General features: G+C 65.8%; 54 protein-coding genes and 1 pseudogene (1 of these 55 cut by a window edge). 30 read left to right on the top strand and 25 right to left on the bottom strand.

The genetic code is table 11. The features are described 5' to 3' along the window. The 6 genes in view from GTP77_RS21990 to GTP77_RS21965 are tightly spaced (at most 42 nt apart) and all read right to left on the bottom strand, a layout consistent with a single transcriptional unit that may run on beyond the window. A protein-coding gene (locus tag GTP77_RS21990) for an enoyl-CoA hydratase family protein (RefSeq protein ID WP_161074289.1) crosses the window boundary here: on the bottom strand, window positions 1-286 show its start. Its footprint begins 569 nt before the window's first position; 286 of the gene's 855 nt are visible here — the first part of the coding sequence; the start codon lies at window positions 284-286; the stop codon falls past the left edge of the window. Between the two features lie 14 nt (window positions 287-300). Continuing rightward, complete coding sequence (locus tag GTP77_RS21985) at window positions 301-852, bottom strand: MarR family winged helix-turn-helix transcriptional regulator (protein WP_161074288.1); 552 nt, start codon at window positions 850-852, stop codon at window positions 301-303. Window positions 853-863: 11 nt separating this feature from the next. Further along, window positions 864-1,706, bottom strand: coding sequence for an SDR family NAD(P)-dependent oxidoreductase (locus tag GTP77_RS21980; protein WP_161074287.1), 843 nt, complete (start codon window positions 1,704-1,706; stop codon window positions 864-866). A gap of 2 nt (window positions 1,707-1,708) precedes the next feature. Beyond that, on the bottom strand, window positions 1,709-4,105 hold the full coding sequence (locus GTP77_RS21975; protein WP_161074286.1) for a bifunctional salicylyl-CoA 5-hydroxylase/oxidoreductase: 2,397 nt from the start codon (window positions 4,103-4,105) through the stop codon (window positions 1,709-1,711). 10 nt (window positions 4,106-4,115) lie between these two features. Then, complete coding sequence (locus GTP77_RS21970) at window positions 4,116-5,312, bottom strand: ABC transporter substrate-binding protein (RefSeq protein WP_228896252.1); 1,197 nt, start codon at window positions 5,310-5,312, stop codon at window positions 4,116-4,118. A gap of 42 nt (window positions 5,313-5,354) precedes the next feature. After that, window positions 5,355-6,974, bottom strand: coding sequence for an AMP-binding protein (locus GTP77_RS21965; protein WP_161074285.1), 1,620 nt, complete (start codon window positions 6,972-6,974; stop codon window positions 5,355-5,357). 222 nt (window positions 6,975-7,196) lie between these two features. Between GTP77_RS21965 and GTP77_RS21960 the strand changes: the two genes are divergently transcribed. The 4 genes from GTP77_RS21960 to GTP77_RS21945 are packed head-to-tail and all read left to right on the top strand — an operon-like array spanning window position 7,197 to window position 10,563. Then, window positions 7,197-8,117, top strand: a complete 921-nt coding sequence (locus GTP77_RS21960; protein WP_161074284.1) for a branched-chain amino acid ABC transporter permease — start codon at window positions 7,197-7,199, stop codon at window positions 8,115-8,117. A 9-nt stretch (window positions 8,118-8,126) separates the two neighbouring features. Next, window positions 8,127-9,095: a branched-chain amino acid ABC transporter permease gene (locus GTP77_RS21955; protein WP_161074283.1), complete on the top strand. Its 969-nt coding sequence runs from the start codon at window positions 8,127-8,129 to the stop codon at window positions 9,093-9,095. After that, window positions 9,092-9,856: an ABC transporter ATP-binding protein gene (locus GTP77_RS21950; protein WP_161074282.1), complete on the top strand. Its 765-nt coding sequence runs from the start codon at window positions 9,092-9,094 to the stop codon at window positions 9,854-9,856. Before GTP77_RS21955 ends, GTP77_RS21950 begins: the two co-directional genes overlap by 4 nt. Beyond that, on the top strand, window positions 9,853-10,563 hold the full coding sequence (locus GTP77_RS21945; RefSeq protein ID WP_161074281.1) for an ABC transporter ATP-binding protein: 711 nt from the start codon (window positions 9,853-9,855) through the stop codon (window positions 10,561-10,563). The genes GTP77_RS21950 and GTP77_RS21945 overlap by 4 nt, the downstream gene beginning before the upstream one ends. 86 nt (window positions 10,564-10,649) lie before the next feature. Here the strand turns inward: GTP77_RS21945 and GTP77_RS21940 are convergent, their stop codons facing one another. Together GTP77_RS21940 and GTP77_RS21935 are read right to left on the bottom strand one after the other, a co-directional pair. Continuing rightward, entirely contained in the window at window positions 10,650-11,102 is a 453-nt protein-coding gene (locus tag GTP77_RS21940; RefSeq protein WP_161074280.1) for an acyl-CoA thioesterase, read from the bottom strand. Between the two features lie 10 nt (window positions 11,103-11,112). Beyond that, window positions 11,113-12,159, bottom strand: a complete 1,047-nt coding sequence (locus GTP77_RS21935; RefSeq protein WP_161074279.1) for a porin — start codon at window positions 12,157-12,159, stop codon at window positions 11,113-11,115. 148 nt (window positions 12,160-12,307) lie between these two features. Here GTP77_RS21935 and GTP77_RS21930 point away from each other — a divergent pair, with 148 nt between their 5' ends. After that, window positions 12,308-13,231, top strand: coding sequence for a LysR family transcriptional regulator (locus GTP77_RS21930; RefSeq protein ID WP_161074278.1), 924 nt, complete (start codon window positions 12,308-12,310; stop codon window positions 13,229-13,231). A gap of 9 nt (window positions 13,232-13,240) precedes the next feature. On the opposite strand, the gene GTP77_RS21925 is transcribed toward GTP77_RS21930, so the two are convergent. The 4 genes from GTP77_RS21925 to asd all read right to left on the bottom strand — a co-directional run bounded on the left by GTP77_RS21925 (window position 13,241) and on the right by asd (window position 15,353). Next, window positions 13,241-13,423 carry a type II toxin-antitoxin system RelE/ParE family toxin gene (locus GTP77_RS21925; protein WP_228896263.1) on the bottom strand — a complete coding sequence of 61 codons (183 nt, stop codon included), beginning with the start codon at window positions 13,421-13,423 and terminating at the stop codon, window positions 13,241-13,243. Window positions 13,424-13,451: 28 nt separating this feature from the next. Further along, entirely contained in the window at window positions 13,452-13,733 is a 282-nt protein-coding gene (locus GTP77_RS21920; RefSeq protein ID WP_161074277.1) for a type II toxin-antitoxin system RelB/DinJ family antitoxin, read from the bottom strand. A gap of 76 nt (window positions 13,734-13,809) precedes the next feature. Continuing rightward, window positions 13,810-14,490, bottom strand: coding sequence for a thiol:disulfide interchange protein DsbA/DsbL (locus GTP77_RS21915; RefSeq protein WP_308807764.1), 681 nt, complete (start codon window positions 14,488-14,490; stop codon window positions 13,810-13,812). A gap of 17 nt (window positions 14,491-14,507) precedes the next feature. Beyond that, window positions 14,508-15,353, bottom strand: coding sequence for an archaetidylserine decarboxylase (gene asd / locus GTP77_RS21910; RefSeq protein ID WP_161074276.1), 846 nt, complete (start codon window positions 15,351-15,353; stop codon window positions 14,508-14,510). Window positions 15,354-15,517: 164 nt separating this feature from the next. Here asd and GTP77_RS21905 point away from each other — a divergent pair, with 164 nt between their 5' ends. The 4 genes from GTP77_RS21905 to GTP77_RS21890 are packed head-to-tail and all read left to right on the top strand — an operon-like array spanning window position 15,518 to window position 21,391. After that, window positions 15,518-17,662 carry a TonB-dependent receptor plug domain-containing protein gene (locus tag GTP77_RS21905; protein WP_229202292.1) on the top strand — a complete coding sequence of 715 codons (2,145 nt, stop codon included), beginning with the start codon at window positions 15,518-15,520 and terminating at the stop codon, window positions 17,660-17,662. Between the two features lie 47 nt (window positions 17,663-17,709). Beyond that, entirely contained in the window at window positions 17,710-18,162 is a 453-nt protein-coding gene (locus GTP77_RS21900; RefSeq protein ID WP_187358799.1) for a hypothetical protein, read from the top strand. Further along, a complete protein-coding gene (locus GTP77_RS21895) occupies window positions 18,159-20,468 on the top strand; it encodes a GAF domain-containing protein (RefSeq protein ID WP_187358798.1) in 2,310 nt (769 codons plus the stop codon). Before GTP77_RS21900 ends, GTP77_RS21895 begins: the two co-directional genes overlap by 4 nt. Next, window positions 20,468-21,391, top strand: a complete 924-nt coding sequence (locus GTP77_RS21890) for a LysR family transcriptional regulator (protein WP_161074274.1) — start codon at window positions 20,468-20,470, stop codon at window positions 21,389-21,391. Before GTP77_RS21895 ends, GTP77_RS21890 begins: the two co-directional genes overlap by 1 nt. Window positions 21,392-21,402: 11 nt before the next feature. On the opposite strand, the gene GTP77_RS21885 is transcribed toward GTP77_RS21890, so the two are convergent. Then, window positions 21,403-22,251: an aldo/keto reductase gene (locus tag GTP77_RS21885; protein WP_161074273.1), complete on the bottom strand. Its 849-nt coding sequence runs from the start codon at window positions 22,249-22,251 to the stop codon at window positions 21,403-21,405. 133 nt (window positions 22,252-22,384) lie between these two features. On the opposite strand from GTP77_RS21885, the gene GTP77_RS21880 reads away from it, so the two are divergent. From GTP77_RS21880 to GTP77_RS21870, 3 genes are all read left to right on the top strand, one after another. Then, complete coding sequence (locus GTP77_RS21880) at window positions 22,385-23,533, top strand: PepSY-associated TM helix domain-containing protein (RefSeq protein WP_161074272.1); 1,149 nt, start codon at window positions 22,385-22,387, stop codon at window positions 23,531-23,533. Between the two features lie 165 nt (window positions 23,534-23,698). Beyond that, window positions 23,699-23,992, top strand: coding sequence for an H-NS histone family protein (locus GTP77_RS21875; RefSeq protein WP_161074271.1), 294 nt, complete (start codon window positions 23,699-23,701; stop codon window positions 23,990-23,992). A gap of 146 nt (window positions 23,993-24,138) precedes the next feature. Continuing rightward, window positions 24,139-24,753 (top strand): LON peptidase substrate-binding domain-containing protein, encoded by a 615-nt coding sequence (locus GTP77_RS21870; protein WP_161074270.1) that lies wholly within the window; start codon window positions 24,139-24,141, stop codon window positions 24,751-24,753. Window positions 24,754-24,758: 5 nt separating this feature from the next. Here the strand turns inward: GTP77_RS21870 and GTP77_RS21865 are convergent, their stop codons facing one another. The 5 genes from GTP77_RS21865 to GTP77_RS21845 form a co-directional block, all read right to left on the bottom strand. Further along, a complete protein-coding gene (locus GTP77_RS21865) occupies window positions 24,759-25,712 on the bottom strand; it encodes a DMT family transporter (RefSeq protein WP_161074269.1) in 954 nt (317 codons plus the stop codon). Window positions 25,713-25,795: 83 nt separating this feature from the next. Then, the gene (locus GTP77_RS21860) at window positions 25,796-27,346 is read right to left on the bottom strand and encodes an ATP-dependent nuclease (RefSeq protein ID WP_161074268.1); all 1,551 of its coding nucleotides are present in this window, start codon (window positions 27,344-27,346) and stop codon (window positions 25,796-25,798) included. A 4-nt stretch (window positions 27,347-27,350) separates the two neighbouring features. Then, window positions 27,351-27,776, bottom strand: a complete 426-nt coding sequence (locus GTP77_RS21855) for a DUF1294 domain-containing protein (protein WP_371869382.1) — start codon at window positions 27,774-27,776, stop codon at window positions 27,351-27,353. 13 nt (window positions 27,777-27,789) lie between these two features. Beyond that, window positions 27,790-28,818 (bottom strand): tryptophan--tRNA ligase, encoded by a 1,029-nt coding sequence (gene trpS / locus GTP77_RS21850; RefSeq protein WP_161074267.1) that lies wholly within the window; start codon window positions 28,816-28,818, stop codon window positions 27,790-27,792. 215 nt (window positions 28,819-29,033) lie between these two features. Then, entirely contained in the window at window positions 29,034-29,435 is a 402-nt protein-coding gene (locus tag GTP77_RS21845; protein ID WP_161074266.1) for a YXWGXW repeat-containing protein, read from the bottom strand. Window positions 29,436-29,602: 167 nt separating this feature from the next. Here GTP77_RS21845 and GTP77_RS21840 point away from each other — a divergent pair, with 167 nt between their 5' ends. The 7 genes from GTP77_RS21840 to GTP77_RS21810 all read left to right on the top strand — a co-directional run bounded on the left by GTP77_RS21840 (window position 29,603) and on the right by GTP77_RS21810 (window position 35,834). Further along, on the top strand, window positions 29,603-31,534 hold the full coding sequence (locus GTP77_RS21840; protein ID WP_161074265.1) for a CocE/NonD family hydrolase: 1,932 nt from the start codon (window positions 29,603-29,605) through the stop codon (window positions 31,532-31,534). A gap of 221 nt (window positions 31,535-31,755) precedes the next feature. After that, window positions 31,756-33,135 carry a reverse transcriptase family protein gene (locus GTP77_RS21835; protein ID WP_161074264.1) on the top strand — a complete coding sequence of 460 codons (1,380 nt, stop codon included), beginning with the start codon at window positions 31,756-31,758 and terminating at the stop codon, window positions 33,133-33,135. 84 nt (window positions 33,136-33,219) lie between these two features. Next, a complete protein-coding gene (locus GTP77_RS21830) occupies window positions 33,220-33,717 on the top strand; it encodes a YfbM family protein (protein WP_161074263.1) in 498 nt (165 codons plus the stop codon). Between the two features lie 114 nt (window positions 33,718-33,831). Beyond that, window positions 33,832-34,233 (top strand): nuclear transport factor 2 family protein, encoded by a 402-nt coding sequence (locus tag GTP77_RS21825; protein WP_161074262.1) that lies wholly within the window; start codon window positions 33,832-33,834, stop codon window positions 34,231-34,233. Beyond that, window positions 34,234-34,890, top strand: a complete 657-nt coding sequence (locus GTP77_RS21820; RefSeq protein ID WP_161074261.1) for a DUF6928 family protein — start codon at window positions 34,234-34,236, stop codon at window positions 34,888-34,890. Window positions 34,891-34,897: 7 nt separating this feature from the next. After that, entirely contained in the window at window positions 34,898-35,107 is a 210-nt protein-coding gene (locus GTP77_RS21815) for a DUF7661 family protein (protein ID WP_161074260.1), read from the top strand. A gap of 145 nt (window positions 35,108-35,252) precedes the next feature. Then, window positions 35,253-35,834, top strand: coding sequence for a hypothetical protein (locus GTP77_RS21810; RefSeq protein ID WP_161074259.1), 582 nt, complete (start codon window positions 35,253-35,255; stop codon window positions 35,832-35,834). Window positions 35,835-35,872: 38 nt separating this feature from the next. Here the strand turns inward: GTP77_RS21810 and GTP77_RS21805 are convergent, their stop codons facing one another. Continuing rightward, entirely contained in the window at window positions 35,873-36,805 is a 933-nt protein-coding gene (locus tag GTP77_RS21805; protein ID WP_161074258.1) for an AraC family transcriptional regulator, read from the bottom strand. A gap of 164 nt (window positions 36,806-36,969) precedes the next feature. Here GTP77_RS21805 and GTP77_RS21800 point away from each other — a divergent pair, with 164 nt between their 5' ends. Beyond that, window positions 36,970-37,707, top strand: a complete 738-nt coding sequence (locus GTP77_RS21800; RefSeq protein ID WP_161074257.1) for an SDR family oxidoreductase — start codon at window positions 36,970-36,972, stop codon at window positions 37,705-37,707. On the opposite strand, the gene GTP77_RS21795 is transcribed toward GTP77_RS21800, so the two are convergent. From GTP77_RS21795 to GTP77_RS21780, 4 genes are read right to left on the bottom strand one after another with little or no spacing between them, the layout of a single operon-like run. Next, entirely contained in the window at window positions 37,704-38,576 is an 873-nt protein-coding gene (locus GTP77_RS21795) for an EamA family transporter (protein WP_161074256.1), read from the bottom strand. The two genes, GTP77_RS21800 and GTP77_RS21795, sit on opposite strands and share 4 nt — an antisense overlap. 20 nt (window positions 38,577-38,596) lie before the next feature. Then, complete coding sequence (locus tag GTP77_RS21790; RefSeq protein ID WP_229202291.1) at window positions 38,597-39,430, bottom strand: substrate-binding periplasmic protein; 834 nt, start codon at window positions 39,428-39,430, stop codon at window positions 38,597-38,599. Beyond that, a complete protein-coding gene (locus GTP77_RS21785) occupies window positions 39,427-40,695 on the bottom strand; it encodes a TCR/Tet family MFS transporter (RefSeq protein ID WP_161074255.1) in 1,269 nt (422 codons plus the stop codon). The genes GTP77_RS21790 and GTP77_RS21785 overlap by 4 nt, the downstream gene beginning before the upstream one ends. A 37-nt stretch (window positions 40,696-40,732) precedes the next feature. Further along, window positions 40,733-41,392: an HD domain-containing protein gene (locus GTP77_RS21780; RefSeq protein ID WP_161074254.1), complete on the bottom strand. Its 660-nt coding sequence runs from the start codon at window positions 41,390-41,392 to the stop codon at window positions 40,733-40,735. A gap of 181 nt (window positions 41,393-41,573) precedes the next feature. On the opposite strand from GTP77_RS21780, the gene GTP77_RS21775 reads away from it, so the two are divergent. Continuing rightward, window positions 41,574-42,065, top strand: coding sequence for a chemotaxis protein CheW (locus GTP77_RS21775; protein ID WP_161074253.1), 492 nt, complete (start codon window positions 41,574-41,576; stop codon window positions 42,063-42,065). 8 nt (window positions 42,066-42,073) lie between these two features. Then, a complete protein-coding gene (locus tag GTP77_RS21770; RefSeq protein WP_161074252.1) occupies window positions 42,074-43,720 on the top strand; it encodes a methyl-accepting chemotaxis protein in 1,647 nt (548 codons plus the stop codon). A gap of 8 nt (window positions 43,721-43,728) precedes the next feature. Here the strand turns inward: GTP77_RS21770 and GTP77_RS21765 are convergent, their stop codons facing one another. Further along, the gene (locus GTP77_RS21765; RefSeq protein WP_161074251.1) at window positions 43,729-44,439 is read right to left on the bottom strand and encodes a reverse transcriptase-like protein; all 711 of its coding nucleotides are present in this window, start codon (window positions 44,437-44,439) and stop codon (window positions 43,729-43,731) included. A gap of 165 nt (window positions 44,440-44,604) precedes the next feature. On the opposite strand from GTP77_RS21765, the gene GTP77_RS21760 reads away from it, so the two are divergent. From GTP77_RS21760 to GTP77_RS21725, 8 genes are all read left to right on the top strand, one after another. Continuing rightward, window positions 44,605-46,413: an ABC transporter ATP-binding protein gene (locus GTP77_RS21760; protein WP_223149381.1), complete on the top strand. Its 1,809-nt coding sequence runs from the start codon at window positions 44,605-44,607 to the stop codon at window positions 46,411-46,413. Continuing rightward, window positions 46,403-48,241, top strand: a complete 1,839-nt coding sequence (locus GTP77_RS21755) for an ABC transporter ATP-binding protein (protein ID WP_161074249.1) — start codon at window positions 46,403-46,405, stop codon at window positions 48,239-48,241. Before GTP77_RS21760 ends, GTP77_RS21755 begins: the two co-directional genes overlap by 11 nt. Before the next feature lie 79 nt (window positions 48,242-48,320). Then, window positions 48,321-49,529, top strand: coding sequence for a sigma-54 interaction domain-containing protein (locus GTP77_RS21750; protein ID WP_161074248.1), 1,209 nt, complete (start codon window positions 48,321-48,323; stop codon window positions 49,527-49,529). A gap of 233 nt (window positions 49,530-49,762) precedes the next feature. Next, window positions 49,763-50,797, top strand: coding sequence for an LLM class flavin-dependent oxidoreductase (locus GTP77_RS21745; RefSeq protein WP_161074247.1), 1,035 nt, complete (start codon window positions 49,763-49,765; stop codon window positions 50,795-50,797). Between the two features lie 36 nt (window positions 50,798-50,833). Next, window positions 50,834-51,970 (top strand): LLM class flavin-dependent oxidoreductase, encoded by a 1,137-nt coding sequence (locus GTP77_RS21740; RefSeq protein WP_161074246.1) that lies wholly within the window; start codon window positions 50,834-50,836, stop codon window positions 51,968-51,970. Window positions 51,971-52,174: 204 nt separating this feature from the next. After that, window positions 52,175-54,541, top strand: coding sequence for a TonB-dependent receptor (locus GTP77_RS21735; RefSeq protein ID WP_161074245.1), 2,367 nt, complete (start codon window positions 52,175-52,177; stop codon window positions 54,539-54,541). A 242-nt stretch (window positions 54,542-54,783) separates the two neighbouring features. Beyond that, window positions 54,784-55,302, top strand: a complete 519-nt coding sequence (locus GTP77_RS21730) for a GNAT family N-acetyltransferase (RefSeq protein ID WP_161074244.1) — start codon at window positions 54,784-54,786, stop codon at window positions 55,300-55,302. 139 nt (window positions 55,303-55,441) lie between these two features. Beyond that, window positions 55,442-55,981, top strand: a complete 540-nt coding sequence (locus tag GTP77_RS21725) for a nuclear transport factor 2 family protein (RefSeq protein WP_161074243.1) — start codon at window positions 55,442-55,444, stop codon at window positions 55,979-55,981. A gap of 253 nt (window positions 55,982-56,234) precedes the next feature. Here the strand turns inward: GTP77_RS21725 and GTP77_RS21720 are convergent. Beyond that, window positions 56,235-56,350, bottom strand: a pseudogene (locus GTP77_RS21720) (IS5/IS1182 family transposase); the annotation flags it as partial.

The raw sequence follows: 56,350 nt of genomic DNA, 5'->3' as shown, positions 1-56,350 counted from the left end.
TGGTGAGCGGGCCGATGATGTCGTGCACGTCGCCGCCGGAGCAGAAGTTTTCTCCGGCGCCGGTGATGACGACGGCTTTCACGTCCTCCGCGTAGGCCAGCGCGCGGAACAGGTCGCGCAGTTCGGCATAGGATTCGAAGGTGAGCGGGTTCTTGCGTTCGGGGCGGTTCAGCGTCAGCGTGGCGACGCCGGCCTGCACTTCAAACTTGAAGTGGGAGGCCTGGTAGCCTGCCAGCGAAAGGCTGTTGCCGGGCAGCTGGTGCGGGGTTCCGGGAAGGTGGCGCATGGGGTATTCCTTCTTCATTCTTCGTGTTGGGGGCCGTCGCTCAGATGGCCTTTCATGCGCGACAGCAGCGCGATCATGTCGTTCTTTTCCTGCACCGACAGGCCATCCAGCATGTCGGCGATCCAGCCTTCGTGCACCAGCGCCATGCGCTCGAAGGAGCGGCGCCCGGCGGCGGTGAGCTTCACGCTGTAGGCGCGGCGGTCTTTCGGGTCCGGCACGCGCAGCACCAGTTTTTCATGTTCCAGCTGGTCGGTGATGCCGGTGATATTGCCGCCGGTGACCATCATGCGCTTGGACAGTTCGCCCATGCGCAGTCCTTCGGGGTGGCGCTGCAGCTGCGCCATCAAGTCGAAGCGGGGCAGGGTGATGCCGAATTCGTTGCGCAGCCGGGTGCGGATTTCGCTCTCTATCATGGTGGTGCAGGACAGCATGCGCAGCCACAGCTTGAGCGACTGGTGGTGGTCCTGCGTCAGGCGCGACTCCAGGTCGAACACCTGGGAGCCCGGCGCCGGCGCTGGCGCGGGTACGGCCTGCAAGACGGCCTTGGCTGGTAATTTGCGCGTCATTCTTCTGCTCCTTACATGATCTCGCCGCCGGCCACGGCCAGCGATTGGCCGGTCATGGCGCTGGCGCCGGGCTGGCACAGCCAGGCCACGGCGTTGGCTACCTGGTCCGGCTGGACCAGTTGTTTCTGCGGGTTGCCCGCCGCCAGTTCGGCGCGCGCCTGCTCTTCGCTGCGGCCGGTCTTGGCGACGATGTTGGCGACGGCGTCCTTGACGATATCGGTTTCCGTGTAGCCGGGGCAGACCGCATTCACGGTGATGCCCTTGGTGGCCAGTTCCAGCGCCAGCGAACGCGTGAGGCCGATCACGCCGTGCTTGGCGGCGCAGTAGGCGGACACGTAGGCGTAGCCCGTCATGCCTGCGGTGCTGGCGATGTTGACGATGCGGCCCCAGCCCGCCGCCAGCATGCCCGGCAGCGCGGCCTGGATGCAGTGGTAGGTGCCGTCCAGATTCACCGCCATCATCTGGCGCCAGATGTCGTCGCCGGTCTTGGCGAAGGGGGCGGAGGCGGCTTGGCCCGCGTTGTTGACCAGGATGGCGATGGGGCCGTGGCGGCGCGCCGCCTCGGCCAGCGCCGCGTTGACGGATTCGCGGCTGGTGACGTCGACGGTGACGAAGTCGATGGCGCAGCCGCCAGTTTCGGAGGACGGCCCGGCGGTCAGCGCGGACGCCAGCTCGCGCGCCGTCTGTTCCAGCACCGCTGCCGTGCGCCCGGCCAGCGTGACGCGCGCACCTTGCAGCAGCAGGGCATGCGCAATGGCGCTGCCGATGCCGCGTCCGCCGCCGGTGACGAAAGCGTGTTTGCCTTGCAGCGTTCCGCCGGCGGCCGAAGGCACACCCTGGATACCTGGCTTCATGCTCATCCTTCCAGCAACTTGGCTGCGATCTGCTGCGGCGTCATGCCGCTGCTGGCTGCCGCAATCTGGCGCTCGCGCTCCAGGTTGCGCTCCAGCTGCACTTTGCCCGCCGTGTACTGCTGCGGCCATTCCACGTCCAGGTAGCCGATCTTGGCCGCCTCGGTCAGCGTCCATGCCGGGTTGGCCAGGTGCGGGCGCGCCACGGCGCACAGGTCCGCGCGGCCGGCGGCGATGATGCTGTTGGCATGGTCCGCCTCGAAGATGGCGCCCACGGCGATGGTCGGTATCCCCGCCTCGTTGCGCACGCGGTCCGCGAACGGGGTCTGGAACATGCGGCCGTAGATGGGCTTTTCGCGCTTGCTGACCTGGCCGGACGAGCAGTCGATCATGTCCGCGCCGGCCGCTTTGAACAGGCGGGCGATGGCCACCGCGTCGTCCGGCGTGATGCCGCCTTCGACCCAGTCATGCGCGGAAATGCGCACGCTGATCGGCTTGTCTTGCGGCCAGGCGGCGCGCACGGCCTTGAATACTTCCAGCGGATAGCGGCAGCGGTTTTCCAGCGAGCCGCCGTATTCGTCCTGGCGCTGGTTGGTCAGCGGCGAAATGAAGGACGACAGCAGGTAGCCGTGCGCGCAGTGCAGTTCCAGCCAGTCGAAGCCCGCTTCGGCCGCCGCCACGGTGGCGGAGACGAAATCGGCCTTGATGCGTGCCATGTCTTCGGCCGTGGCGGCGCGCGCCGTTTGCGATACGCCGGGCAGGTATTGCTGTTCGGAGGCCGACACCAGCGGCCAGTTGCCGCTTTCCAGCGGCTGGTCTATGCCGTCCCAGGCGCGGCGGGTGGAGCCCTTGGCGCCGGCGTGGCCGATCTGCATGGCGATCTTGGCGCTGGTGTTGTTGTGCACGAAGTCGACGATGCGCTTCCAGGCCGCCGTGTGTTCCGGCTTGTACAGGCCGGGGCAGGCCGGCGTGATGCGCGCGTCGGCGGACACGCAGGTCATTTCGGCGAATACCAGGCCGGCGCCGCCCTGTGCGCGCGCGCCCAGGTGCACCAGGTGGTAGTCGCCCGCCACGCCGTCCACCGCCGAATACTGGGCCATGGGCGAGACCACGATGCGGTTTTTCAGCAGGGTGCCGCGCAGCTTGAACGGCGTGAGCATGGGCGGAATGCTGTGGCGGCCGGCCGCAGGCGGCGGCAGCCCGGCCTGCGCGTGGGCGTGTTCGGCGATCCAGCCTTCGTAGCGCTCCACATAGCCGGCGTCGCGCACGCGCAGGTTCTCGTGCGACAGGCGCTGGCTGCGCGTGAGCATGGAATAGGCAAACTGCTCGGCTTCCATGGCGGTGTAGCGGTCCACGTTTTCGAACCATTCCATGGAGTTGCGCGCGGCGCTCTGGATCTTCAGCACTTCCACTGCGCGCACGCGCTGGTAGGCGTCCAGCACCTGCTCCATGCCTTGCTCTCCATGTTTTTCAAAACAGCGCGCCAGCTCGATCGCATCCTCCAGCGCCAGCTTGGTGCCGGAGCCGATGGAGAAGTGCGCGCTGTGGGCGGCGTCGCCCATCAGCACCACGGGCACGCGCTTGCCGCCCACGGTGTTCCAGTGCACCCAGTTGTTGCAGATGATGCGCGGGAAGGTGATCCACGCCGCCGAACCACGAAGATGAGTGGCGTTGCTGATCAGCGGATTGCCGTCCAGGTGCTTGGCGAACAGGCGCTCGCAGTAGGCGATGGATTCCTGCTGGCTCATCTGGTCCAACCCGGCCTTGCGCCACACTTCCTCAGGCGTTTCGACGATGAAGGTGGAGGTGTCGCCGTCGTACTGGTAGGCGTGGGCCTGGAACCAGCCGTGCTCCGTCTGTTCAAAGGCGAAGGTGAAGGCGGAGAACAGCTTCTTGGTGCCCAGCCAGACGAAGCGGCAGTTGCGCTGCTCGATGTCCGGCTGGTAGCTGGCGGCGTAGCGGGTGCGGATGCGGCTGTTCAGGCCATCGCTGGCAATCACCAGGTCGGCATTGTAGGCGGCCGCGATTTCCTGGTCGTCGGCGACGTCGGTCTCGAACACCAGCTTCACGCCCAGTTCTTCGCAGCGGCTTTGCAGGATGTTGAGCAGGCGCTTGCGGCCTATGCCGCAGAAGCCGTGGCCTCCCGAGGTGACTTTGGCGCCCTTGAAGTGGGTGTCGATGTCGTCCCAGTGGTTGAAGGACTGCAGGATGGTGCGCGCGGTCTGCTCGTCGGCGTTGACCAGGTTGCCCAGGGTTTGGTCCGAGAACACCACGCCCCAGCCAAAGGTGTCGTAGGCGCGGTTGCGCTCGACGACGGTGATCTGGTTGGCTGGGTTCTGCTTTTTCATCAGCAGGCCGAAATACAGTCCGGCGGGGCCGCCGCCTATGCAGGTGATGTTCATGGTGTCTTCCTTATTGCAGCTTGCAGGCGCCGACGTAGGCGTCCTGGTGGGCGTCGAATACCACGCCCAGGGTGCGGTTGGTGATGCGTCCCTGGCCGTCCTTGCCTATCATGCGGGCGTAATATTTCTGGACCGGGAAGTGGTTGCGGTTGAACTTGAAGTCGCCGCGCACGGACTTGAAGCTGGCCGCTTGCAGCGCCTTGCCCACGCCGGCCTTGTCCGCCAGGTTGCCTTTGACGGCGCGCACGGCCGAATCCATCAGCATGGCGGCGTCGTAGCCTTGCGATGCGTAGAGGCTGGGCAGGCGGCCGTAGGTTTTCTCGAAGTCGGCGACGAAGCGCTTGTTCTGTGGATTGTCGATGTCGTGGCCCCACTGCGAGGCGTTGAACATGCCCAGCATGGGCGCGCCCACGGCGCGGATGATGTCCTCGTCGGCCGAGAAGCCGGGGCCGAACAGCTGCAGGTTTTTCGACAGGCCGGCGTCCACGAACTGCTTGATGAAGTTGATGCCCATGCCGCCCGGCAGGAAGATGTAGACCGCGTCCGCCTTCAGCGCGCGCAGCTGCGCCAGTTCGGTGCCGTAGTCCAGCTGGCCCAGCTTGGTGTAGATCTCATCGGCCACCTTGCCTTTGTAATAGCGCTTGAAGCCGGCCAGCGCGTCCTTGCCTGCCGGGTAGTTGGGCGCGATCAGGGCCACGTTCTTGAAGCCGCGTTGCTGCACCTGCTGGCCAACCGCCTCGTGCAGGTTGTCGTTCTGCCAGGCCACGTTGTAGAAATAGGGGTTGCACTGCTCGCCGGCGTATTGCGAAGGGCCGGCATTGGCGCTGACGAAGTAGGTCTTGGAGTTGAACACCGTGGGGCCGACCGCCAGCATCAGGTTGGAGAACACGATGCCGCTCATGAAGTCGACCTTGTCCTTCTTGATCATCTTGTCCACCAACTGCTTGGCCACGTCGGGCGATTGCTGGTCGTCGCCGGTGATCACTTCCACCGGCAGGTTGCCCATCTTGTTGCCCAGGTGGGTGAGCGCGAGCGCGAAGCCGTCGCGGATATCCACGCCCAGGCCTGCGCCGGCGCCGGACAGCGTGGTCACCATGCCGACCTTCACGCTGTCTGCGGCGAGCGCGGGGGCGGCGGCACTGGACAGGGCGGCTACGGCTGCGGCGGCGAGGGCGGTGTGGCGTAGGGTGATGGCGGTGAATTTCACTGGCGGCTCCTGGTTGGGTGGTGGGACGGGTTGTTCACTGGCTTACTTGGCCGGCGCGCTGCGCAGCACATGGCGCTGCAGCTTGCCGCTCTGGGTGCGCGGCAGCGCCGCCAGGAATTCTACGGCGCGCGGGTACTTGTACGGCGCCACGGTTTGTTTTACATGCTCCTGCAGGGCGCGCGCCAGTTCCGCGCTGGCGTCATGGCCTTGGCGCAGCACTACGAAAGCTTTAACGATCTGGCCGCGTTCCTCGTCCGGCCATCCGACCACGGCGCATTCGGCCACGGCCGGATGGCACATCAGCGCGTCCTCCACCTCGGGCGCGGCGATATTATAGCCAGCCGAAATGATCATGTCGTCGGTGCGGGCGTGGTACCAGAAATAGCCATCCTGGTCCATGCGGTAGGCGTCGCCGGTGAGGTTCCAGCCGTTGCGCACATACTGCTCCTGGCGCGCGTCGTCCAGGTAGCGGCAGCCGGTGGGGCCTTTCACGGCCAGCTGGCCCACTTCGCCGGGCGGCAGCGGCTTGCCGTCCGGGCCGAGCACGCAGGCCTGGTAGCCGGGAATGGCCTTGCCGGTGGCGCCGGGCCGCACTTCCTCGCCCGCCGCCGAGATAAAGATGTGCAGCATTTCGGTGGCGCCGATGCCGTCGATGATTTCCAGGCCGGTGCTCTCGCGCCACAGCGTGCGCGTGGCGGTGGGCAGGGCCTCGCCCGCCGACACGGCCTTCTGCAGCGAGGACAGGTCGTAGGCCTGCGCCAGCGGCGCCATCAGGCGGTAGAAGGTGGGGGCGGTGAAGCAGATGGTGGCGCGGAAGTCCTGGATGGCTTTCAGCAGCAGGTCCGGCGTGAGGCGGTCCAGCAGCACGGCGGCGGCGCCCACGCGCAGCGGGAACAGCAGCAGGCCGCCCAGGCCGAAGGTGAAGGCCAGCGGCGGCGTGCCGATAAACACGTCGCTGGCTTTGGTGCGCAGCGTGGAGCGCGGGAAGCAGTCGCAGATGGCCAGCACGTCGCGGTGGAAGTGCATGGTGCCCTTGGGGACGCCGGTGGTGCCGGAGGTGAAGCCGATGATGCAGACGTCGTCGGCGGCGGTGTCGGCGGCCTTGAAGCTGGAGGGCTGCTGCTGCATCAGCGCTTCCAGGCTGTCTGCACCGTCTGAGCCGAAGTAGACGGCGGGGCCTGCCATGGCGGTCTGGCCGCGCGCCAGTTCCATTTCCTCGGAAAGCGCGGCGGCGCACAGCACGGCGTTGACCTTGGCCTTGGTGAGCGCGGTGGAGAGTTCCTTGGCGCGCAGCAGCGGCATGGTGGGCACCAGCACGCAGCCCGCTTTCAGCACGGCCAGCGCGCAGGCCGCCATCATGGGGCTGTTGGCGCCGCGCAGCAGCACGCGGTTGCCCGCTTCCAGGCCCAGAGGGCCGCGCAGCGCGTGGGCGATGCGGTCCACTTTTTCCAGCAGTTCGGCGTAGGTCCACGATTCCTGGTAGCTGTGGATGGCGGGACGCTCGCCGAAGCCCTGTGCCACCATCTCGTCCAGCAGCGCGGCGGCGCAGTTCAGGCGGTCCGGATATTGCAGCTCCGGCAGGGTGGCCGCCATGTCCGGCCATAGCTCGCCGGGCGGCAGATTGTCCCTGGCGAAGGTGTCGGTGTAGCCTGTAGCGATCATTTCTGCTCCGTGTTGACTATGTCTGTGGGGGCGTTCGAACTGCTTGCTTTCCAGATGCTCTGAAATATACTTTAAGCTTAAAATATATAGGCGTCAAGATAAATGTCTCGCCTCAAAAAAACGCGTTGCCCTCCTGCGAAAAAGCTTGGAAAGACGCGGTTTTCGGGTAATATGCTTGAGGCTTAAAGTAATTTTGATGGCGTACTTCGGACAAGGATGGGTATGGATATCGCGCTACTGATCGAGCACGGCCTGAACGGCCTGCAATTCGGCCTGATGCTGTTTTTGCTGGCGGCCGGGCTGACACTGGTGCTGGGCATTATGGACCTGGTGAACCTGGCGCACGGTTCGCTCTATATGGCGGGCGCGTATTTCGCCGCCAGCTTCACCGGGCTGACCGGCTCCTACTGGCTGGGGCTGCTGCTGGCCGTGGGCGCGACGGCGCTGCTGGGCGTGGTGCTGGAGCTCGCCGTGGTGCGCAGGCTGTACCGGCGCGACCACCTGTCGCAGGTGCTGGCCACGTTTGCGCTCATCCTCATCTTCAACCAGGCCGCCCGCATGCTGTGGGGCGCCGCGCCCATTTCGCTGAACGTGCCGGCCGCGCTGGCCACGCCGGTGCAGTTCACGCAGGACTTCAGCTATTCGGCCTACCGCCTGTTCATTATCGGCGCGGGCCTGGCGGTGGCGCTGCTGCTGTACTTCGTGGTGGTGAAGACCCGCATCGGCATGGTGGTGCGGGCCGGCGCGTCCAACCGGGAAATGGCGGTGGTGATGGGCGCCAGCATAGGCCGCGTGTTCACGCTGCTGTTCGCCTTCGGCGCCGCGCTGTGCGGCCTGGCGGGCGCCTTGCTCGGTCCCATACTCACGGTGCAGTCGGGCATGGGGGAGGGCATATTGATACTGGCGTTCGTGGTCATCGTCATCGGCGGCATCGGCTCGATCCGGGGCGCGCTGGCCGGGGCGCTGCTGGTGGGCATGGTGGATACGCTGAGCCGCACCCTGCTGCCCGTGCTTACGCGCTCGCTGGCGCCGGAGGGGCTGATGGCCGACCTGGGCGCGGCGCTGTCATCGATGCTGATCTACATCCTGATGGCCGCCGTGCTGTTCTTTAAACCCGAGGGCTTGTTCCCCGCACGCGGCTAGGAGCCCACCATGCACAGCAATCTGCACCACCAACTCCCGCTGCCGCGCACCCTGGCGCTGCTGGCGGTTTTCCTGGCCTTTCCGCTGGGCGCCCAGGCTTTGGGCCAGGAGTTCTATGTGAGCATGGCCTGCCGCCTGATGATTTTCGCGCTGGCGGCCAGCAGCCTCAATCTCATTCTCGGCTTCGGCGGCATGGTCAGCCTGGGCCACGCGGCCTATTTCGGCGCCGGGGCATACGCGGTCGGCATCCTGATGCAGCACGGCGTGGCGTCGGCCTGGATTGCCTGGCCGCTGGCCATGCTGGTGGGCGGGCTGTTGGCGCTGGCGATAGGCGCGCTGTGCCTGCGCACGCGCGGCATCTACTTCATCATGATCACGCTGGCTTTCGCGCAGATGGTGTACTACCTGTTCATCTCCCTGCGCAGCTACGGCGGCGAGGACGGCTTGAACCTCATGTCGCGCTCCTCGCTCGGCCTGCCGGGCGTGGACCTGTCGGGCGACACGGCCTTTTATTACGTGGTGCTGGCTTTGCTGGCGGCCTGCTTGCTGCTGCTGCACCGTTTGGTCAATTCCCGCTTCGGCCGCGTGCTGCAGGCGGTGCGCGAGAATGAGACGCGCATGGCCGCCATCGGCTACCCGGTGTTCCGCTACAAGCTGACCTGCTTCGCCATCGCCGGTGCGCTCGCCGGGCTGGCGGGTGCGCTGATCGCCAACCAGAACATGCTGGTGAGCCCCAGCCTGGTGCACTGGACCCAGTCCGGCAGCCTGATGGTGATGGTGATCCTGGGCGGCGCGGGCTATTTCTGGGGCGGCGCGCTGGGCGCTTTCGCCTTGCTGTTGCTGGAGGAAGTTCTGTCCGGCTATACCGAGCACTGGCAGCTGCCTTTGGGCGTGCTGCTGCTGATCGTGGTGCTGGTGCTGCCGAAGGGGATGGCCAGCCTGGCGGACCGTTTCACTACCAAGGGAGCCGGAAAATGAGCGCGCTGCTGGAACTGCAAGGACTGGTCAAGCGCTACGGCGGCCTGACCGCGACGGACAACCTCAACCTGACCGTGAACGCGGGCGAGATCCACGCCATCATCGGTCCCAACGGCGCGGGAAAAACCACGCTGATCCACCAGATTTCCGGCGCGCTGGCGTCGGATAGCGGCCGCATCGTCTTCGCCGGGACGGACGTCACGCGTGTGCCCATGCACTTGCGGGTGCAGGCCGGGCTGGCGCGCTCCTACCAGATCACCAATATCTTTCCGCGCTTTTCGGTGCTGGACAACCTGGCGCTGGCGGTGCAGGCGCGCAGCGGTTCCAGCATGCGTTTCTGGCGTCCTGCGGTAAGCGAGCGCGCGATGTTCGAGGAGGCGCGCGCGCTGGCGGACCGGGTGGGGTTGGGAGGGCAAGTGGATGGTTTGGCGGGCAATCTCGCACACGGCGCGCAGCGGCAGCTGGAGCTGGGCCTGGCGCTCGCCACGCGTCCGCGCCTGCTGCTGCTGGACGAGCCGATGGCCGGCATGGGCCACGAGGAATCGGTGGAGATGATACCGCTGATCGAAAGCCTGCGGCCGGAGATCGCGGTGCTGATCATCGAGCATGATATGGACGCCGTGTTCCGTATGGCGGACCGGATTTCGGTGCTGGTGTCCGGGCGCATTATCGCCACCGGCACGCCGGACCAGATCCGGTGCAATCTCGAGGTGAAGAAGGCCTATCTGGGCGACGAACTGGAAGACGAGGTGGCGGCATGAGCGCGATACTGAAGGTGCAGGACATTACGGCGGCCTATGGCAGCAGCCAGGTGCTGTTCGGCGTGACGTTCGAGATCAAGCGCGGCGACATCGCCACGCTGCTGGGCCGCAACGGCATGGGTAAGAGCACCACCATACGTTCGATTCTTGGGCTGAACCGCATCGGCAGCGGCAGCATCACCTTCAACGGCCAGCGCATCGACGCCATGGCCACGGACCGCATCGCCCGCGCCGGCGTGGCGATCGTGCCGGAAGGGCGGCAGATTTTTCCCAACCTGACGGTGGAGGAGAACCTGGTGGCTTTTTCGGCCAACCGGTCGAAGGCGGCTGAGCCGTGGACGCTGGCGCGCATTTACGAGCTGTTTCCGCGCTTGCGGGAGCGCTCGCGCAATATGGGCAAGCAGCTGTCCGGCGGCGAGCAGCAGATGCTGGCCATAGGCCGCGCGCTGATGACCAATCCGCATTTGCTGATTTTGGACGAGGCCACGGAAGGGCTGGCGCCGTTGATACGCGAGGAGATCTGGCATTGCCTGGAACGCCTGCGCAGCGTGGGGCAGACCACGCTGGTGATCGATAAATACGTGGAGCGGCTCACGCGCTTTGCGGACCAGCATACGATTATCGAGCGCGGCAAAGTGGTGTGGTCGGGCGATTCGCCCACGCTGCGGGCGGCGCCGGATGTTTGGCACCGCTACGTGGGGGTGTGAGGCTGGTGGCGGAGCTGGCGGGTTACGCGCGTAGCGCTAACCCGCCCTACGCAATAACCAATCCAGGTGACGAATCGTAGGGCGGGTTAGCACGGAGTGCGTAACCCGCCAAGCTCCGCCACGCAGCGTTCCAGCGCGTGGCGCAGGTCGCCGGGAATGGGAATCGACTTATTGGTATCGAGCGAGGTGGTCACCAGCACTTGGTTCGACAGCACGCGCAACTGCCCCTGCGCGCTGGCGCGCAGCTGCAGCGCTATGGAACTGTTGCCGATTTTCGTCACGCCCAGGGACAGCGTCAGCCGCTCCCCCATCTTGCTCGGCGCCTTGAACTCGCAGTCGAGCTTCACCATCGGCAGCCCGCAGCGGCGCTCGCCGATGAAATGGGCATAGCCTATGCCCAGCCCCTCGTTGAACCAGTCCTCCACATGCCCGTTGAACAGCACCAGGTATTGCGGGAAGTAGACGATGCCGGCCGGGTCGCAATGCGCAAACCGGACCAGCACTTCGCGTTCGAAAGAGTAGTCCGGTTTGGCATCCATCGCTTAGGCCTTAGAAGTTGTGGCGCAGGCCGGCGTTGACGGCGCGGTTGCCCGAGCCGACTTCGGTGGCGTTGCCCACGGTGTAGAAGCCGGTGGCGCCCTTGGCCGCGTCGTTGTCGATACGGGCGTAGGCCAGGTAGACATCGGTGCGGCGCGACAGGTAGTAGCTGTAGCCCACGCCCCACTGGTCGGCGCCGCGCCTTGTGCCGGCGCGGTCCTTCTTGTTGATGATGGAAGCGCGGAAGGTGTGCAGGCCGTATGGCACCGTCACACCCAGCAGCAGGTCGCGCGAGTCGGCCTGGCTGTTCGGGTTGATGGTGTTGTTGATGTTGACCGTGCCCCGGTTGGACGCATACGCCAGCGCGGCCTTGGCCACGCCGAAGTCGTAGGTGGCGCCCAGCATGGTGGTGCGGCCCTTGGTCAGCGCGGCGGTGCCGACCGGGATGCTGTTGATGTTGGCGTAGCCGGCCTTGATGCTGAGCGGGCCGTTGGCATAGCCGAAGTTCGCGCCCAGGTTGCGTCCCGCATCGCTATTGCCCGCCACCTCGCCCAGGCCGTAAGCCACTTCGCCGGAGAAGCCGTTGGTGTCCGGCATGGCGTACTTCACGGTGTTGTTCATGCGGATGCCGGCGTTCGACATCAGGTTGGCGGCGGAGCCTGCGGTGCTGAGGGACTGGAAGGGGTCGATGAAGGTCATGGCCATGAACAGCGGCGTGTACTGGCGGCCCAGGGTGACCGTGCCGGACTTGGTCTGCAAGCCGACCAGCGCCTGGCGGCCGAATAGCACGCCGCCCTGGCCGCTCACGCCGGTGTCCAGGCCCAGGCCCATTTCCAGCGCGAAGATGCCTTTCATGCCGTCGCCCAGGTCCTCGCTGCCACGGAAGCCAAGGCGGGAGCCGCCTTCCACGCCGCCCGTCAGCTTGGTGATGTTGCCGGCGACGCCGCCCGATTCACGCACTATGCCGGCATCGACCGCGCCGTAGATCACGACGGCGCTTTGCGCTGCGGCCAGGCCGGATAGGGAGGTCAGGGCGATGGCGATCAAGGTTTTTTTCATCTTCTTTTTCCTAATTGGTTGAAAGGGGACGGCCTGAATATACTTTAAGCTTAAACATATTAAGTGTAAATCAATTTATCGGCGGCGTTGTTTTCCAGCCAGCGCCTGTTGTGGTAAGGTGCGCTGGCATACACAGCATGGAATTCATATGGCGGATATCGACCCTGGCGACTTGCTCCTGTTCGCCCGGATAGTGGAGTGCGGCAGTTTCAGCGCGGCGGCGGAGCGGGTGGGGCAGCCCAAGTCCACGGTGTCGCGCCGCCTGTCGCTGCTTGAGGCGCAGCTGGGCGAACGCCTGCTGCAAAGGACCACGCGGCGCCTGGTGCTGACCGAGTTCGGCGCCAGCCTGCTGGAGCACGCGCGCAAGGTGACGGAGGAAGTGGAGGCGGCCGGCGCGCTGGCGCAGCACCGCCAGCAGGCGCCCAGCGGCCTGCTGCGCGTGTCCATGCCGGGCGACTTCGCCAATCACACCATGGGGGCGCTGATGGCGCGCTTTATGGAAAAGTATCCGGCCATCTCGCTGGAGATCGACTTGTCGCCGCGCCGGGTGGACCTGGTGGCCGAGGGCTTCGACCTGGCCATCCGCATGGGCAACCTGCCGGACGATTCGACGCTGGCGGCGCGCGCGGTGGCCATCAGCAAGCTGGCGCTGTACGCGTCGCCCGGCTACACCACCTTGCGCGGCCTGCCCGAGCAGCCGGACGACTTGTACAAGCACGACCTTCTGAGCCTGCCGCCCAAGGCGAACGGCATGATACGGTGGAAGCTATTGCGCGGCAAAACGGAATGGGAGCGCGAGCTACCCGCGCGCATGATCGCCAACTCGCCCGAGCTGCTGGTGCGCATGGCCTGCACCGGCATCGGCATCGCGGCCAGCACGGAGCTGTTCGCGCAGAGTTTTCTGGAAAGCGGCCAGCTGGTGCGCGTGCTGCCCGAGTGGAGCTTCCCCACGGTGACCGGCTGGGCCGTGTTCCCGGGCCGCCGCCTCATGCCGGCCAAGACGCGGGTGTTCCTGGACATGCTGGAATCGCTGGGCAGCCCGGTAGGCGCAACGCGCGCGCCTTTGCCATGATTTTATGTATTACTCAAGGAGCTCCGCATGTGTTCCTGTGCGCGCAAAGGTAATGACATCCCCTGCAATTCTGTAGATAAGAAGAAAGTCGCCGCCTATGTGGCATTCCCGATACTCGCTCCAGGGACCGCGCAACGCATGGTCTCGCCATTCCGCTCCCAAAGGCGCGTCACCAGCAATCAGGAGCAGCATGCCCACCGCGCGCGGCATGGCGGTCCGCTTATTCTTTGCCACTCTTTTCAAGATCTGCGAACAGTTGCTCGGCCTTTATGAAGCGCGCTTGATGATGCGCGATTATGTCGTCGCATTCTTTCATTGCATCGCGCGTGGTCTGATTTGGAACTCTGAGGTCCCACGGAAACCGCTGGTCGGTGGCAACTTGATGCAGAAACATCCGGACAGCATCCGACATGGATAGCCCGACCTGTGCCAGGGCTTCGTTGGCGCGACGTTCCAGATCGGCATCGATCTGAATATTGATGGATGAGGCAGGAGTAGGCACGCTGATCTCCGGTTGTGATCTTTATTTTAGTATAAAGGAATGCAACCGGAGGTGATGCAGCGCAAGCTGCTGTGGCTTATTTGCCCAGCTCCTGCTGCGCCTTCAGCACCAGCGCGTCCATGACCTGGAAGGCAGCGGCTTCGACGGATGGTCGGGGCATGTTGGGGTTGCCCTCGGCGACGATGGACGGCGAGGTCAGGTAGCGGCCGTTGATGACCAGTGTGGGCGTGCCGTCCACCCGGTAGCTGCCGACCAGCTTTTCCAGGTTGCGCAGGCGCGTCAGCACGCCGAAGGAATTGTAGGCGGCCAGGAATTGCGTCTTGTCGAGCCCGTTCTTGACGGCCCACTCGACATTGTCTTCGTCCGACTTCAGGCGCTTGCGTTCGACGTGCCAGGTGTTGAGCACCTTGGCGTGCAGGCTTTCGTCCAGCTTCAGCGCTTCCAGCGTCAGGAACAGGTGCGCTTCCGGATCGGCGGCGCCGTTGTGCGGCACGTGGATGCGGCGGAAGCTGATGGCGTCGCCTTGCTTCTTGACCCACTCGGCCAGGCCCGGCTCCAGCATATTGCAGGCCGGGCAGTGGTACATGAAGAATTCGATGACTTCCACTTTCTTGCCCTGCGCCTGCACTTGCACCGGCGAGGACAGCAGCCGGTATTCGGCGCCGTCGCGCGGGACGGCGGGCGAGGCGGAGGCGCTGGCAGCGGCGAACACCGCGGCGGCCGTGCCCAGGGCGATTACGATATGTTTCAGCATCATCGGAGTCTTCAACAGTCTTATTTAAGGTTGGCCATCGTTTCGCCCAGCCGCACCGGCCCGGCCGGCTGCCAGCTGTCGTTGAAGTGCAGCTTGTCCTTGGGGAAGAGCATCACGACGGTCGAGCCCAGCAGGAAGCGGCCCAGTTCGTCGCCTTTTTTCAGCACGATGTTCTGGTCGGCATAGGTCCATTCCTGAACGCTGCTGTGGCGCGGCGGGTTGACCACGCCGTGCCACACGGTGGCCATGCTGCCGACGATGGTGGCGCCCACCAGCGTCATGACGAAGGGGCCGCTGGCGGTGTCGAACACGCACACCACGCGCTCGTTGCGGGCGAACAGGCCGGGGATGCCGCGCGCGGTGGTCGGGTTGACCGAGAACAGCTCGCCCGGCACGTAGATCATGCGCGTGAGCTTGCCGTCGCAGGGCATGTGGATGCGGTGGTAGTCGCGCGGGCTCAGGTAGAGGTTGGCGAAGCTGCCGTGCTGGAATTGCGCGGCCAGTTCCTTGTCGCCGCCCACCAGCGCGGTGGTGCTGAACTTGTGGCCCTTGGCCTGGAAAATCTGGTCGTCCTCGATGGCGCCGAACTGGCTGATGCGGCCGTCCACCGGGCAGATGAAATCAGAGTCCGCCAGCGGACGCGCACCGGGGCGCAGCGCGCGCGTGAAGAACTCGTTGAAGGAGTGGTAGCTGGCGATGTCCGGATTGGCCGCTTCGGCCATGTTCACGTCATAGCGGCCGACAAACCAGCGTATCAAACGGGTAGTCATGGCGCCGCCCTTCGCGCCGGCCACGCGGCCCGCGAAATTGGTCAGCGCGCCCTTGGGCAGCAGGTATTGCGGGAGTACGGCAAGACGGTCGGACACAGTTATCACACCTATCAATATAGACGAATACGCATTATAACGGTGCGCCGCGCCCTGGGGAGAAAATCGGCGATGCAAAATATTTCCCAACAACAAGCAATTATGAGAAAATGTAGTCTTTTTTGCAAACTTACGCCGTCGCCATGCCTCGCTTTCATACTGCAATGAAACTCACGCTCGCTGCCGCTGCGGTGGCTGCCGCGTGGAGCGCGTGCGCCGCAGAAGCGTCCAAGGAAGGCAAGGATATACAGAAAGTGGAGGTGAGGGCCTCCGGCGCGGAGTACGACGCGCGGCGCGACGATACGGCCAGCAAAATCATCGTCAACAGCGAGGAAATCCTGCGCTACGGCGACAGCAATATCGCCGATGTGCTCAAGCGCCTTCCGGGCGTGACCGTGGCGGGCGGGCGCGGCAGCACCGACATCCGCCTGCGCGGCTTGGGCAACGGCTACACGCAGATCCTGCTCAACGGCGAGCGCGCCCCGGCGGGCTTCTCCGTGGACCAGTTGTCGCCGGACGCCATCGAACGGGTGGAGATCATGCGCGCCGCGAGCGCCGAGTTCAGCACCCAGGCCATTGCGGGCACCATCAACATCGTGCTGAGGAAAGCGGTGCGGACGGCGCAGCGGGAGATCAAGGCGCTGGCGGGGAAGGGCAAGGATTTCTCGCAGGGCAACGGGGTCTACACCCTGTCCGACCGCGACGGCAATTTTTCCTATTCCACCGTGCTGTCGGCCAACCGCCTGAACTTCCACTGGCTTAAGCTGATCCAGGACCACGGAGGCGACGCGCAGGGCCGCGCCAGCCTGCTGCGCGACGCCGATTCCAACGAGGTGGGCCGGATGGAGTACATCAACCTGGCGCCGCGCCTGAACTGGAACCTGGCCAACGGCGACACGCTGACCTCGCAGTCCTTTCTCGCCACCAACCGCTACCGCGTGGTGGCCACCGTGGACATCGCCACCGTGTTCGGCCCGCCGCAGGACTTCGACGGCACGGCCAACCTTGTCCGCGCCCGGAATGACTTCTACCGCACCGACCTGAACTGGGTGCACAAGCTGGCCGGCGGCGGCAAGCTGGACACCAAGCTGGGCCTGAACGCCAACCGCAACAGCAACGCCACGCGCCAGACCGGCGCCAGCCACGGCGTGCCGGGGCTGGACCGCCGCGTCGATATCCTGTCCAGGGAGCACGGCTACACTGTCACCGGCAAGTACGCCATGCCGCTGGCCGACGGCCACGCCCTGTCCATGGGCTGGGACGGGGCCGACAGCCGCCGCGCGGACTTCCGTGGCCAGCGCGAAGTGGCGCTGGCGGGCAAGCGGCCGGCCAATATGGATGAGGACTTCGACGCCGACGTGCGGCGCCTGGCGCTGTTCCTGCAGGACGAATGGGCCGCTACGCCGCGCCTGTCCGTCTACGCAGGGCTGCGCTGGGAGGGACTGGAGACCGGCAGCGAGGGCACCGGCTTCGCCCCGGTGCGCAACCGCAGCAGCGTGTTCAGCCCGTTGTTCCAGGCGCTGTGGAAAATTCCCGACACCAAGGACCAGCTGCGCCTGGCGCTCACCCGCACCTACAAGGCGCCGGCCACCACGCAGCTGATACCGCGCCGCTTCCTGGCCAATAACAACAGCCAGACCACCCCCGATTTCCGGGGCAATCCCGGCCTGAAGCCTGAGCTGGCGCTGGGCCTGGACCTGTCCTACGAGCACTACTGGGCCGACACCGCCTTGCTGAGTGCAAGCGGCTTTGCGCGCCGCATCACCGACTACACGCGCCAGACGCTGCTGCTGGAGAACGGCCGCTGGGTGCAGACCAGCATCAACGACGGCAGCGCGGTGGCGCGCGGCGTGGAGCTGGAGGCCAAGGTTCCGCTCAAGGCGCTGATGCGGACGGCGCAGGCGCTGGACCTGCGCGCCAGCGTCAGCCGCAACTGGTCGCGGGTGGACGCGGTGCCGGGGCCGTACAACCGCCTGAACCAGCAGCTGCCGCTGTCGGCCACGCTGGGCTTCGACTACAAATCGGCCGACACGATGGAAAGCGCCGGCGCCAGCTTCGTCTTCAAGCGCGGCGGCGTGATGCGCATCAGCGCCGCCCAAAGCAGCTTCGTCACCGTCAAGCGCGACCTGGAAATGTACTGGCTGCACAAATTCACGCCCAAACACGCGCTGCGGCTGTCCGTCGTCAGCGCGCTGGCGGAGGACTACCTGGAGGAAAACACCTACAGCGACGCCGCCGGCAGCCTGCGCCGCAACTCGCTGGCGCCGGGCGCGGCCCAGTTCCGCGCCGGCCTGGAGTGGAAATTGTAAGACGCGGGGCAGTTCTCCGCCGCAAGAGCGGGTGGTATGATAAAGGTATGACCCAACGCGCGACCAACACCATCTTTGCCGAGCCGGACGCCCTGAGCCTGGCCCAGTCCGAAGTGCGCGACCTGCAGCGCACCGTCGTCGTGCTGCGCGCCGAGCTGGAGCAGGCCCAGCACGACCGCCAGCGCCAGGTGCAGGACGCGCTTGCCGCGGCCCACAACGAAACCCAGCAGATCCGCGCCACCGTGATGTCGCTGCGCGACGCGCTGGAGCAGGCGCATGGCGAGCGCGACATCGCCGTCAAGGCCGCGCTCACGAGCGCCATTGCCGAAATCGCGCAGCTGCGTGACACCGTGACCGTGCTGCGCGAGGAGCTGGAGCGCGTGCACGCCGAGTACGCCAGCCTGAACCAGCAGCAGATCAGCGCCCAGCGCGCCGAGGTGCAGCAGCTGCACGACACCATACGCGCCCTGCGCCTTGCCCTGGAAAGCCACGCCGCATGAATGATATGACCAAGGGCGGTGGCAGGACGGATGCCAAGCCGGCCGCCAGCCTGCGCGCCGCGGCCGGCGCCCAGTCGCGCCTGCGCATGGCCGAGTTGCTGCTGGAAGTGTCGCGCCGCATGGCCGCCTACGACACGCTGGACGAAATCCTGACCGCGCTGGTGGAAGTGACCACCGAGGAGCTGGACGCCGAGCGCGGCACGCTGTTCCTGAACGACCCGGAAACCAACGAGCTGTTCTCGCGCGTGGCCCAGGGCGAGACCCAGCGCGAAATCCGCTTCCTGAACACGTCCGGCATTGCCGGCCATGTGTTCACCACCGGCGAGCCGCTGGTGATCGCCGACGCCTACGCCGATCCGCGCTTCAACCGCGCCATCGACGAGCAGACCGGCTTTGTCACCCGCAACATCCTGTGCGTGCCCATCCGCACGTTCAAGGGCGAGATCATCGGCGTGTCGCAGACGCTGAACAAGCAGCGTGGCCACTTCACACCCAAGGACCTGGAGTTGCTGGCGGCGCTCACCACGCAGGGCACCCTGGCGCTGCAAAGCGCGCGCTTCCTGGAGAGCATGAAGAAGGTGCGGCGCCAGGAGATGGAATTCATCGACGTGGTGTCCGAGGTGACGGCCGACATCAAGCTCGGCTCGCTGCTGCAGCGCGTAATGGGCGAGGCCACGCGCCTGCTCAGCGCCGAGCGCTCCACCTTGTTCCTGAACGACGAAAAGACCGGCGAGCTGTGGTCCGAAGTGGGCCAGGGCCTGGAGTCGATGCAGATACGCCTGCCCAACACGGCCGGCATCGCGGGCGCGGTGTTCAGCTCCGGCAAGACCATCAACATCCCCTACGCCTACGCCGACCTGCGCTTCAACCCGGCTTTCGACAAGCGCACCGGCTTCTTCACGCGCTCCATCCTGTGCGTACCCATCGTCAACAAGCACGGCAAGACCATAGGCGTGACGCAGGTGCTCAACAAGCGCGGCGGCCCCTTCAGCGCCGAGGACGAGTCGCGCCTGCGCGCCTTCACGGCGCAGATTTCCATCGCGCTGGAAAACGCCAAGCTGTTTGCCGACGTGCAGCAGATGAAGAACTACAACGAGGCCATGCTGGAATCCATGTCCAGCGGCGTGATCACGCTGGACGGGCAGGAGAAGATCGTCACCTGCAACGCGGCCGGCCTGCGCATCCTGCGCGCCTCGCCCGCCGAGCTGCTGGGCCGGCCGGCGGCCGAGTTCTTCGGCGGCGCCAACGCCTGGGTGCTGGACAAGCTGCGCCTGGTGGAGGAAAACCAGGTCGCCGGCCATTTGATGGACGCGCCGCTGATGGTGGGCGAGGACACCATCTCGGTCAACTTCAACTTGCAGCCGCTGCTGTCGGTGGAGAAAAAACGCATCGGCTGGATGCTGATGCTGGAGGATATCTCCAGCGAAAAGCGGCTCAAGGCCACCATGTCGCGCTATATGGACCCCGGCATCGCGGACCAGATGGTGGCCAACGGCGCCGAAATGCTGGGCGGGAAAAACGTCAACGCCACGGTGCTGTTCTCGGACGTGCGTAGCTTCACCACCATTACCGAGCAGCTGGGCGCGCAGGGCACGGTGGCGCTGCTCAACGAGTACTTCACCATGATGGTGGACTGCATCCAGCGCGAAGAAGGCATGCTGGACAAATTCATCGGCGACGCCATCATGGCCGCCTTCGGCATCCCCGTGGCGCACGAGGACGACCCGGACCGCGCGGTGCGCACCGCCATCGCCATGATGCGCGAGCTGCGCGCCTGGAACCAGCTGCGCGTGCGCGACGGCAAGCTGGCGGTGGATATCGGCATCGGCCTGAACACGGACCAGGTGGTGTCGGGCAATATCGGCTCCAAGAAGCGCATGGACTACACCATTATCGGCGACGGCGTGAACCTGGCCGCGCGGCTGGAGTCGGCCTGCAAACAGTACGGCGCGCACATCCTGATCAGCGAGTTCACCTACCGCGCGCTGCGCGGCACGTATCGCATGCGCGAGCTGGACTGCGTGGTGGTGCAGGGCAAGACCAAGCCGGTCTCGGTCTACGAGGTGCTGGACTACCACAGCGAGGACAGCTATCCCAACCTGATCGACGCCATGGGCTTGTTCCGCAACGGCCTGATCAACTACCGCCAGCGCAAATGGGCGGCGGCGCGCAAGCTGTTCGAGGAAGTGCTGGCGCTGAACCCGGGCGACAAGGCCGCCGCCATGTATGTGGAGCGCTGCCAGCGCCTGGCCGCCGAGCCGCCGCCGGACGACTGGGACGGCACCTACATCATGCAAAGCAAATAATGAAAATCCCGCGCAGTACGCTGGAGCAGTGGCGGGTGCTGCAGGCCATCGTGGAGTGCGGCGGCTATGCGCAGGCGGCCGAGGCGCTGCACCGCAGCCAGTCCTCGGTCAGCTATATGGTGGCCAAGCTGCAGGAGCAGCTGGGCATCGAGCTGCTGGAAATCGACGGCCGGCGCGCCAAGCTCACGCGCAACGGCGAAACCCTGCTGCGCAAGGCGCGCGAACTGCTGGACGACGCCTTCCAGCTGGAGGAACTGGCCGCCAGCCTGAACGAGGGCTGGGAGTCCGAGCTGCGCTTCGCGGTCGACAGCCTGTTTCCCAGCGAGCTGCTGATCCAGATCCTGCAGGAGTTCGAGCCGCTGGCGCGGCATACGCGGGTGAACCTGGAGGAAACCATCTTGTCGGCCTCGGACGACGTGCTGCGCGAAAAGCGCGCCGACGTGGTGATCGCCAACTATGTGCCCAGTGGCTTCCTCGGCGACGCGCTTCTGGACATCGAATTCCTGGCCGTGGCCCATCCCAGCCACCCGTTGCACGGCCTGGGCCGCGACCTGAACGAGGACGACCTGGAGCGCCATCTGCACATCGTCGTGCGCGACGGCGGCGTGGCGTCCACGCGCGATTTCGGCTGGCTCAACACGGCGCAGCGCTGGACGGTCACCAGCCCGGCCACCCGCACCGAGATGGTGTGCGCCGGCCTGGGCTTCGCGTGGATGGCCACGCACAAGATCCAGAGCCAGCTCGCCTCCGGCCTGCTGCAGCCGCTGCGGCTGCGCGTGGGGCAGAAGCGCAAGCTGTCGCTGTCGCTGATTATCGCCAACACGGAGCGGCCGGGGCCGGCCGCCTGCCAGCTGGTCAGCATTATCCGCGCCGTCGTGGCCCGCCACTGCAAATACAAATCCGGCGGCTGCCCGGCGATTTAGCCGGCCGGCGCTTAGCGCATGGCCAGCGGGCTGTTGCGGCGGGGAAGGGGATAACCCTGGTCCAGGTCGGCCAGGTCCTCCGGGCTGAGGGCGATGTCGAGCGCGGCGCGGTTCTGGCGGATATGGTCCGGATTGGCGGCCTTGGGGATGACGATCACGCCGTCCTGGCGCAGCAGCCAGGCCAGCGCGATCTGCGCCGGCGTTGCGCCGTGGCGGCGCGCCACGGTTTGCAAGCTGCGGTTCTCCAGCATGGCGCGCTGCTCGTGCGGGTTCGATTCCAGCGGCGAATACGCCATCAGCGGCACTTGCTGCTGCTGCGACCAGGGCAGCAGATCCCATTCGATGCCGCGCTTGGCGAGGTTGTACAGCACCTGGTTGACGGCGATATCGGCGCCGCCGGGCAGGGCGCGCGCCTCGCGCATATCGGCCAGGTCGAAATTGCTGACGCCGTATGCGCCTATCTTGCCCGCCTCGCGCAGGGCCGCGAAGCCGGCCAGCGTTTCCTCCAGCGGCACCGAGCCGCGCCAGTGCAGCAGGTAGAGGTCGATCTGCTCCACCTTCAGCCGCTTCAGGCTGCGCTCGCAGGCCGCCACCACGCCGGCCCGGGTGGCGTTGTGCGGGTAGACCTTGCTCACCAAAAAGGCCAGCTCGCGCCGCCCGGCGATGGCCTCGCCAACCACTTCCTCGCTGGCGCCGTCGGCATACATTTCTGCCGTGTCGATCAGCGTCATGCCCAGGTCCATGCCCAGTTGCAGCGCCGCCACCTCGTGCGCGCGATAGGTGGGGTCTTCGCCCATATTCCAGGTGCCCTGGCCTAAAGCGGGAACGGCCTTGCCGGACAATAAAACCACATTCTTCATTTGCAGCTCCAGATTGTGAATCTTTCCATTATGGCATCAGTCGCCATTCCGCGAAGTGTGTATGTAATTTGTAATTGAGACCCATTCTCATTCTAATGCTATGATGCACCCTTCCGTATCATCGCGCCAGATTATGTCCCTCACCGCAGCAGCAACACCCGTATCAGCGCAACGCCGCATTTCCTTCAAGCCCGCCCTGGTCTGGCTGCACCGCTGGGCAGGGCTGACGCTGGGCCTGCTGTTCGTGCTGATGGGCTTGAGCGGCGCCTTGCTGGTCTTCGAGCATGATATCGACGCAGCCCTGAATCCCCACCTGTTCCATAGCGCTACCGCGTGCGCCGCGCCGCTGGGCGTGGACGCGGCCGCGCAAGCCGTGCAGGCGCAGTGGACCAAGGCCAAAGTGGGCGGCGTGTTCCTGCCGCGCCACGAGGGCGGCAGCCTGCGCGTGACGTTCAAGGCGCCGGGCATGGAAACGGGCGAGGCCATGCTGGACGCGTGCACCGGCGCGCTGCTGGGCAGCCGCGACCGGTCCGCCATCGGCCTGGGGGCGCAATATTGGATGCCGATGGTGCAGACCTGGCATTTGAATATGTTCCAGGGTAAATCGGGCCGCCTGGCCCAGGGTTATATCGGCGCGGCCATCGCGCTGCTGCTGGCGGTCGGGCTTTATCTGGCATGGCCGCTTAAACGCCAGTGGCGGCGCGCCTTGCGGATTAAATTGAATCAATCTGCTTACCGCAGCCATTATGATTTGCACCGTTCCATCGGTTTGCTGGCGGCGCTGCCTTTGTTGCTGCTGGCGCTGACGGGTTTTTACAACGGTTTGCCGGAAGTAGTGGGAGGCATGGTGGCGCGGATTGCCGATGTGGGCGCGGAACGCCGCAGTATCGCCAGGCCGGCGCTGAAAAAAGACGAAAGTGCTATTAGCTGGGGCGAAGCGCAGGCAATAGCCGCGCCGTATTTGCAGGGCGGCGCCACCATGGCCGGTATTTCCCGCCAGCCCGATAAAGGTCTATACATTGCACGCCTGGTGCGCGCCGATGACTGGCAGCGCACCGGCACGCTGCGTATTTACATCGATATGCGCAGCGGTAAAGTCCTGGAAGCCATCGATCCATTATCCGGCAAGGCCGGCGACCGTTTCCTGGCCGCGCTGTTTCCCCTGCATTCGGGCCAGTTGGGCGGCACCGCCGTCAAATGGCTGTTGGCGCTGGCGGGCTTGCTGCCGGCCCTGTTCTTTATTACCGGTATTACTACCTGGCGACTGCGGCGCAAAAAATAATTAGTTTGGACGATACAAGTTTGCGGGGAGTTTCACATTTAACTAGAATATCCCTGCGCTCTTGTGGTAAATTGCGGTCTTGAATTCTCACGAAATGTCACCGTGTTCACCAGGGGCTGCGTTTTTGGGGGAGTCTCTTATCAACCATCAAGGAAGAGTTGAGTCATGACCACTTATCAGGAATACCAGGCAAAAATCGCTGAACTGCAAAATCTGGCGGAATCCGTTCGCCGCGAGGAACTGAATTCGGCTAAAGAAAAAATCGCCGCCATCATGCGCGAGCATGGTCTGTCGCTGGCTGATCTGGCTGGTACGGCCAAACCTGCAAAAGTGAGCAAGCCACGCGCTCCTGTTCCTATGAAATACCGCGACCCAGCCACCGGCCAAAGCTGGACCGGCCGTGGCCGCGCACCGAAATGGCTGGAAGGTAAAAGCAAAGAAGAGTTCCTGATTAAATAAACACCAGCGAATTCGTTGCAAAAAAATATCCGGCCAGTCCGGATATTTTCATTTGGGCGTAGGGCCTGCGCCACACCGCCCGCACGTTCCGCCGCAGGCACTGGAATTTGCTCGGCGGCATGACCTTATTGTGCGATCATGGCGGGATGCCTTCGATACCGTTATTTCCGCTTAATACAGTACTCTTTCCTGACGGACACTTGCCCCTGCAGGTATTCGAAGTCCGCTATCTCGACCTGATCAAGAAGTGCATTGCCCGCTCCGAGGAGTTCGGCGTGGTGGCGCTGGCTTCAGGCAGCGAAATCCAGCGCCCCGAGCAGCACGAGGAACTGACCGAGGTGGGCACCATGGCGCGCATTGTGGACTGGACCTCTCCGCTGTCGGGCCTGCTGAAGCTGACCTGCGTCGGCACCCAGCGCTTCCGCATCCAGTCCGCTTCCCAGCTCAAGCACGGCTTGTGGATGGGGGAGGTGGAGATGCTGGCGCCGGACCTGGACGTGCCGGTGCCCGAGGAGCAGAAGAACGTGGCCGACGCGCTGGCGGCGGTGATCCGTTCGCTGCAAAAACGCCAGTTGCCGTCGACCCAGATGCCGCTGCTGCCGCCCTACAAGCTGGACGACTCCGGCTGGGTGGCCAACCGCTGGTGCGAACTGCTGCGCATGACGCCCAACCGCAAGCAGCTGCTGATGGCCGAGCAGAATCCGGTGCTGCGCCTGGAGCTGGTGCAGGACGTGCTGTGCGAAAGCGGCCTGCTGGACTAGGACCGTCAGGGCGGGGTGACCTCGTCCTCCAGCGCGTGCACGCGCACCGACCACATCACGCCCGCCGCCAGCAGCACGATGGCGGCCGTTTCCAGCGGACGCGGCCACTGCTGCTTGTAGATAAAGCCGTACAGCAGGGCGAACAGGGTCTCGAACAGGATCAGCTGGCCGGACAGCGTGACGGGCACGCGCCGGCTGGCGATATTCCACAAGTGGTTGCCGATCACCGAGGCGCCCAGGGCCAGCAGGGTGTTGGTGATCCAGAACACGAGCCAGTCGCGTCCGCTGGCCTGGCCGGCCGCGCCCAGCACGTCGCCATGCCACACCGCCAGCGCGGCCAGGCCGATCAGCAGCGCGATCAGGCCGCTCGAGAGGCCGTACAGGGCCGACCATTCCGCGCTGCTGAAGTGCGGGTTGCGCTTCAGATAGCGCGCGTTGTCCAGCGTGTACCAGCTCCAGCACAGCAGCGCGCCTGCGGCGCACAGCACGCCCAGCAGGGTCTGCCAGACCGGGTGGCCGGCCGAGCCGGCGTGCAGGAACACGTCCACATTGATGCAGGCGATGCCGGCCGCGGCCACCAGCAGCGGCAGCGCCAGCTGGCGCAGCGGCAGGGCGCCGTGGTCCTTGCGGCCCATCAGGGTGACCGAGATCGGCAGCACGCCGATAATCAAGGAGGTGGGGGCCACGCCGGCCAGCTTCACGCCGAGCGCCAGCAGCATGTAGTAGACGATGTTGCCCGACAGCGCATGGCGCACCAGCGCCGCGTAGTCGGCGCGGTCCAGGCGCGCGTACAGCGAGCCCAGGCGCGGCAGCATCAGCCCCAGCGCGATGGCACCGTAGGCGACGTAGCGGCCCACCGCCATCTCCACCGGCGAGAAGGCCGACAGCAATTCCGGCACGATAAACACCATGCCCCACATGGCCCCGGCCAGCAGGCCGCACAGTACACCATTCCACATCGTTAAGTATTCCTTGTTGCAAGGGCGACAGTGTCGCACAGCATGGGGCGGCGCGGGAAGCGCGCCTTGCATGGCGCCGGCGCCTAGTTCCAGGCGGCGATGGCATTCAGCAGGCGCTGCATGCCTTGCCGCAGGTCGCCGTGCGCGGCCAGCATGCGCGCCATCAGGCCGGGCGTGTCCACCGCGTGGCGCGCCAGCCAGACTTTGGTGACGCCGCTGCGCACCTTGCTGTAGCCGGACGCGGGGTCCAGGTATTTGTGCGCCAGGGCGGACGGCAGATAGCACTCGATGGTGTAGCGGTCGCCCAGGTAAGCGGCGTTGCCGCCCTGGCCGTCGCGGTAGATTTCCGCCAGCAGGCGCTGCTTGGTGCGGCCGGCGCCGTTGACGGGGTAGAGGCTGCCGTAGCCGTCCATGCCGAAGTCGGCGTCGCGGTCGATGGCGATGGCGGCGTTGCGGTTGATGCGGATGACGTTGATCAGGCCGTCCACGTCGGCCTCGGCGGCGGCGCCGAAGTGGCTGATGCAGGCGCCGCCGAACAGGCTGAAGCTGTAGTGCACGTTCTCGCGGTAGCGGAGGGCGCCGTACTGCTGCAGTTGCAGTTCGGCCAGCAGGGCGTTGAAGTACAGGCGGTCGGACGGCCCTTCGACCCAGAGCACGCCGTTCGATTGCAGCAGGTCGCTGCCTTTTACGCCCAGCAGGTCCAGCATGGCGCTGCCGAGCGCGGTTTCGCGCGCGACGTCGCCGTCCACGCTGAAGAAGGCGGTGCCGGCGGGCCAGAGCTTGTCGTTGAGCAGCACGCTGGAGTGGGTGGACATGAACAGCTGCAGGGTGCGCTGCGACGCGATCTCGCCCATGCAGCGGGCCAGGGTGCGCTGCAGCGAGGCGTGCAGATGGGTTTCCGGCTCTTCGATCAGGCAGATGCTGCCTTCCGGCGCCCGGCGCAGCTGCGCCAGCAGGCCGGCCAGGTGCATCCAGCCGGAGGGCATGTGCTCGGCTTGCACGGTGTTGAGGGCGGCGGGGTCGTCCGCGAAGGCGAGCACGTAGCCGTCCGGGCCGTGGCCGATGGGCCTGGACGCGTGCAGGCCGGTGAGTTCGCCGCTCAGGCGCTGCAGTTCGGCGGCAATGTCGGCGCCGGCGAGCTGCGCGGCCCCGGCCGGGCCGATGTCGCACACCTGCACCCGGGAGTCGGCCAGGCGGTCCGCGAAGGGCTGGAGGTCGGCGCCGCGGGCGATGTCCTGGCCGACCTTGCGCGGGCCGCGCCAGGGTTCCGCCTCGTTCCTGGTGTACACGCCCAGCACGGCGTAGGAGGCGGCGAAGTCGGCGTTCTGGGCGACCTGCGAGTTGTAGCGCAGGTCCAACGACAGCTCGGACTGGTTGGCGAAGATCAGGCGGATGCGGGCATCCACGCCGGTGGGCGGCTGGTTGCGCCGCAGGCTGGCCATTTTCGCGGGGTGGCCGGCAATGGCGATGGCGTCGAGCAGCGTGGATTTGCCGGCGCCGTTGGGGCCGGCAAAGATATTGATGGTTTTCGGATGCAGGCGGCGGGTTTGCAGGCCGTCCCGGGTCAGCCCCAGCTTGCGGATGGCCCGGTATTCGAGCAGGCGGATGAATTTGCCGGCGAGCGCGTTGTCCATGGATTCAGCGTTGGGCCAGCCAGCAGAAGGCGGCCAGGTTGGCGGCCACGGTGGCCCAGAAGGCCAGCTGGAAGGAGGTCTTGCTGGACTTGTGGCGCAGCCATTGCTGGGCCAGGACGGCGCCGGGCCAGCCGCAGCACAGGCCGAGCAGCAGCAGCGTGCTTTCCGGCGTGCGCCGGCGGCCCGCCCTGGCGGCGGCCTTGTCGATGGCGTAGAAGATGAAGCAGACCGCGCTGGCGCCCCCGTACAGCAGGGCCGGCCAGGCGGGCAGGCGCCACAGCAGGATGGCGGCCAGGTAGAGCAGGGCGAGGACGCCGATGGCGAGATAGGCGGCGGCGCCCGCAGCGTGCGGCGGCCCGCCAAGGCCCTGCCCCCGGGGCTGGGGCCGGGCCTTGGCGGGCCGGGTCCTGCGCGGGGCGGGCGGTGTCACGCGGCGCCGGAGCTTAGAAGTAGCTCAGGCCCAAGGCGGCCTTGACTTCGTCTGCGGTCCTGGCGGCCACTTCGCGCGCCTTGGCCGTGCCTTCCTTGAGGATCTGCATGACCTGGCCCTTGTCCTTGGCGAACTCCTCGCGGCGGGCGCGGATCGGGGCCAGCATCTCCTGCAGCACCACTTCCAGGCGCTTCTTGACCACGCTGTCGCCCAGGCCGCCGCGCACATAATGCGCTTTCATTTCTTCCAGCGCCGCTTTTTCCGGGTCGAAGGCGTCCAGGTAGATGAAGGCGACGTTGCCTTCCAGGTGGCCGGGGTCCTGCACGCGCAGGTGCAGCGGGTCGGTGTAGACCTTTTTCACGGCGGCGGTGATTTCCTCGGCGGAGGCGCCCAGGTTGATGGTGTTGCCCAGCGATTTGCTCATCTTGGCCTTGCCGTCGATGCCGGGCAGGCGGCCGATTTCCGGCACCAGGGCCTTGCACTCGACCAGGATGTCGCGGTTGGCCAGGCGGTTGAACTTGCGCACGATCTCGTTGGTCTGCTCGATCATCGGGATCTGGTCCTCGCCCACCGGCACCAGGGTGGCCTTGAAGGCCGAGATGTCGGCGGCCTGGCTGGCCGGGTAGGTCAGGAAGCCGGCCGGGATGTCGCGCTCGAAGCCGCGCAGCACGATTTCCTGCTTGACGGTCGGGTTGCGCTCCAGGCGCGCCACGGTGACCATGTTCAGGTAGTAGAAGGTCAGCTCGGCCAGCTCGGGGATTTGCGACTGGATCAAAATGGTGGACTTGGCCGGGTCGATGCCCACTGCCAGGTAGTCCAGCGCCACTTCGACCACGTTGCGGTGCACCTTGCCGGTGTCTTCCATGTTGTCGGTCAGGGCCTGGGAGTCGGCCAGCATGATGAACTGCTGGTAGTCGTGCTGGTAGGTCACGCGGTTGCGCAAGCTGCCCACGTAGTGGCCCAGGTGCAGCGGACCGGTGGGGCGGTCGCCGGTCAGGATCACGGACGGGGTGGCGGTGGCGGGCGTTGCGGGCTGGTTCATACGGCTTCCTCGGGCTGTTGCCCCCGCACGATGCGCCAAGAAAAACGCCACCCTGCGAAGGCGGCGTTGTCTAAGTACTCACATCACTGTGCAGTGGCCGCGCTAGGTCAGCGGGGCCACCAATTCAGGCAGGTGCGATGTGGTTGGAAAAATTTCATGCCCGTATGGTTGCAGTTTGCCGCCGCCCTGTCAAGGTGGGCGGCGGCGGGGGCCGCTTAATGGCGGTTTGGATTGTTGGGACTGTCGTCGCGGCGGTTGGGCACGCCGTCGCCGTCGCGGTCGCGGTCGACGCGGTTGGGCACGCCGTCATGGTCGCGGTCGCCACGCTGCCAGCCGCCGCGCTCGACGACCCAGCGGCCGTCGCGCTGTTCCCAGGCGGTGGGACGGTAGACGTAGCCGTTGCGGTCGCGCACCCAGGTGCCCTTGATCCAGACGTTGCGGCGGCCGTTCCAGTCCCAGTGGCCGGCCACCCAGGTGTAGCCGTGGCGGGCGTGCGGCACCACTTCATGGCGCGGCGGCGGCGGCGCGGTGCGCACCACGACCACATCGGCGAAGGACGGGGCGGCGGCGCCGCCCAGCGTGGCGGCCATGGCGGCGGCGATCAGCAGTTTTTTCATGATGGCACTCCTCGTTCTGTTGGTTGTGGCTCTACTGTAAGCCGGCTCTGCCCTGGCTTCTGTGCGGCGCCGCGCATAGCCGTGCAAACTTGCGTTACAAACGCGGCATTGCGTGATGGCAAGCAGTTGTCTACCATGGCCCGCAGCACAACACGGAGACTTTACCCATGCGCACATCGCATACCCGCACCGCCCTGAAGCTGCCGGCCCTGGCCGCGCTGACCCTGCTCATCTCGTCCGCGCTGGCGCAAACGCCGCCGATGGCGCCCGATATCCCGGCCAGCCTGGCCGCCCCGGCAGACAATGCGGACTATGTGAAAAAAGTGGTGATGGTGCCCATGCGCGACGGCGTGAAGCTGTACACGGTGATCGTGATGCCCAAGGGCACGAAGAATGCGCCCATCATGCTGACCCGCACGCCGTACAACGCGGCGCGCCGCGCCCAGCGCAACGCCAGCCCCAGCATCCGCGCCACCTTGCCGCAGGGCGACGAGACCTTTATCGACGAGGGCTATATCCGCGTGTTCCAGGACGTGCGCGGCAAATACGGCTCCGAGGGCGAGTATGTGATGACGCGCCCGCTCAGCGGCCCGCTCAACAACACCAGGATAGACCACGCCACGGACGCCTGGGACACCATCGAGTGGCTGACCAAGAACGTGCCGGAGACCAACGGCAAGGTGGGCATGGTGGGTTCCTCCTACGAGGGCTTCACCGTCATGATGGCGCTGATGGACCCGCACCCGGCGCTGAAGGCGGCCGCGCCCATGAGCGCCATGGTGGACGGCTGGCGCGGCGACGACTGGTTCCACAACGGCGCCTTCCGCATGCCCAGCCTGCCGTACATCGGCGGCCAGACCTCGGTCAAGGGGCGCGGCGAGGCGCCGGCCAGCGGCGTCTACGACGACTACGAGGGCCTGCTGCGCGCCGGCTCGGCGGGCGGCTACGCGAAAAAATTCGGCCTGGACCAGCTGCCCTACACGAAAAAGCTGTTCGAGCACCCGGCCTACGACAGCTACTGGCAGCACCAGGCCATCGACAAGCTGGTGGGCGCGCGCAAGCTGAGCGTGCCGACCATGCACATCGTGGGGCAGTGGGACCAGGAGGACATCTACGGCCCCTACGCGGCCTACGCCGCCATGGAGCCGCAGGACAAGGACAACAAGCTGAACTTCCTGGTGATCGGCCCGTGGCGGCACAGCGGCGTGAACTACGACGGCTCCAGCCTGGGCGCCATCAAGTTCACCGGCGACACCGCGCTGGAGTTCCGCCGCAATGTGATGCAGCCCTTCTTCAACCAGTACCTGAAGGACGGCGCGCCGGTGGCCGACACGCCGCCGGTGCTGAGCTACCAGACCGGCACCAACCGCTGGCAGCGTTTGAGCGCCTGGCCGCAGTCCTGCGCCAGCGGCTGTCCGGCCGCGTCCAAGGCCATCTATCTGCAGGACGGCTACAAGCTCGGCTTCGACGCGCCCAAGGCCGGCGCGGCCTATGACGAATACGTGTCCGACCCGGCCAAGCCGGTGCCCTTCGTGCCGCGCCCGGTGCGCATGCACGACGAGAACGTGTGGAAGCCGTGGCTGGTGAGCGACCAGCGTTTCGTGTCCGACCGCCCGGACGTGCTGACCTATGTGACCGAGCCGCTGGCGGCGCCGCTGCAGCTGTCCGGCCAGCCCATGGTGAACCTGTACGCGGCCACCAGCGGCACCGACGCCGACTGGGTGGTCAAGCTGATCGACGTGTATCCGGACGAGATGGCGTCGCAGCCGGAGCTGGGCGGCTACCAGCAGGGCATTGCGATGGACATCTTCCGCGGCCGCTACCGCAACAGCCTGGAGCACGCCGAGGCCATCCCGGCCAACAAGGTGGAGCGCTACCGCTACGCGCTGCCGAACGTGAACCACGTGTTCCTGAAGGGCCACCGCGTGATGGTGCAGATCCAGTCCAGCTGGTTCCCGCTGTACGACCGCAACCCGCAGCGCTTCGTGCCGAACATCTTCCATGCGCAGCCGTCGGACTATATCAAGGCCACGCAGCGCATCTACCACGCGCCCGGTTCGGCCAGCGCGATCGAGTTGCCGGTGGTGGAGGCGCGCTAGTGCTGTTGTGTTGACCTTTGTGCAAAATTGCCCTACTGTGTGGGCGGGGCGGACTCCTTCAAGCCGGCCTGTCACTGCCTCGTGCAGGGACAGCCTCTACGGGGCTACCCCGTGGGACATTGATTGTTCAGTACTTCGCCGCCTGGGCCGCGTTGCGCTTCCGCGCAAGACAGCCCACGCATCACGAGACTCGTTGAAGGATCTCCGCCCCTACGCCGCGCATGAATATCAAACAACATACCGTGCTGGCGCTGGCCGATATGGCGCTGGCCACGGACGGCAGCCTGGCCAGCCTGACCGCCGCATGCCACCGGGTATTCGACGCTGAGCCGCCGTGGGTGTCCGCTGTGTGCGAGGCACTCATCGCGCGGACGGGTGAACACTTCCATTACTACAGCCGTCACGAGCTGGCCGGTTTGCTGCTGGAGTGCATAGGCCATGGGCGCGGCGGCCCGGGCGCTGATGGCCAGGATGGCGACGATGCCGAAGACTTTGCGTTGCCGGAGCCGATAGCGCTGCCCGCGGTGCGCCGCTACTGCGTCGATCCGCCGGTGCGCCCGCCCAAACCCGAGTGGCTTGCCGCATTGGCGCTGCCGGAACTGGCTAACGCCGCCGCGCTGGCGGCCTGGCTGAATGAGCCGGTGGGGGCGCTGGACTGGTTCGCCGACCAATGGCGGCTTGCGCGCGACGGGCAATCGCCGCTCCAGCACTACCACTATCGCTGGGTGCCCAAGCGCAGCGGCGGCGTGCGGCTGATAGAAATACCGAAGGCGCGGCTGCGGCGCATCCAGCAGAAAATCCTGCGCGAGATACTGGACCTGGTGCCGCCGCACCCGGCCGCGCATGGCTTCCGGCGCGGCCACTCCTGCGTCACGCACGCGGCGCAGCATGCTGGGCAGCACGCGGTGGTGCGCATGGACCTGAAGGACTTCTTCCCAAGCATACAGCTGTCGCGGGTCCATGCGCTGTTTGAAAAGCTGGGCTATCCGTATAAAACGGCGGGAACGCTGGCCCGCATCTGCGTCAACCGCACGCCGCTTGGCGCCTTTCGCAGCACGCCCGACGGAGATTCGCTGTCCTGGAGCGAGCGCCAGGCGCTGAAGTCTCCCCATCTGCCGCAGGGTTCCCCTTGCTCGCCCGCGCTGGCCAATCTGTGCGCCTACCGTCTCGACATCCGGCTCGCGGCGCTGGCGGAGTCGCTGGGCGGCGCGTACAGCCGCTATGCGGACGACCTGGCATTCTCCGGCGGCCCGGCGTTTGCGCGGGCTGCGGACCGCTTCCACATCCAGGTCGCCGCAATCGCCCTGGAAGAAGGCTTCCGCGTGAACACGCGCAAAACGCGCCTGATGCGCGCAGGGGCGCGGCAGCAGGTGACGGGCGTCGTGGTGAACGCCCACCCCAACATCGCCCGCGACGAATACGACAAGCTCAAAGCCACGCTGACCAACTGCGTGCGTCACGGCCCCGCATCCCAGAACCGCGACCGCCGTCCGGATTTTCACGCCTATCTTGCAGGCAGAATCTCCTACGTGAAGATGGTGAATGCGGCCCGTGCCAGCAGGCTGCAGAGCCTGATGGACGCAATCGCGTGGGCAGCTTGAACCTTTAGCGTAGTGTGAGAATGTGCGCATTTTTGTGCGCCGCCGCCTGTTATCCTGCTTGCATATTTTTCAACGGAGAGAACGATGGGGATGATAGCTTATCTGGCCGGTGTCGACGACGTGACCATGGCCCGCTTGCAGGCCAATCCGGATGATGTTGCGGCGGTGATTTATCCGCCGGATGGTCATGGCGAGGACGCGGATTTCGTGGATCTGGACAAGGCATGGCACTGCATCCACTTCATGCTGACGGGGAGCGCGGTCGACACGGCGCCGACGGCTGGCTGGTCCATCCTGGGCGGCACGGAGCTGGGCGAGGACATGGGCATGGGGCCGGCCCGCGTGCTGGCGCCCGGCCAGGTGCGCAGCGTGGCGGCGGCGCTGGACGCCATCGACGAGGATGCCTTCACGGCCCGCTACGCGCCAGATTCCATGGTGGCGGCAGAGGTCTATCTGAGCGACAGCCTGGCCAGCGACGGCGACGCCGCGCTGGACTACATCGTGCAAAACTATCGCAGCCTGCGAACCTTCTACCGCGACACCGCCGCCAAGGGACATGGCGCGATACTGTGGCTTAGCTAGTCCGCGCCGTTTAATTCAATCAGAACAAGGATGTATATGCAGAAAAGCTACCTGAGCAAACCGCGTTTCCTTTTTCAATGTCTGGCCGTTGCGCTGGCGTGCACCGGCAGTGCCTTGGCCGCACCTGATGCGGGTAATCCCGCGCTGGTCGAACTGGTGCAGCGCCATGCCGAGGCGCAGCGGGATTTCAACCAGGCTACGCTGCAGGCTACCACTGCCGATAACTATGTCGAAGTGTCGCCTGCGGGCGAAGTGGACAGCCGCGAGAAGATGCTGTCCTTCTATGCGCCCGATCAGAAGCGCGCCTCGCCGCAACTGACGGTCACCGAGCCGATGGTGCGGGTGCTGGGCGATACCGCCGTGGTGCTGGCAAAGCTCAACTACACCATGGGCGCGGAAGGCCAGGCCCGCAGCTTCGCCATGCGGGCGAGCTATGTGGCGCAACTGAAGGACGGCAAATGGAAGCTGGTGTCCGCGCAGTACACCGGCATCCGTCCTCCGAAGAAGGCTGAGTGAATGGGGGCGAAGACCTGGATGCTGGTGTACAGCAAAGGGAATCCTGTTGAGATATTGATGGGCAGTCCTGCGCTGGACCGTGACGCCACCATTGCGCTGGCGAAGCGGCTGTTCGTGTCTGAGAGGCTGGAACCATTAGGTGACGGGGACTTGTCCTCTACCTGCCCGGCGGATGATGTGCTGGTCGTGGGATGTTTTCCGGGACTGACTGTGGTGGCGGCCAAGGAATTCGGCATTGACTACCCATCAAGGCTTCCGGCCAAATTTCTTGAGGCGATGCCGGGACATGGGGTTTATCTGCACGCGATGCATAGCGTGGTTGACTGGTTTGCCTATGCCGTATGGGCAGACGGAAAATTGCAGCGGTCGCTGAGCCTTTCTCCGGATAGTGGCGTACTGGAGGATATCGGCGAAAGGCAGTCTTTTGAGGCACCGTATTGGGACGGAGAGCATCCGGCTGTCGATTCTGAAGAGGATGCTGCTGACTACCCCTTCGTCTTTCATCCGTTGGACATGGGCGAGGCCGCGCTGCTGTCGCTGTTCGGTTATCAGCTGGAAGGTATGATCGATCCGACGCATCTGCAGCCGGAATCGATACCGCTCATGCGCTTCAAACGAAGAAAATCCTGGTGGCGCTTCGGATGGCGCGGAAAGTAATCAGCAAATGAAGTTCAACATCTACGGCCGGTTCCAGATTGATGTGCGCCGCGTGGGCGAGGAGTGGGAAGTCTACCGCCTGGATTTCGGCAAGCGCGTGCCGATGGAGGAAATCGTCATCCCGCCCACATTGGCGGAAGACGAAATCGCCATCTACCTCGACGATATTTTTCATGAGCTGGCCGGGTTCGGTCAAAGTATAGAATTGATGGCGTAAGAGGTGCCCTTGTCTGATTGAAGTCCCTCTGTAGAAACCTTCTCTTCCGGCGTTCTCTTTTTGTCTCTTTTGAACTCTTTTTGTCTCCTGCTGTCCAAAAGACAGGAAGAGACAAAAAGAGACAAAAAGAGAAAGGGGAAAGAGAATGATTCTACAGACGCACCCCGCAGGGATACCACCCGCCGCCTATCGCATGCTGGCCGATTACCTGCGCACATCGGGCAGCACGCTCTCTGCGTCCGAGGCAATCAGCCACGCCATTCAGGACTGGATCGCCGCGCAGCGCAAGGCTGCGGAGCCGGTTAGCGGTTACCAATGGAAATCTCTATTCCTGCCAAGCGGGAGCGGCCTGCGCATACAGCACGAAGGCCTTTGCCACTACGCCCACGTTGTCGGCGAGGAGCTGCTTTACCAAGGCAGGCCGCTATCGCCGCACCAGCTCACGCTGATGCTGATGGGGCCGGGCCGCAACGCCTGGCGCGAATTCTGGGTCAAGCTGCATGGTGAAAAACAGTGGGTGCAGGCCATCAAGCTGCGCAACGCGCTGGAGTCGCGCCCGGTGGCCGCCTCGCCGCTCGACGCCATGGCCGCCGCCGCCCGCACCATGAGCGACGCGCTGCAAACCACGCTTACCCTGGTCCAGCATGTGCACCACAAAGCCACTATCCAGCCCGAGCGCCGCCTGCCCAAGCACCGCCGCATGGAAGACTGCTTGACGGATGATTGATTGCCACCGCGCTCGAGCACCTGCCGGGCACGGCGGCGTTACTGCACGGTGATGTAGGGCGCGCCGCGCTCGGCCGGCATCTGGGACAGCAGGGTGCGCATTTCGCGCGCTTCGTCGGCGGGCGTGCGGCCGAAGAAGCGCTTGAACTCGCGGCTGAACTGCGAGCTGCTTTCGTAGCCCACCCGCGCCGACGCGCTGGCCGCGCTCAGGCCGTCCTGTACCATCAGCAGGCGCGCCTTGTGCAGCCGGGTCGATTTCAAATACTGGATGGGCGAGGTTTGCGTAACCGCCTTGAAGTTGGCGTGAAAGGCCGCCACGCTCATCCCCGCCTCGCCGGCCAGCGTGGCCACGTCGATCTGGCTGCTCAGGTCCGCGTGGATGCGGCGCAGCGCCTTGCCGATTTTGCCGAAATGGCTCTGGTGCGCCAGCGCAGCGCGCAGCGAGCCGCCTTGCACACCGGTCAGCACGCGGTACAGGATCTCGCGCATCGCGCTGGGCGCCAGCAGCTGCGTCTCCAGCGGGGAGGTCAGCGCCTCAAGCAGGCGCAGTACGGCGTCGCACAGCTTGGCGTCCATCGGCGAGGAGATGATGCCTTTGGGCTCGGCCGCGATGGCGGCGCCGGACTGCTCCACCGCCAGCATCAGCTCCGCCGCCATCTGCAGGTCGATGCGGATGGACACGGCCAGCATGGGCTCGGCCTCGGAGGCCTGCACAGTCTCGCCTTCAAACGGCAGCGGCACGGACATGACCAGGAACTGCTGCGCGTCGTAGTCATAGGATTGGCCGCCCAGGTAGCCGCGCTTGCGGCCGGAGCAGACGATGACGATGCACGGCTCGTACAGCACCGGTGTGCGTGGCACGGGCCTGTTCACGCGCATGAATTTCACGCCGTCCAGCGCTGACAAGGTGGAGCCTTCGGCCGGGGCGAGGCGGTCCATCAGCGCCATCATGCGTTGTTGCTGGCTAGTCATGGGTATCCTGTGGGTAGTAGCTTCGTGCAGATATTATGCCCGATTCCGCCACGTTTATCGTGCGGATTGGAGGATTAGGCAATAGACCGAGATCTTCCGGCATTCACGGCGGCGCTGCGCCTCCTTAAAATCCTGTGCATCAGACTAAGCTCAGGGGGCGCATCATGCAGCTACAGGAAAATCAAAAAGTAGTGCTAATCACCGGCGCGAGCAGCGGCATAGGCGAGGCCACGGCGCGCTTGCTGGCGCAGCACGGCATGCATGTGGTGCTCGGCGCGCGCCGTACGGACAGGCTGGAACTGCTCGCGGCGCAGATCCGCGCGGCGGGCGGCTCGGCGGACTTCCACGGGCTGGACGTGACGGACGCGGACGACGTGCAGACCTTCGTGCTGGCCGCGCACAAGCAGCACGGCCGCGTGGATGTGATGATCAACAACGCGGGCGTGATGCCGCTGTCGCGCCTCGATGCGCTCAAGCTCAAGGAGTGGGACCGCATGCTGGACGTGAACGTGCGCGGCGTCCTGTACGGCATCGCGGCGGTGCTGCCGCTGATGCAGGTGCGGCGCGCGGGGCAGATCATCAATATAGCGTCCATCGGCGCGTACACGGTGAGCCCGACGGCGGCGGTCTATTGCGCCACCAAGTTCGCGGTGGCGGCCATTACCGAGGGCCTGCGGCAGGAGGTGGGCGGCGACATCCGCGTAACGCTGGTGTCGCCGGGGGTGACGGAGTCCGAGCTGGCGGACGGCATTTCGGACGAGCAGGCCCGCGCCGAGATGAAGGAGTTCCGCAAGGTGGCCATCGCGCCGGACGCGATCGCGCGCGCCATCCTGTTTGCCATCGTGCAGCCGGCGGATGTGGATGTGAGCGAGATGGTGGTGCGGCCCACCGCCGGACACTAGGCGTAGCGCATCAGCGCCGCGCCGCAGGCAATGAGTGCGATGGCGGCGTAGCGTTGCGGGCTGATTTTCTCATGCAGGAAGACGACGGCGATGGCGGCGGCGAACAGGATGGCGGTCTCGCGCAGCGCCGCCACGGCGGCCACCGGCGCCACCGTCATCGCCCACAGGGATAAGGCGTAGGAGGCCAGCGTGCCCGCGCCGCCCAGCGCGGCGGCGCGCCAGTGGGCGGCCGCATAGGCCGCGAAGCCGGCGCGGCGGCGCGGCAGCGTCCAGGCCAGCAGCCCGGCAGCGGTCAGCACGAACAGCCACATGGTGTAGGCCAGCGGCGATCCGGAGCGCCTGGCGCCGACGCCGTCCACCAAGGTGTAGCACGCGATGGCGCAGGCATTCAGTAGCGCGTACAGCACGGCGCGGCGCTGGCGCGGCACAGGCTCGGTCGCTGCCGCAGCTGCCGGCACTGCGCCGCCTCGCGCCAGCGCCATGCTGAAGATGCCGCCGCTGATGCAGGCCACGGCGGCGTATTGCACTGCCGTGAGCTGCTCGCCCAGCAGCGGCGCGCTGGCCAGCGCAACCAGCAGCGGGGCGCTGCCGCGCATTAGCGGGTAGGCCAGGCTCATGTCGCCGTGCCGGTAGGCGGCGGACATGAGGCCGAAATAGCAATAGTGGATCGCGGTGGTGGCGCACAGCATGGGCCAGCTGCCCGGGGCGGGCGCGGGCAGCAGGGGCAGCGCCGCGAGCGAGATCAGCGCCGCGCCCGACACCGCCAGCACGGACGTCAGGAAGGCGTCCTTGCCGGCCTTGATCAGCGCGTTCCATCCCGCGTGCAGCAGCGCAGCAAGCAGGATGACTGCGGCGACCTGTCCGGACACGGGTTGATCGCGCCCGGCGCCTAGCGCGGCCGCACGCTTTCGGCCAGGATGTCGGCGCGGTGCATGCGCTGGAAGCTTTCCAGTATGGTGTTGGAACGCGCGATGTTCTCCATCACGTCCAGCATGGCGGCCTGGTCTTCCGGCTTGAGCGAGCGGCGCGACACGTACACGCCGCTCACGCTCCACGGCAGCTCGGGTATGGGTTCGATGCGCAGCTTGTCCAGCATGCCGGACAGGCGCGCGTCGCGTATCACCGCGCCGGCCAGCGTGGTCGGCCCCATGATGGTGACGTCGATCGCGCCGGACAGCATCAGCCGCGCCACCGCGACCGTGTCCACTTCCTGGAACAGCCGCCCCTGTTTGGCCAGTTCCTTGATCAGCGCCTGATAGCGCTCGCCGTAGTCGAAGCCGCGCACCACGGCCACGCGCAGTTCGGGCCGGTCCAGCAGGTCTTGCGCGCTGGCCAGCGGGGGGCGGTTGCTCGCCACCGAAATCAGCGTGGCGCGGTGGCCGATCAGCGGAATAAAGGTGCCGATCACGTCGCGCGCCGGCGTGCGCGTGGCGGGCACCAGCAAGTCGGCCTTGCCCACCTCGAACAGCACTTCCTGGCGCGCGCGCGGCACCACGGAGAACGCCAGCTGGCAGCCCGCTTTCTGGCTGGCGGCGCGCAGCACGTCGGGATAGATGCCGCCCACGGCGGCTCCGTTGACGGTGATGCTCACGCCGATGGGCGCCACCGGCACGGCGATCTCGCGCGAGCATTCGGCGATCGCGGGCGTCGCCGCCAGCGCGGCAGCCAGCGCGGCAGCGGCGCCCAGCGCTGGCGGCGCGCCGCAGCGCAGCCGCACCATCATGGCTGCACCGCCTTGACGGCCGCCTGCTTCATGTCGTGCGTGCGGAAATAGTGGCGCGCCACCAGGATGGCCACGGCCTGCATGGCGGCGCAGACGAAGAAGCTGCTGCCGATGCGCCAGTCGTTGGCGGGCAGGTGGCTCACCTCGCCCAGGATGGCACTGCCCAGCAGCGGCATGAAGATAATGCCGATGCTGCTGATCGACTGCAGTGATCCCATCAGCTCGCCCTGCCGGGCCGCGTCGGTGGATTTGGAGATGATGCCCTGCAGCGCCGGCCCGGCGGCGAAGGCCATCAGGTTGCAGCAGATGAACAGGTACATCATCCAGCCCTGCGTGGCCAGGCCGTACAGCGTGTAGGTGATGCAGCCGGAGGCGAGGCCGATCAGGGTCAGGCGCATTTCGCCGAACCATTTGATGAAGATGCCCAGCAGCCCGGCCTGCACCACGGCGGCGGCCATGCCCACGCAGAACAGCGCGGCGCCGTTCTGGCCCGGGCTCCAGTTGAAGCGGAAGTGGGTGTACAGCACCCAGGTCGACTGCAGCATCATCTGCGCGCAGGTCATCAGCGCGAAGGCGATGATCAGGCCGCGGATGTCCTCGCGCCGGGCCAGCTTGAACAGGCCGTCGAGCGGGTTCACGCGGGTGAGCTTGAACTTGGAGCGGCGCGCCTCCGGCAGCGACTCGGGCACGCAGAAATAGCCGTAGACGAAATTGGCCGCCGACAGGCCCGCCGCCACGTAGAACGGCAGGTGCAGGTTGATGCTGCCCAGCAGGCCGCCCAGCATGGGGCCGGCGATGAAGCCCAGGCCGAAGGCCGCGCCTATCTTGCCGAAGCTCTTGGCGCGGTTCTCGTGGGTGGAAATGTCGGACGCGTAGGCCGAGGCCACCGACATGCTGGCCGACGAGGCGCCGCCGATCACGCGGCCGATGAACATGCAGGCCAGGTTGGGCGCCCAGGCGGTGGACAGGAAGTTGATGCACATGCCGGCCATGGAGTACAGCAGCACCGGCCGCCGCCCCACCCGGTCGCTCACCGCGCCCAGCATGGGCATGAAGATGAACTGCATCAGGCCGAACACCGCGCCCATGATGCCGTACCACAGCGCCTGCAGGTCGCGCGTGTGGACGAATTCGCCCACCAGGATGGGCAGCACCGGCACCACCAGGCCGATGCCCAGCATGTCGATAAAGACGCACACCAGCACGAATTTCAGGTTGCCTTGCGAGGTGGTGGAGAGTGGAACGGGTTCGCTTTTGCTGGTCATGGCGGTTGTAATGTGCGGTGCGTGGGGCGTGGCGGGGCTAAGGCGTGGCCGGGCTGGCGGCCCACTCGGCGATAAAGCTGTCGCGGAAGGCTATCAGCTCGGCCAGGCGGCTCTGGCCCAGGCGACGGCCGGCGGCGGTCTGCATCTTGCCGGGCAGGGTGGCCAGCTTCACGTCGATATGGTCGAGCGAATAGGCCTTGTCGTCCAGCTCGCGGTGCAGCGCCATCGGGTCTTCGGCGTGCGCCAGCGCGCAGCCCATGCGGCCGGCGGTGTAGAACATGCGCGCCAGGCCCACCGCGCCCAGCGCGTCAAGCCGGTCCGCGTCCTGCACGATTTTGGCCTCGATGGTCTCGGGCTGGATGCCGGCCGAGAAGCTGTGGGTCTCGATGGCGTGCGCGGTGGCGGCCAGCTTCTCCTGCGGGAAGCCCAGTTCGGCCAGCTGGCGGCTGGCCAGCCGCGCCGCCTGGCGCGAGGCCAGGTGGCGTTCCGGGGAGTTCTTGGGCAGGTTCACCAAGTCGTGCAGATAGCAGGCCGCCAGCACCACCAGCGCATCGGCCTCCGGGTAATCGTCCATCAGCAGGGTGGCGTTGCGCCACACGCGGTGCAGATGGTTGGTGTCGTGTGCGCCGTCGTCGGCTGCGGCGGCGCCGGCCAGCGCCACCAGGCGCGGATGCCAGCTGCTTAACAAACTATTCATTGTTCTCCTTGCCCTGCGGTTTGCATTGATGCCTACCGCCTAATTGTGGCATTGAATTAACAAGAAGGCCATAGCCGTTTGCACGCTGCTATTGCCTTGGTGCATTTATTTGATGCGTCAAGTCTTGACTTACGGTAACATTACGGCTCTTAATTTACGGCATCTAGCCTTAAGGGAAACTATGTCCAACGACGCCATCACCACCGCCAATGTGGCGGCCGCCGCCGAATACCTCGCCTTCACCCTGGGCCAGGAAGAATACGGCATCGACATCCAGAAAGTCAGCGAGATCCGCAGCTACGAAGCGCCCACCCGCATCGCCAGCGCGCCGGAGTTCGTCAAGGGTGTGATCAACCTGCGCGGCCTGATCGTGCCGATCGTGGACATGCGCATCAAGTTCAACGTGGGCGAGCCGACCTACAACCAGTTCACCGTGGTCATCATCCTCAACATCGGCCACCGCGTGGTGGGCATGGTGGTCGACAGCGTGTCCGACGTCACCATCCTGACCCCGGAGCAGGTCAAGCCGGCGCCGGAAATCACCTCCACCCTGAACACCGAGTACATCGTCGGCCTGGGCACCATCGACGAGCGCATGCTGATCCTGGTGGACATCGACCGCCTGATGACGAGCGCCGACATGGGCCTGCTCGACACCGCGCTGGCCGCGTAAGGACCGCCATGAGCGCACTTTCCCGCATCAGCATCGGCAAGCGCCTGGCTCTGGGCTTTGCCGTTATCCTGGCCCTGTCCGTGGCCATTACCGGCGTCGCCATCTGGCGTTTGCACGATGTGGCCAGCGCCACGCGCGCAATGATGGAAGTGCCGCTCGCGAAAGAACGCCTGATCAGCGACTGGTCGGGCAAGATCGACAGCGCCATCCGGCGCACCACGGCGATCGCCCGCAGCAGCGACCCGTCGCTGGCGGCCTATTTCGCCGACGAGTCGAAGAAGTCCAGCGCCATCTCGGCCGAACTGCAGAAAAAAGTCGAGACGCTGATCGACGACGACGAGAAGGAACTGTTCGGCCGCATCGGCGAGCAGCGCAAGATCTACCTGTCTTCGCGCGACAAGGTGGCCAAGCTCAAGGCCGAGGGCGCGCTGGAGGAGGCGGAGGCGCACTTCAACAACGTGTTCGCGCCCGGCGCCGCCGCCTACCAGAGCCTGATGGCCGAGCTGCTCAAGCTCCAGCGCGGCAAGATCGACGCCATCGCGCAGCAGATCGAAGCCGGCGCTGGGTCCAGCCGCACCTTGCTGATAGCGCTCACTGTGCTGGTGCTGGCCTTCGGCGTGGTGTGCTCCTGGCTGCTGACCACCGGCATCACGAAGCCGCTGGGCCAGGCGCTGGCGGCGGCGCGGCGCGTGGCGGCGGGCGACCTGACCGGCCGCATCACCGTCAGCGGCGGAGACGAGACCGGCCAGCTGCTGCTGGCCCTGCAGGACATGAACAGCTCCCTGCTCAACATCGTGCTGCAGGTGCGCAGCGGCACCGCGCAGATCGAAACCTCGTCCACCGAGATCGCTGCCGGCAACCAGGACCTGTCCTCGCGCACCGAGCAGCAGGCCGGCTCGCTGGAGGAAACCGCCGCCTCGATGGAGGAGCTGACCGCCACCGTGAAGAACAACGCCGGCAACGCGCATCAGGCCCAGGAACTGGCCAGCGCGGCGGCGGGCGTGGCCGTCAAGGGCGGCGCCGTGGTGGCCGAGGTGGTGGGCACGATGGACGCCATCAACGCCGCCTCGCGCAAGATCGTCGACATTATCGCCGTCATCGACGGTATCGCCTTCCAGACCAATATCCTGGCCTTGAACGCGGCCGTGGAAGCGGCGCGCGCGGGCGAGCAGGGACGCGGCTTTGCCGTGGTGGCCAGCGAAGTGCGCACGCTGGCGCAGCGCTCGGCGGCGGCCGCCAAGGAAATCAAGGAGCTGATCGGCGACTCGGTGGACAAGGTGAACCAGGGCAGCAAGCTGGTGGCCGACGCCGGCGCGACCATGGAAGACATCGTCGACAGCGTGCACCGCGTGAGCGCCATCATCACCGAGATCACCACCGCCAGCAAAGAGCAGAGCGCGGGCATCGAGGAGGTGTACAAGGCCATCGGCGAGATGGACCAGGTCACGCAGCAGAACGCCGCGCTGGTGGAGCAGTCCGCCGCCGCCGCCGAGTCCATGCAGCAGCAGGCGGCCCAGCTGGCGCAGGTCGTCAGCGTGTTCCAGGTGGACGGCGCCGGCCGCGCACCCGCAGGGCTCGTGGCCGCTGGCCGCACGTCTGCGGGCCGCTCGCCTGCGGCCCACGGGCAGGGCAGCGGCACCCGCTTGCTCGGCTAGTCCGCGCTTTACTCCAGCTCTCCCCAGGAGGCGATCGCCTGTTGCGACAGGCGGTCCGCCTCGCTGTTGCGGTGGCGCGGCACCCAGTGCAGCGTCACCCGCCCCGATTTCCCCAGTTGCGCCATCAGATCCAGCGCCCGTTCGCGGTGCTGCTCCAGTCCCTTCGCGCCCGCGCCGCCCGCCACATCGCTTATCACGACCTGGCTGTCGCCATAAATCGCCAGCACGCCCGGACGCGCCGCGACGGCCGCTTCCAGTAGCGCCAGCAGCGCCAGATACTCCGCCTCGCCGCTGTTGCCGTGCCCCGCGCGCGCGCTGATCTCGATCCGCTCGCCCGCCGGCCCAAGCAGCAGCCCCCCTATGCCCAGCCGCCCCGGATTGGGATGCGCCGAGCCGTCGAACCACGCCTGCCAGGCGCCAGGCTGCGGCGCCGGCCGCGCGCGCGCCTTGATGCCCGCCACCTTCTCGCCGCGCGCCGCCAGCTTCGCCGCCCGCCGCTCCGCATCATCCCGTTTCAATTTGGCGCGCGCCGCCAGCAGGTCGGCCAGTTCCGCCAGCCCCTGCGCCGTGGCCGACTGCCGCATAACGCGCAGCAGCGCCTCTGCTTCGTCCAACCCCTCCCTGGCGGCCATGCGGCGCGCCGCCACGCGCTCATTGTGGAAGGCGGCATCGGCCAGGCTGGCGGGAAGGTCCGGGGAGGAGGAGGGGAGAGTCGTCATGCCGCCATGCTACCGCCTGCGCCCCGCCTGAATCAACACGCGCTGCTGAAATTCGCGCAGCGCTGCTGGCTTTTGCGCACGCGGGGACGTCAAAACCCCGTCCGGTGGCTGGCACGGTTCCTGCGCATAAGCATGCTCCATCCCATTCCTAGCCAGGAAAGCATAGTGACCAAGCCCTCCAATGTCCGGCAGCCGCTCTTGCGCTGCCTTGCCCTCTACCGACTGATGCCGTGGCGCTTTGCGCTGACCGCCACGCTGTTCACCATCGTCAACCTCAGCCTCGCGTGGCAGCAATGGCTGGTAGGCCGCGCCGTGCACGACGTGGAAAGCGGCCGCGCCGTGCAGCGCCTGCCCGACGGCGCGCTGGACTGGTCGCTGGCCCGCCACTGGCTGCTCGCCCTGCTCGCGCTGGCCGGCGCGCGCGCCGTGCTGCAATACTGCGGCGGCGTGATGTCGCTCATCATCGGCCAGGAACTGCTCACCATCCTGCGCCAGCGCATCCTGCAGCAGGTGCAGCGCCTGGACCTGGCCTACCACTGGCGCCACGGCGTCGGCGAACTCGTCACCCGCACCACGCGCGACGCCGACAAGGTGCGCGACGCCCTGATCAGCTTCTGGCGCCAGGTGTTCGAAACCGCCCTGGTGGTGGTCGCCTCCATCGGCCTGCTCTGCTGGTACAGCCCCTGGCTTGGCCTGCCGCCGCTGCTGCTCACCCTGGCCGGCATCGGCATCTTCGTGGCGCAGACCGGCACGCTGGTGCACCTGGACCGCGCCGCCGGCGCCGCCTACGACAAGGTGAACCAGGAACTGAGCGAAGGCGTGAACGGCGTGCGCGTCATCAAGGGCTTTGGCCTGGAGCAGCGCCGCGTGGAGGTCTTCAGCGACCACGTGGACGAATTCGTGCGCCTGGCGCGGCAGGCGCTGGCCTATTCCGCGTCCCACATCCCGCTGCCGCAGGCCGTGGTGGCGCTGGGCCACGTCTGGATACTGGGCTACGGCGCCCATCTTGTGCAGCAGGGGCGCATGAACGTGGGCGAAATCGTGGCCGCGCTGCTGGTGGCGAACACGCTGGTGTTCCGCATTGAAGGCGTGGGCCGCGTGATGCAGATCTTCGCCGACGCGCGCTCCTCGGCCGGCCGCATCTGGGAGCTGCTGGACGAACGGCCCGGCATCGCCGGCAAGCCGGAAGGCCAGGAGCGCAGCCTGCCCGACGGCGCGCTGGGCCTGCGCCTGAACGGCGTGGACATCGCCGCGCCGGGAGGCAGCACCGCCATTCTGTCGGCATGCGACTTCGAAGTGGCGCCGGGCGAGGTGGTCGCGCTGGTGGGCGCCACCGGCTCCGGCAAGAGCACGCTGGCGGGCCTGCTGCCACGGCTGCTGGAGCCGGACCACGGCTCGGTGCGCGTGGGCTCGCCCTGGGGCGGCTGGCGCGACCTGCGCGGGCTGGACCTGGACCAGCTGCGCCGCAAAGTCCACGTGGTGCCGCAGGAGAGCTTCCTGTTCTCGGACACGCTGGCCGCCAACCTGCGCCTGGCCAAGCCCGACGCCACCGACGCGGAACTCGAGCAGGCGCTGGCCTGGGCCTCCGCCGGCGACGTGGTGGCAAGCCTGGAGCACGGCCTGCAAACCCGGCTGGGCGAACGCGGCGTGACGCTGTCGGGCGGTCAGCGGCAGCGCATCTGCCTGGCGCGCGCGCTGCTGGCGCGGCCCGCCATCCTGGTGCTGGACGACGCCACCAGCGCGCTGGACGCACTCACCGAGCGCCGCGTGCTGGACAACATCCGCCGCCTGCGCGCCAGCGGCGACTACGCCGTCACGGTGCTGATGGTGGCCAGCAAATTGTCCACCATCCTGCTGGCGGACCGCGTGGCCATGCTGGCCGGCGGCCGCATCGCTGCGGAGGGCACGCATCCGGCGCTGATGGCGTCGCACGCGGGCTACCGCGAACTGCTGGGAGGCGGCGATGGCAAATAATCTGCGCGGACAAACCGCATTGAGCGACATCGAACTGGAACAGGCCTTGGCGCGCAAGGCGCTGGACCGCAGCATGTTCTGGCGCCTGCTGCCGCTGCTGCGCCAGGTGCGCGGCCGCATCGCCGCCGTGATCGCGCTCGAAGCGCTGCTGGTAGGCGTGATCTTCCTGCGCCCCTGGTTCCTGCGCGAAGTGATAGACCACGGCTTCATCAAGACCGCCACCGGACTGCTGCTCGACGAGCGCCTGCTGGCCTGGATGGCGGCGGGGCTGGCCTTCAGCTGGATACTGCGCTTCCTGCTGTCCGGCCTGTCCCAGTACTTCGCCGGCGGCGCGGCCATCCATATCCTGAACGCGCTGCGGGTGCGCGTGTATGCGCACGTGCAGTCGCTCAGCGTGCGCTATTTCGACCAGACCAAGGCCGGCCGCATCATCTCGCGCGCTGACCGCGACGTGGATGCGCTGGAACCGCTGCTGATACAAGGGCCGCCGGAGCTGCTGTCCGCATTGCTGCGTTGCGCCGTGGCTGGCGTGGCCCTGTGGCTGATTTCGCCGCGCCTGTTCGCCGCGCTGGCCGCCGTGGTGCCGCTGCTGGCGGGCTTCACCTGGCTGTTCAAGCGCATCTCGCAGCAGAACTGGACGCGCGTAGCCGAGGCGCGGGCGCGCTTCACGGCCCACCTGGTGGAAACCGTGTCCGGCGTGCGCTTGATCAAGCAGCTGGTGCACGAGGACAGCAACGCACAGCGCTACCTTGGCCTGCTGCGCCACTTCAACCAGACCCTGGTGAGCGGTAATATCCGCTCCAGCTGGTTCCTGCCGCTCACGCAGGTGCTGAGCACCCTGGGCATGGGCCTGCTGCTGGTGGCGGGCGGCTTCGGCATCGCGGACGGCAGCATGACCGTGGGCCAGCTGGCGCAAAGCCTGTTCTACGTTCACCTCTTCCTTGGCCCCCTGCAGGAGCTGAACGACCTGTTCGAGCGCTACTCGTCCGGCGCCGCTTCCGCGCAGCGCATCTTCCTGCTGCTCGACACCGAGCCGGAGATCAACGATCCGCCCGTGCCGCTGCGGCCCGCTCGGCGCGGCGAGGTGGAATTTGCCAACGTCGGCTTCTCCTACGACCCGGCGGGCGGGCGCCCTGTCATCCGCTCGCTGCAGCTGCATATCCCGGCCGGGCAGGTGCTGGCCATCGTCGGCCCCACCGGGCATGGCAAGAGCACCCTGGTGCAACTGCTGGCGCGGCTTTACGAAGTGCAGTCCGGCGCCGTGCTGGTGGACGGCGTGGACGTGCGCTACTACCAGCAGCAGGAGCTGCGCAAGGTGATCGGCGTGGTCCTGCAGGACAATGTGCTGTTCTCGGGCAGCGTGCTCGATAACCTGCGCCTGGCCGCGCCCGACGCCAGCGACGCCGCGCTGATTGCCGCCGTGCGCGAACTGGGCGCGGACGAAGTGCTGGAGCGCCTGCCGCAGGGCTACCGCACCGAGGTGGGACCGCTGGGCGGCTTCCTCAGCCACGGCCAGCGGCAGCTGGTATGCCTGGTGCGTGCCTATCTCTCCAACCCCGCCGTGCTGGTGCTGGACGAGGCCACGTCCGCCGTGGACCTGCATACCGAGCGCCGCATCCAGGCCGCGCTCAGGCGGCTGTGCCAGGGCCGCACCGCCATCATCATCGCGCACCGGCTGGCCACCATACAGGACGCGGACCGCATCGCCGTCATCTGGAACGGCGAACTGGCGGAGGCGGGCGACCACCACAGCCTGATAGCGCAGGGAGGCGCCTACGCAAGGCTGTACGGGGCCTACGCGGCGGCGCAGGCGGAGACGGTTGCATGAAGCCGGATATGTGAAAAGTGGATAAGCAAGCGTAGCACTATTCGTTCACTCAGCTTGGGTGGCGGGCTATAGTCGAATCATGGAACTACTAGCCAACCACTTCACATCCGAATTCGCGCGCAGCGCCCACTTTGCCAAGGGCGTGGAGGGCGATGGCGAACCGCTCGTCACCTTCCGCGAAGCTCAGAAAATGAGCTTGCTGGTGCGCGCCACCGCCTTCGTCTTCGCAGATCCGCGCTCCCGCGAGCTGCACGAGCTGATTACGCGCATCGCACCCAGCGAGGCGACGGTGCTCATCACCGGCGAAACCGGCACCGGCAAGGAGCTGATCGCGCGCCACGTGCACGCCCACAGCAGTCGCCGCGACGCCAGTTTTGTGGCCGTAAACTGCGGCGCCTTCCTCGAAACGCTGATCGAGAGCGAGCTGTTTGGCTACGAGCGCGGCGCCTTCACCGGCGCGCACCAGGCCAAGGCCGGCTGGTTCGAAACCGCACGCGGCGGCACGCTGTTCCTGGACGAGATAGGCGATTTGCCGCTGCCCATGCAGGTCAAGCTGCTGCGCGTGCTGCAGGAGCGCGAAGTGGTGCGGCTGGGCGCGCGCAAGGCCATACCGATCGACGTGCGCCTGATCGCCGCCACCAATGTGGACCTGGCCGAAGCCGTGCGGGCAGGGCGCTTCCGCGAGGATCTGTATTACCGCCTGCAGGTGATCTCGCTGCCGCTGCGGCCCCTGCGCGAACGGCCCGGCGACATCATGCCGCTTACGCGCCACTTCCTGCAGATCTATGCGCGGCGCCTGCACCTGACTGAATTCTCGATCACGCCGGACGCCGAGCGGGCCTTGCTGGAGTACCCATGGCCAGGCAATATCCGCGAACTGGAAAACGTGATCCACCGCGCGCTGCTGGTGAGCCATGACGGCGCAGTGACAGCCTATGACCTGAGCCTGCGCGGCTGGGCGAGGCAGGAGCCCAGGATAGAGCCACACCGCGTGGAAGCGCAGCCGCAGCCCTCGTATCCCGCGCAGCCCCCGCAGCATTGGCAGGGAGCGGACACCGGCGCGGGAGGCGGAGCACCCGCCGGCGGCGCCACTGCGGCAGCCCGCTTCCACGCCGCGTGGCGCGCCCTGCTGGCATCCGGCGAAGCCATCGAGTTCGAAGCGCTCCAGCAGCAGCTTGCGCTGGCGGCGTTCGAAAGCTGCGACCGCAACCAGGTGCGCGCATCCAAGCGGCTCGCTATCAGCCGCAACATCATGCGCACCTACCTAAAGAAAGCAGGCGTGCTGTAATCCCGTCCTGCCAAGCCGTAGGGCGGGTTAGGTGCGCAGCACCGTAACCCGCCGAGCCAGCGTCGCGGCAACATCGCATGTGTCTTCCCAAGCACGAGTTGTTGCGAAACCAGCACCCTGTCGCCTGCGCAGCAAGCACACCCGCCTCCAGGCGGCAGATAGCACGATTAAAGCATGGCACGGTTTCTGCGTTGTGAAGGTGGCTGACACCACAACTCACGAGGAGCTGAAACATGACCATAGAATTCATCTGGCAACTGCCCACCGGCGGCGACGGCCGCTACGGCGAGGCCGCCATCCTGCGGCGCGGCGAGCGCGCCGCCGACGCAGCTTCCCCTTACAGCGACGGCGTTTCCGACCCCCGCGGCAAGCGCTTCAACTACTACGATTATCTGCACCAGGTAGCTCGCGCAGCCGACCTGTCCGGCTTTGACGGCGTGCGCATCAGCCACGACCTGCAAGGCGAGGAATCGTGGATCGTCGCGGGCTACATCGCGCGCGGCACGCGCCGCATCAAACTGGTAACGGAGTTCGACGCAGCCTGGGGTTCCGCCGTGTACGCGGCCAAGAACGCCGCCAGCTTCCAGCGCTTCACCGGCGGCCGCCTCGCATGGCAGATCGCCCCCAGCGGCGCGGCCGATGAGCGCCGCCGCCATGCCGACTTTGTGGAAGACGCGGACGTGCTGCCGCGCATCGACGAATTCCTCACCGTCGCGCGTGGCGTGCTGACCACGGCGCCGTTCAATTTCAAGGGCAAGTTCTTCGAAGTGGGCGAGGGCGGCTTCCGTGGTACGCTGGCCAACAACCCTGTACCCAAGATCTACCTGTCCGGCACCAGCGAAGCATCCTTCGCGCTGTCTGCCTGCCAGGCGGACGTGCACGTGCTGGACGCCGCGCCGCCGGAAGTGCTGCGCGAGCAGGCCGCGCGCCTGGCCGCGCTGGCCGCCGCCGAGGGCCGCCAGCTTGCCATCGGCCTGCGCATCAGCGTGCTGGCCCGCGAAACGGAAGATGAAGCCCGCCACGACGCGGCCATCTACCGCAGCCAGGCCGCCGCTGATTCCGAGCGCACCGCCCATGTGGCCGGCCCGGCCGCGCTGATCGGCAGCTTCGAGCAAGTCACCAACCGCCTCGCCGAATACGCCGCCGCAGGCGTGTCCAGCTTCCTGCTGTCGGCCGTGCCGCATCTCGAGGAAGCCTACCGCCTCGGCGAAAACGTCCTGCCGGCCCTGCGCGAACGGCTCGCCGCCGGCCAGCGCCAAGCCGCATAAACCACACACCATCCACTGGACCCACTGGAGCACATCATGACCATAGACTTCTTCTGGCGCCTGCCCACCCACGGCGAGCCAAGTTCGCACCGCAGCCGCACCCCCTACCGTGGCGACACGCTGGCTGGCAACGCCCAGCTTGAGCAGGCCGGCGGCTACACTTATATCGACTACCTGGCCGAGATCGCGCATGCGGCCGAAGTATCGGGCTTCCACGGCGGCCTGATTCCATCCTTCCCCATGACCGACGAGCCCTGGGCCATTTCCGCACTGCTGGCGCGCGAGACCGAGACCTTCCGCTTTATGATCCCGTTTCAGCCCGGCTTCCTCAATCCGGTAGCAGCGGCGCGCATGACGGCCAGCCTGCAGCGCGCCACCGGCGGCCGGGCGCTGTACAACGTCATCACCGGCGGCGGCGGACCTGCGCAGCTGTGGTGGGGCGACTCCGCCAGCCACGACGACCGCTACCGGCGCACCACCGAGTTCCTCGACATCGTGCGCGGCGTGTGGCAGGGCGGCCCGTTCTCCTACCAGGGCAAGTTCTACCAACTGGAGCACGGCGGCCTGCCGGACCCGCTGTCGAAAGAAGAATTCCCCGAGATCTACTTCTCCGGTTCGTCGGACGCGGCCCTGGCCTCGGCCTCGAAGCACGCGGACTACTACCTGACCTGGCTGGAGCCCTTCGACGCGCTGCGCGAGAAGTTCCGCCGCGTGAAAGAGAAGACCGATCTGCTGGGCCGCAAGATCAAGTGCGCGGTGCGCGTGGACATCGTCGCCCGCGCCACCGAGCAGGAAGCGTGGAACGAAGTGCGCAAAGGCTTCGAACGCGTGGACGCGGAAACGCTGAAACAGTTCCTGGCGCCGCAGGGCGATTCTGTGGGCGCCGCGCGCCAGCGTTCCAATCTGCCGACGACGCTGAACAGCTACCGCGACCTGATTATTGAGCCCAACGTCTGGTCCGGCTTCAACCTGCTGCGCGGCGGGCAGACGCAAGGCATCGTCGGCAGCTACCAGCAGGTTGCCGAGCGCCTCGACGAACTGGTGCAGCTGGGCGCGGACGCCTTCATCCTCTCCAGCACTCCGCACCTGGAAGAAGCCTACCGCGTGGGCGAAGAAGTACTGCCGCTGGTGCGCGGCCACGTGCAGCCGCAAGCGCTGCGCGCAGTGGGCTAACCCATAGCTTGATGCAGTAATCTCTTGCTGCTTCAAAAGCAGCAGTGTGGCCCAGGCAGCATGCGTCGCCTGGGTGTTTAAAAATCACCAAGCTCCATCATTCAAAAGTAAGCCATATTCCATATGGCTTACTTCAACGTGGACAAGCAGGCACGGCGCTTGCAATGAGTAACTTACCTGCTACTCATTACAAAGGAAGTGTCCATGCAATCCCAGCAATCGCCAGTCACCCGGTTCAAACGCACCGCCATCAGCCGTGAGCTGCGCGCGGTCTTTGCCATCGCCCTGAGCGGCAGCGCCTTCGCCGCCAACGCCGCACACGCTGAAGATCAGGCCGAAGTTGCCGCCGCTGCCGCCAGCGTCCCTTACGTGGTGGGCGAGCTGGGCGCGCTGCAAACCGTTACCGTCACCGCCCAGAAGCGCGAAGAGAAAGCGCAGTCCGTGCCCAGCTCCATTACCGTCCTTGGCGGCAAAGAACTGCTGGACGACGGCGTGGGCCGCTCCGCTTCAGAGATCCTGAACTTTGTGCCGAACGCCTCGGCGGGCACGCAGCAGCACGGCCGTCCGCGCTGGTGGATACGCGGCGTTGGCGCCGGCCAGCAGCAGATCGACTTCCCGAACCCGGTTGGCTTCTACCTGGACGACGTCTATATCAGCAACTCGTCGGCCACCGGCTTCCCGCTGTTCGACCTGGACCGCGTTGAAGTACTGCGTGGCCCGCAAGGCACGCTGTGGGGCAAGAACACCACCGGCGGCGCCATTAACGTCATTTCGAAAAAGCCCAGCTTCCGCACCAGCGGCTACTTCAAAGCCGACTACGGCAGCTACGACACCAAGCTGCTGGAAGGCGCCATCGGCGGCGGCCTGGTGGACGACGTGCTGGCGGGGCGCCTGTCCTTCCACTCCGAAGACCAGGGCGAGGGCCGCTTCACCAACCTGTTCAACGGCCGCAAAGACGGCGCATTGCGCGACAGCGCCGTGCGCGCCCAGCTGAAAGCGCTGATCAGCAAAGACCTCAGCGCCAATCTGAATCTGCACTACCGCGACTACAAAACCGACGGCACCATCACTACCGTGGCCAGCTACGCCGCCAACGGCGTGTACCGCAACGGCTACATCCCCAGCACCAACCCGGACGACATCAGCGCCAACGCGCCGGCCAACAGCTCCGTGAAGCAGGGCGGCGGACAACTGGCGCTGGAATACCAGCTCGGTCCTTACTCGCTGAACTCCATCACCGGCTTCGAGAACTACCGCACCGAGAGCCAGGGCGACGGCGACAATACGCCGCTGGAGATCAGCCGCAGCCGCAGCGCGGCCAAGAGCCGCCAATGGTCGCAGGAGCTGCGGCTGGCGTCGCCGCAGGAGGACAAGGTAAGCTGGGTGGCCGGCCTGTTCTACTTCAACGAGAAAATCGATTCGGACTCCGCCTCCGCGCGCCTGCCGAACGGCGCTGCGCCTGCGCTGGCGGGCAGCACGCAGCCGGTCGGCTACAACAGCACCATCTACAATCACGAGGCCCGCAGCTTTGCCGTCTTCGGCAGCGCCACGGCCACCATCAGCGACCAGCTGCGCGCCATCCTGGGCCTGCGCTGGACCACGGAGACCAAGGACCTGGACCTGCGCCGCAAGCAGGCCGCGTCCGGCACCCCGCAATTCGGCAGCGTGGACAACTGGTGGAACACGGTCAGTGGCGCAAACTACGCCGCTGCGGCCGTCGCCAACAACAACTTCGTGTCCACGCCGTCCACCACCTGGCACGCGCTGACCTGGGACTTCACGCCGGAGTACAAGATCAGCTCCACCGCGCGGGCCTACTTCAAGGCGGCGCACGGCATCAAGTCCGGCGGCTACAACACCAGCGCAACGGACGTGCGCGCGCTCAACACCGTGGCGCCGGAAACGTTGAACTCCTTTGAACTGGGCCTGAAGTCCGAATGGTGGGAGAACAAGCTCAATTTCAACGCCAACCTGTTCCGCTACAACTACAAGAACGTGCAGGTCAACATTACCGGCGTCTACAACGGCGATCCTACCCAGAGCGTGAACTACCTGCAGAACGTCAGCAAGGCCCACGTGAACGGCGCCGAGTTCGAGCTGGAGCTGCAGCCGGTGGACGAACTGCACATCAACGCCAACATCGGCATCCTGCGCACCGAGTTTGACGAGTTCAATATCCAGAACAACGGCGGCAACCGTTCAGGCAATGAATTCGTCCGCTCGCCGCACGGCACCGCGCTGCTGCAGGCCGACTACCGCCTGCCTGTGGCCAACGGCAAACTGGTGGCCAGCGCCGACTGGCGCTACGCCAGCAAGCAGTACTACTACGTCGATCCGCAGACCGACGCGCGCGGCCTGCTGAACCAGGGCGGCTACGGCATCGGCAATGCGCGCCTGTCGTACACGCTGCCGGGCGGGAAGCACACCTTCAGCGCCTACGTGAACAATGTAGGCGACAAGATCTACAAGAACCACACGCTGACCAGCTTCGTGCCGGGCACCGTGAATGGCGACACGGTCTACTGGGGCGCGCGCCGCACGTTCGGCCTGTCCTACACCGCGCAGCTGTAGCCCTACAGCGTAACAAAGCAAGCGACGAAGCAATGGCAACACCGTAGGGCGGGTTAGCAGCGCAGCTGCGTAACCCGCCATGTTTGCGCCGTCGCGGAGATGAAAATGGCCACCAATTGGTGGCCATTTGTTTCTAGATGCTCGATGTCAGACTGTGAGATTTCGCGCATTTTTCGGATGAGCAAGATGTTATCCTTCATGGCAATCAGCCTATTTCGGCCCGCATAAAGGATGGACTTCTTATGAACCACGCGTTTACCGCTTCTGTACCCTACCTTCAGACGGAACGGCTTACGCTTCGCGAATATCGGCGCGACGACTTCGACTTATTTGCGGACCATTTGGCCAATTCCGAAAGCTCAGCCCACCTGGGCTCAGCAGACCGCCAAACGGCTTGGCGCATCTTCGGTTCACATGCCGGATTGTGGCTCTTGCACGGCGCTGGCTGGTGGTCTGTGGAGGATAAACAGAGCGGCCAACTGGTCGGAAGTGTGGGCGCTTTCTTTCGAGAGCAGTCAACGGTGATGGAGATGGGATGGAATACCTATCGAGCATTCTGGGGCAAGGGACTTGCGGGCGAAGCGGCTGGAGCAGTCTTGAATTATGCGTTTGAGGTTAGATGCGAACCCAAAGTCCGGGCGCTCATCAGCTCGGGCAATGCCCCATCGCGCCGTGTTGCCGAGCGCCTTGGAATGAGCTACGAAATGGAAACTGAGCTGCACGGCAAAGCAATCGGCAGTTACATGATCGAACGCAAATGAATGGACTCATTTCCTTTCCCGCTCCGTAAAGCCCCTGCATCGCGGGGTGACCTTAAACCTGAACCACTTCCAACGACGGATATCGGGCCGACAGCGGATGTTGGAAAATAAGATAGCTCCCCACGACTTTAGGAAAAGCATGTACAGACTATTAGCGATGATATCGATGCTCGGCGGAGTGGCCAACTTGCCCCAATATGCAGTGGCCCAGACAGCGGACGGCAGCTACAAGGTGCAAATCGAACGGGTCATTGAAACCTTCCGTGCCGCTATCGTCAACAAGGACGAGGAAGCGTTTCTACGACTATTTTTGAAAGAGGACATTACTTGGTCTGGTGTCACCACCGACGCCAGTCTCGACAGGATGTACGCAAACCGCCCCAAACCTGAGATGAAACGGCCTTTTAAATTCTTCAACAGTAGCCCGCGAAAATTTATCAGTTTTGTTGTCTCGGATAAGGAAAAAATCGACGAGACGATATCGAACGTGCGCATCGACAGCGATGGCGACGTCGGTCAGGTCTGGTTCGACTATAACTTTGTCAGAGGGGGCTATAAGGAAAACTGGGGCAAGGAAAGCTGGCAGGTGGTGCGCACAAGCGATGGCTGGAAAATCGCGGGAGTGGTATGGTCGCAGGAAATGAATCCGACACCGCCGCCCTCAACAGGGTTGCGGTAGACAGCGGGCCACAGGCAGAAATTTTTGTTTGCCAGCGTTTTGCTCACCGGCCGAGTTCGGCCAGAACTGGACAAAGTTACTTTACGCTTCTTTCGCCACTCTTTGAATCACTAGGCTCATGTCTAACCAAACGCTAAGGAAGCGCTGATCTATTCGCTTTCCTGGCAAGGCCAGCGCGCCGAATGGTCCACTGGCGAGCCGTTCAAGCCCATTTTTCGTCCGATTTCACGCGATGCTTCACATCTTTCTGTAATCAGGACGGACTACGGGATTCGGTGATCGTAAAGCGCCTTCCGGCCAGCACCAGATTGGCAAAGGCGAACAAGGTAGACAGCTGTGCCGTGTTCTTGGCCAGGCCGCGATAGCGCG

Origin of the sequence: Pseudoduganella aquatica (assembly GCF_009857595.1) — a bacterium.
GTDB lineage: Bacteria > Pseudomonadota > Gammaproteobacteria > Burkholderiales > Burkholderiaceae_D > Rugamonas > Rugamonas aquatica_A.
Note: the sequence above shows the minus strand (reverse complement) of the source record. Positions and strands in the feature narration are given on the sequence as shown.

Coding starts and splice junctions, on each gene's coding strand:
- GTP77_RS21985 (WP_161074288.1), bottom strand. CDS start 852: ATGACGCGCAAATTACCAGCCAAGGCCGTCTTGCAGGCCGTACCCGCG.
- GTP77_RS21980 (WP_161074287.1), bottom strand. CDS start 1,706: ATGAAGCCAGGTATCCAGGGTGTGCCTTCGGCCGCCGGCGGAACGCTG.
- GTP77_RS21975 (WP_161074286.1), bottom strand. CDS start 4,105: ATGAACATCACCTGCATAGGCGGCGGCCCCGCCGGACTGTATTTCGGC.
- GTP77_RS21965 (WP_161074285.1), bottom strand. CDS start 6,974: ATGATCGCTACAGGCTACACCGACACCTTCGCCAGGGACAATCTGCCG.
- GTP77_RS21960 (WP_161074284.1), top strand. CDS start 7,197: ATGGATATCGCGCTACTGATCGAGCACGGCCTGAACGGCCTGCAATTC.
- GTP77_RS21955 (WP_161074283.1), top strand. CDS start 8,127: ATGCACAGCAATCTGCACCACCAACTCCCGCTGCCGCGCACCCTGGCG.
- GTP77_RS21950 (WP_161074282.1), top strand. CDS start 9,092: ATGAGCGCGCTGCTGGAACTGCAAGGACTGGTCAAGCGCTACGGCGGC.
- GTP77_RS21945 (WP_161074281.1), top strand. CDS start 9,853: ATGAGCGCGATACTGAAGGTGCAGGACATTACGGCGGCCTATGGCAGC.
- GTP77_RS21940 (WP_161074280.1), bottom strand. CDS start 11,102: ATGGATGCCAAACCGGACTACTCTTTCGAACGCGAAGTGCTGGTCCGG.
- GTP77_RS21935 (WP_161074279.1), bottom strand. CDS start 12,159: ATGAAAAAAACCTTGATCGCCATCGCCCTGACCTCCCTATCCGGCCTG.
- GTP77_RS21930 (WP_161074278.1), top strand. CDS start 12,308: ATGGCGGATATCGACCCTGGCGACTTGCTCCTGTTCGCCCGGATAGTG.
- GTP77_RS21925 (WP_228896263.1), bottom strand. CDS start 13,423: ATGCTGCTCCTGATTGCTGGTGACGCGCCTTTGGGAGCGGAATGGCGA.
- GTP77_RS21915 (WP_308807764.1), bottom strand. CDS start 14,490: ATGATGCTGAAACATATCGTAATCGCCCTGGGCACGGCCGCCGCGGTG.
- GTP77_RS21905 (WP_229202292.1), top strand. CDS start 15,518: ATGAAACTCACGCTCGCTGCCGCTGCGGTGGCTGCCGCGTGGAGCGCG.
- GTP77_RS21900 (WP_187358799.1), top strand. CDS start 17,710: ATGACCCAACGCGCGACCAACACCATCTTTGCCGAGCCGGACGCCCTG.
- GTP77_RS21895 (WP_187358798.1), top strand. CDS start 18,159: ATGAATGATATGACCAAGGGCGGTGGCAGGACGGATGCCAAGCCGGCC.
- GTP77_RS21890 (WP_161074274.1), top strand. CDS start 20,468: ATGAAAATCCCGCGCAGTACGCTGGAGCAGTGGCGGGTGCTGCAGGCC.
- GTP77_RS21885 (WP_161074273.1), bottom strand. CDS start 22,251: ATGAAGAATGTGGTTTTATTGTCCGGCAAGGCCGTTCCCGCTTTAGGC.
- GTP77_RS21880 (WP_161074272.1), top strand. CDS start 22,385: ATGTCCCTCACCGCAGCAGCAACACCCGTATCAGCGCAACGCCGCATT.
- GTP77_RS21875 (WP_161074271.1), top strand. CDS start 23,699: ATGACCACTTATCAGGAATACCAGGCAAAAATCGCTGAACTGCAAAAT.
- GTP77_RS21870 (WP_161074270.1), top strand. CDS start 24,139: ATGCCTTCGATACCGTTATTTCCGCTTAATACAGTACTCTTTCCTGAC.
- GTP77_RS21865 (WP_161074269.1), bottom strand. CDS start 25,712: ATGTGGAATGGTGTACTGTGCGGCCTGCTGGCCGGGGCCATGTGGGGC.
- GTP77_RS21860 (WP_161074268.1), bottom strand. CDS start 27,346: ATGGACAACGCGCTCGCCGGCAAATTCATCCGCCTGCTCGAATACCGG.
- trpS (WP_161074267.1), bottom strand. CDS start 28,818: ATGAACCAGCCCGCAACGCCCGCCACCGCCACCCCGTCCGTGATCCTG.
- GTP77_RS21845 (WP_161074266.1), bottom strand. CDS start 29,435: ATGAAAAAACTGCTGATCGCCGCCGCCATGGCCGCCACGCTGGGCGGC.
- GTP77_RS21840 (WP_161074265.1), top strand. CDS start 29,603: ATGCGCACATCGCATACCCGCACCGCCCTGAAGCTGCCGGCCCTGGCC.
- GTP77_RS21835 (WP_161074264.1), top strand. CDS start 31,756: ATGAATATCAAACAACATACCGTGCTGGCGCTGGCCGATATGGCGCTG.
- GTP77_RS21830 (WP_161074263.1), top strand. CDS start 33,220: ATGGGGATGATAGCTTATCTGGCCGGTGTCGACGACGTGACCATGGCC.
- GTP77_RS21820 (WP_161074261.1), top strand. CDS start 34,234: ATGGGGGCGAAGACCTGGATGCTGGTGTACAGCAAAGGGAATCCTGTT.
- GTP77_RS21815 (WP_161074260.1), top strand. CDS start 34,898: ATGAAGTTCAACATCTACGGCCGGTTCCAGATTGATGTGCGCCGCGTG.
- GTP77_RS21810 (WP_161074259.1), top strand. CDS start 35,253: ATGATTCTACAGACGCACCCCGCAGGGATACCACCCGCCGCCTATCGC.
- GTP77_RS21805 (WP_161074258.1), bottom strand. CDS start 36,805: ATGACTAGCCAGCAACAACGCATGATGGCGCTGATGGACCGCCTCGCC.
- GTP77_RS21800 (WP_161074257.1), top strand. CDS start 36,970: ATGCAGCTACAGGAAAATCAAAAAGTAGTGCTAATCACCGGCGCGAGC.
- GTP77_RS21790 (WP_229202291.1), bottom strand. CDS start 39,430: ATGATGGTGCGGCTGCGCTGCGGCGCGCCGCCAGCGCTGGGCGCCGCT.
- GTP77_RS21785 (WP_161074255.1), bottom strand. CDS start 40,695: ATGACCAGCAAAAGCGAACCCGTTCCACTCTCCACCACCTCGCAAGGC.
- GTP77_RS21780 (WP_161074254.1), bottom strand. CDS start 41,392: ATGAATAGTTTGTTAAGCAGCTGGCATCCGCGCCTGGTGGCGCTGGCC.
- GTP77_RS21775 (WP_161074253.1), top strand. CDS start 41,574: ATGTCCAACGACGCCATCACCACCGCCAATGTGGCGGCCGCCGCCGAA.
- GTP77_RS21770 (WP_161074252.1), top strand. CDS start 42,074: ATGAGCGCACTTTCCCGCATCAGCATCGGCAAGCGCCTGGCTCTGGGC.
- GTP77_RS21765 (WP_161074251.1), bottom strand. CDS start 44,439: ATGACGACTCTCCCCTCCTCCTCCCCGGACCTTCCCGCCAGCCTGGCC.
- GTP77_RS21755 (WP_161074249.1), top strand. CDS start 46,403: ATGGCAAATAATCTGCGCGGACAAACCGCATTGAGCGACATCGAACTG.
- GTP77_RS21750 (WP_161074248.1), top strand. CDS start 48,321: ATGGAACTACTAGCCAACCACTTCACATCCGAATTCGCGCGCAGCGCC.
- GTP77_RS21745 (WP_161074247.1), top strand. CDS start 49,763: ATGACCATAGAATTCATCTGGCAACTGCCCACCGGCGGCGACGGCCGC.
- GTP77_RS21740 (WP_161074246.1), top strand. CDS start 50,834: ATGACCATAGACTTCTTCTGGCGCCTGCCCACCCACGGCGAGCCAAGT.
- GTP77_RS21735 (WP_161074245.1), top strand. CDS start 52,175: ATGCAATCCCAGCAATCGCCAGTCACCCGGTTCAAACGCACCGCCATC.
- GTP77_RS21730 (WP_161074244.1), top strand. CDS start 54,784: ATGAACCACGCGTTTACCGCTTCTGTACCCTACCTTCAGACGGAACGG.
- GTP77_RS21725 (WP_161074243.1), top strand. CDS start 55,442: ATGTACAGACTATTAGCGATGATATCGATGCTCGGCGGAGTGGCCAAC.